The sequence below is a fragment of the Psychrobacter sp. TB67 genome (assembly GCF_000511065.1).
In the GTDB taxonomy this organism is placed as follows: Bacteria; Pseudomonadota; Gammaproteobacteria; order Pseudomonadales; family Moraxellaceae; genus Psychrobacter; species Psychrobacter okhotskensis.
The window spans coordinates 1-57,671 of record NZ_AYYA01000028.1; the positions used below are offsets into that span (position 1 = coordinate 1).

The window sequence follows — 57,671 nt, forward strand, 5'->3', positions numbered from 1 at the left end:
GGTGTAATGGACAAAATTCATGCTAAAAAGTAGAAGGTAGTCGCTAATGGACATAATTCATGCTATTTGAGAGACTTTGACCCTAAAAAGTCTTTAATAAACCGCAACTTACGCTGCTCATTTAGACCATGATGACTGTGTAATTGTCGCTTGAGCTCGCTGAATAATCCTTCAAGAGAATTGGTGGTATTTGGTATATCTAAATGCTTATATTCTTGATAAATGAATAACCAATCACTATTGGTTCTGAGGCTACGATAAGCACTTCTAAGGCGCTTATGCGTGTACCACGTTCTACTGTTATCGTCATTGGTACTACGTTCATTGAGATAGGCTTCATGAGTCACATACCAGTGATCTAAGCGCTGTATGAACGCCTCTTTATCAAGCAGTTTTATTTCTAAAGTAAGTCGTCTAAGCTCGATACTTGCACTGTTCTTAGGTCGACGAGTGAGGTAGCGGGTCACTATTTGCACCTGATGAAACTGGCACATCTGGCAAGGGGTGCGGGTGAATAACGTACGCAGTCCTCGTCTACCATCACAGGTGATGCTTTGTATATCAACGCCTAACGATGCTAGATGATCAATTCCTTGTTTGTAGGCACTGTTGGTTTCATGACTGACTATCGCGTAGTAAAGAACGGCTTTAGTGGTATTGTCCATAAAAACCATTAAACCGAACTTACGACCGAAGTAAGTGGTGTCCATGATGATGTTAGCAGTATTCGGTCGCTTAACTTGATAGTCAATACTGACTGTGTCTAAGCGTCTTTGAATGGTTTTAAGACTACAGCTATACTTGTCAGCCAGTTGTTTGTAGGTCTGTTTGCCCTGAGTGTATTCCGTCCAAAGGGTTTGGTTATTGAGTCTTTTGCCACCTAAAAACTGCCGTCTGCAAGCTAGACATTGATACTGTTGTTTGCCTAGCTTGCGTCCGTTCTTTTTAGTGTGTTTATCACGACAAAAAGGGCAGTTTTTTGATTCATGGCTTTGATTCCTTGCAAATATAGACAGTATATAGCGTTAGACCCTACGCCAGCATGAATAATGTCCATTACACCTACTTTTCGAATCTTTTATTAATAACTGCTTTGGATCTGACACATAGTAAGTAATGCCATTAGAGACAAACTCATGAACCTCAAAGCTTCTTTTAAAACTGCCCCGTAACTGCACCTCTTTTTCTACGCTTGTTGGCGCGAATGCCTTCGCATTTTTATTATTACTGGCCTGTGTTTCATTACAGCCCGTACTCATAAATATAGTTGATGCAAATCCTAATATTATCAATCTACCTTTAATCATTATTTTTTATCCTGCTCAAACACCTACGTTAATGTATTGAATAAAGTCCAAGAAACTCTGGTGTAAAAGAATAATAGCCCTTTAATTTAATCAAATATTATCGACTAGATTAAAGGGCTATATCAGGCAATTGTCATATATTGTCAATTAGCAAGTTTTAAAACTCAAATCGAGCCTTAACTCACCTTATCCCACATCTTGCTTAGACGCTTCGGTGATACCGCCATACGGGTTTTCATCGGCTGGGCGAATAGCTGGATTCGATATTCCTCGACCATCCAGCGGTACTCGCTGATAGACTCATTGTTGGCGCGACCTGACAGTCGCTCCATATGCAAATCTAGCGCATAGACACCGTCGAGGTCGGCATCTAAGTTGTGCTCAAGGCGCTCAATGCGAACCTCCAGCGCCTCTAGATAGCGCGGATACTGCTGCCAATGACTGTAATCCATGCGATAGACAAAGTTGGCAAGTTGCAAATCTTCCAACTGATCTTCAATGTCTTCGATAGATTCACCAAATATCTCTCGATCGAGCATGAGCAAACTCTGACGGATACGCTGCCAGCGGGTATAAACATTTTTAAGGGTTTTTATGACCGCTTGACCGGTCAATAGAAAGCTGCTCAATACGACTTCGAGGGTCTGCTGATACTCTTCAGGCGTGAACGGTAACTCTTCGCTTAGGCCAACCGCGATATCATCAGCGCTCTCTGGCAAGGCGTCACTATGGTTAAACAAGACATAGTGCTCTTCGAGCGTCGCATCTAGTGTCGCATCGATAACGATAGTTTTTAGGGCGTCCATATCGCCAAGGGGCGCAAATGCCAGTTTGAATATTTTATCGATTTGACTGGTCAGTTGTTTTCTCTTAGCGCCAAGCTTGCCTTTGATTAAAGTCAAAACGCCGATACGATGCGCCTGCAATGCAGCGTTTACATCGGTATATTGATGAATCGATACTGCCTCGCCGGCCTCGTCAGCGACCAAGGCGGCAAACTGTTTCATCACCACGCCTGCGCTATGATGGTTTTTGCTAAAGGCAAAGTGCTCAGGGAATTCGGTATGCGTGCCTTGCTGCTCATTCACGGCTTGTCTGGTTTCACTAGCATGGCGAATTTGTAGCGTTTGTAGGTCGCGACCTTTTTCGATAATACGGTTTTTGTCATCGACCACACAGATTTGCGGCTGCAAATAACGATCGATACTAGAGGGATTAAAATTGTCTGCTGTCACCGACATAATGCCGCGACGATTTAAGGCTTGGCAAAGCTGCTTAAGTAAGCCTTGACCACCAGCGGGCTGCAATTCATCAAACAAGCTATCAGCGGTGTCAGGAATTGGTACGATTTGACGGCGGATATCTTTGGGTAATGACTTAAGTAATTGCAATACCAACTCAAAACGCCAACCAGGTACGCCCCATAACAGCTCGATAGCATCTAGCTGCGGTAGCGCAACGAGTGGCACGCGAATCGTCACTCCATCGTCATCGCTCGCCGGATCGAAGACATAACGTAGCGGCAGCTTTAAATCACCCAACTGCCACACTTCAGGAAAGTCACCTGTGGTCGGTGCTTGACTATTGAGCACGTCATCATCGGTGAAGAATAGATGCTTGGTATCAGTTTTTTCAACCTCAGCCCGCCAGTCTTCAAAGGCCTTGCGACTGGCGACATGCTCAGGGATTTTTTTGTCGTAGAACTGGTATAGCGTCTCTTCATCGACGAGTAAGTCACGACGGCGCAGCTTGTCTTCGATACGCTCAACATGAGCGATTTTGTCCATGTTATGCTGCAAGAATGGCGCTTGGCGACCTAAGTTACCCGTGACCAAACCATCGCGGATAAAGATTTCTCGTGACTCAACCAGATTGACTTGCTCGTAATTGGTCAGCTGCTTACTGATAATAATCAAACCAAATAAGCTGATCTGCGCGTAAGCTTTGACACGCCCCGTCTTTTTCGACCAATGCGGCTCAAAGTAGTGATATTTTAATAAATCACCTGCCGCTGAGATAATCCATTCTGGTTCAATTTTGGCAACGGTACGCATAAAGACTTGCGACGTTTCTACGACTTCAAACGCCATGACCCAAGGTGGTATCTGTTTAAATACCGTACTGGCTGGAAAAATTTTGGCTTTTTGCTGGCGAGCTGCTAAGTATTCACCACGATTTTCAGTCTTGTGAGCAATCGTAGACAACAAGCCTGTTAATAATGCGCGATGTAAATTGGCATACTTAACCGCTTTGATTTCTTCATCATCAATCGCCGTTGGATCGTTAGTCACGTTTTCTAACGTATCCGTAGTTTTTGCCTCTTTAACATCCGTAAGCTTGAGGTCGGTGACCATTTGCACCAACTGGCGATGGGTCTGACTCCATTCACGCACCCGCGGAAAGCTCAGATAGTTTTTCTTCGTGAATTGCTTGCGTTGATTACCAGAGAGCTTATTGCCGTCTTCATCGGTTTCAAACAAAGCCTTCCACAGACTTAGATAAAACAAAAAATCCGAGTCATCTTGACGAAATTCTGCATGCTTCTGATCCGCTTGTTGACGCTTATTGGCAGGGCGCTCGCGAGGATCTTGTACAGCAAGCGCGGCAACCACGATAAGCATCTCTCGAATACAGTCAAAATCGCTACCGGCAACTAGCATACGTGCTAGCCGTGGATCGATTGGCATACGTGCCATCTTTTGACCAGTAGGCGTCAGGCTTAGATGATCGAGACCTTTTTTTGCTTTTGGCTTGTTGGTTTGCTTAGCAGAAGCGTCTTCATCTTTAGACGTAATCGCGCCTAATTCATCGAGCAGTTTATGCCCATCAGTAACCAAGCGGCTATCAGGTGGTTCAATAAAGGCAAAATCATCCACACTACCTAAGCGCAGGTTTGCCATCTGTAAAATAACGGACGCTAAATTGGTACGTAGAATCTCAGGTTCCGTAAATTCAGGACGACCTGTGAAATCTTCTTCACTATACAGACGAATACAAACACCTGGCGCGATACGACCGCAACGCCCTTTACGCTGATTGGCAGCGGCTTGGGAAATCGCTTCGATAGGGAGACGCTGCACGCGTGAGCGATATGAATAGCGTGAAATCCGCGCAAATCCTAAGTCAATGACATAGCGAATGCCGGGTACGGTCAACGCAGTCTCAGCAACGTTGGTCGCGATAACAATACGCCGACCTCGACCTGATGGCTGAAAAATACGTTGCTGCTCTTCATATGTCTGCCGTGCAAATAATGGCAACACTTCGGTGTGCTTGGGTCCATGACGCTCTAGCACTTCTTGTAGTTCACGAATCTCGGCTTCGGTCGCGGCAAATATCAAGATATCTGCCTGATCAGCATGACCTTTGCTTTGTGCATCACCAAAGCATTCTTCTACCGCAGCCACGACCGCCCGCGGCAGGTTCTCTTCAAAATCATCGTAGCTGTCATCATCTGAGCTAGTAACCGGCTCATCAGTCAGTGGACGATAGCGAACTTCGACGGGAAAGCTGCGCCCTTCGACATTAAAAATCGGGGCTGGTACGTTACGTTTTAGTTTATTATCATAACGGCTAAAATATTCGCTAAAGCGCTTGGTGTCGAGCGTTGCAGAAGTGATAATGACTTTTAAATCAGGGCGCTTAGGCAATAGCTTTTTCAGATAACCCATAATAAAGTCAATATTTAAGCTACGCTCATGCGCCTCATCAATGATGATGGTGTCATATTTACTTAAAAATCGATCATGCCCTAATTCAGCCAGCAAGATACCATCCGTCATGAGCTTCACGACCGATTGCGCCGTACCCTGCTCATTGAAGCGAATTTTAAAACTGACCGTATTACCAAGCTGCTCGCCCAATTCTTCTGCGATACGGTTAGAGACGCTACGTGCTGCTAGGCGTCGCGGCTGTGTGTGCCCTATTTGTCCAGTGATACCACGACCTGCCAGCATTGCCAGCTTCGGTAACTGCGTCGTCTTACCTGAACCCGTCTCCCCTGCGACGATAATAACTTGGTTATCGATAATAGCCTGAATTAAGTCCTCTGCACGCTGACTCACTGGCAAATCAAGGTTTAACTTAGCAGGTAAATTTTCAGGAATACTATTGATACGCGCTTGCACGGTTTGCTGTGAGCGGGTTTTAATTTTGTCATACTGCGCACGTTTTTTAGCTAGCTCATCAACTGCTTTATTATCAGAATTGCTACTGGCTTTCTTATTCTTAGCAACAGCTGCACGCGCCAGCTCACGCTCTAAGCGACTTAGATAGTAGCTGTCTTTTGCTAGTACGGGCAGTTCTGCAAAGTTATTTATATCATTTGTTTCAGCTAAATCGCTAGCTACGTTATTTAAATTCCCAGAAAAATTATTGCTTGCTAAATTTGGACCATCATTAAAAGTATTAGACATATTTGCTTAGGCTATTTATTGTTTATAAGTGGTTTGATTATGGGGATATTTCCAGTGTGATTCAAGAAGGGTTTGTATGGATTACATTTGCATTTATGATAATTGTTGGTGAGGCATGAAAATTCATATTGTAAATTTAAGTTTAGTAATTCAGAGAGCCCATCCCATATTCTGTGTAACTGCCATTTAGATTAAATGCCTGCTTATACGATCATCAAACATAATCATAAAGCGATTCAAAGCAGACGTCCAGTTACGGATAGGCATCGACCACTTTTTAGACGCTTGGCTCGTGGCTAGATAAACAACCTTAAACGCCGCTTGATCAGATGGGAATATCTTACGCTTATTCACAGCGGTACGAATCACGCTATTTAATGACTCGATAGCATTGGTCGTATAAATGGCTTTTCTGATGTCTTTCGGGTAATTAAAGAACACCGTTAAGCCCTCCCAATTATTGCGCCAAGAGGTAACTACATGCGGGTATTTATCGCCCCAGACCTCATTAAACTGCTCAAGGTTAGCCTCTGCCAGCTCAAGCGTATCAGCGCCATAAACCGCCTTTAAATCAGCAGCTACTTTTCTCCTATCTTTCCATGGTACAAACTTCATAGAGTAACGTACCATATGCACAATACACAGCTGAACCTGCGTGTTTGGATATACCGTATTAATTGCCTCACTAAAGCCTTTTAAACCATCGACACAGGCAATAAGAATATCTTGTACCCCACGGTTTTGTAGTTCAGTGAGAACGCCTAGCCAGAACTTAGCCCCTTCATTCTCTGATACCCACATACCCAGCAGCTCTTTTTTGCCTTCAAGGTTGACGCCTAAAGCCAGGTAGATAGCTTTATTAATGATTTGCTTGTCTTGACGTATTTTAACGACAATACAGTCTAAATAAACGATAGGATATAAGCTACTTAGTGGCCGGTTCTGCCATGCTGTGATGTCATCTATGATGTTGTCAGTAACTCTGGAAACGAGGCTCGTTGAGATATCAACGTCATAGATATCTTTGATACTCTCAACAATCTCAGTGGTTGTTTGACCCTTGGCGTAAAGGAATATGATCTTGTCATCAAGGCCACTAATACGGGTTTGATGCTTACTGACCAGCACAGGCTCAAAGCTGACACCGCGGTCTCTTGGGGTGGATATCTCAAGATCGCCTGTGTCACTGCGGACGGTCTTTTTAGTGTGGCCGTTGCGCTTATTGGGCTTGTCTGCCTTCTCATGTTTAGGGTAGCCGAGATGCTCTTCCATCTCAGCTTCCAAGGCAGTATCGATAAAGGATTGCATGAGCTGCTTTTGAAAGTCTTTGATGTCATCGAAGCTGTTCATGCTACCAGCCATTTGCTCGGCCAGTTTCTTGATGTCAGATTGAGTAGTCATTGCTTATTCTCCTGTTAATGGATTATAAGCAGTTACACAGTTTTTAGGAAAGGCTCAATTCAGACAAATGTCATTTAAAATAATGGTCTCTGATTACTCTACAACCTTCAACTATGGACATATTATGTCAATTTTCTTATATAAAAAGATTACTTTATTATCTGTGTTAGCCATTACTCTTATAGGGTGTTTGAGCACAAAACCTTATGAGCCTCCTAGAAACGCTGATACAGCAACACTGGCTTACGAGATTGACCCAGCATCATTTTATAGCCCTGCTAGATTCATTGACAAAGGTTATGTTGAAAGAGTTGACATCCAATTAGTACCAAGCCCTCTCTCTATTGCTCTTGCCGTTAATGGTCAGGCTGAAACTGTTTACATGAATTTGGGTAAGCGCGGTGCTTTCAACGAAATAAATACTTTTGAGGCCAATAAAAAATTAAGGTTTTCTTATCAGCATCAAATGGTCAAAGGTCTAGGCGATTGGCCAATATTATGCGTTGTTACCGTAGAGGCTATCCTAGTACCCAATGGAAGTTACTTACTAAAAGGTAATACAACCAGCGAAAACTTTAGAAGTAAAACGAATTTTATGGGTGAAAAGATAGAAGCTGAAGATACTGGGTGTCAAATTCAAATTATCGATACTAAATCAAATAAGGTTGTAGCAGAAAACCGTACATCAGTATTTGAAAAAATAATCCCCTTTTATAATCGATTTTAAATACTCTAACGTGATTCTTAAATGAAAACAGTACAGCCATTACAACGTGCTACTCGTATGAATAACCTGTTGTTTAGTAGCAGCCTCCATAAAAAAGGTCTGCAAATTTTGCAGTGGCACCCTAGGAAAAGGTAGGTGTAGCGAGAGTATTAACTTTTCAAACCCTACCATCTCATCAGCCAATGCTTGAGCAATATCAGGTTGAATCTGCGGATTGTCATACAGATTATCAATTAACCAAGTGAGTTGCGGAAAATTGGCATTGTCATGAATCTGATATAGTGCTGGCACTAGCTCATCAGAGATTTGGCAGCACGTTTTGCGAATTATGCCGTTCTTAAAGTACATATTTAAAGCCATATTATGTCAACTTCCTTAAATTCTTAATACTGAGGTAACCGACGTACTCTTTATCATCGTCGGTTTTTGCAAGTGCATGACTATCATGAGCAATAGGTTCAATTAAAATCTGTACGTTTGAGATAAGATCATTAACGTTATAAATATCATCGATATCCACCGCAAATTTATCATCAATATGCGACGCGGCATCGAAAGGTGAATCTTTATCTTTAAAAGTAAATTCTTTATAAAATGCACTCTGTTTGGCTTGTTTGATAGCCTCTGCTTGAGTGGCAGCAACGATAAGTAGTTTGTAATGAAACTCTTCGAAGCTCCCCTGCTGATAGCCGCCTAAATTAATAAAGAACAGTTTTAAACCATTATTGCTATCTCTAATTGCTGATTCGACTAACTTTATCGAGTGATTACCGATCTTAGTAATAGCGCGATACGAGTCGATGTGCCATTTATTTTTGACTTCAGGCCAATGGTGATTAATATCGTCTATCAACTCGCTCACCTGATTGGCCACGCCAAAAAACATGTCATGCTGCTCAATCAAACGACCTTTTGGGCGACCACCAAGTTGCACCATAAATAGTGTTGGCATCTTACACAGTCCTTATTAAATATATAAAATCCATCGTTAGTCTACTCAATGTTATCAGCTTGGTCTAAAGGCAGTTTGACCATTCCTATAGTTATAACACCCGCCCTGTCCTTAGCGCAAACGCCCAATCTTCACGACCGTTCATTGCAGCCAATTTGGCCGCAGCTTCATAATCGTAAGGCACTTTGATATGCTCAACTTGCCAGCTTGTATCTTGCTTAGTACTTTGTATAGTACCTTGCTCAGCACCAACGCATTTTTTAATAAGTGCGTAACTGGCATGGGGCGAATAGGTTTGCATTTTATGCGCGATAGGCAAATTATCTTCATAGGCTGGATAACCAACGCTACCTGTATTGACTATCGTTTGCCCTGTCGATAGCGTAACGGTACGTGGGATATGAGTATGACCACAGATGATAACGGCACTCTCAATACTGTTAAGCAATGTCAGAATATCTGCGTCATCACGTACTATCGGCTGCCCTGTTTCGATATTCTCGAGCATATATACCATGTCATCGGTTGGTGACCCGTGGCATAGATATACATCTTCACTGACATGATAATCAAACGGCAAAGCTTGCATCCATTCAACCGCCACTTTAGGTAAGTCTTCAAGGATAAAAGCCATGGTTGCGTTATCAGAAATATCCGCCGCTGTCGCTTCATAAATCTGTCTATCCTGATTACCTCGAATCGTAATGATATCGTTCTGATGCGCCATGAGAAGCGCATAGGTATCTTTAGGGGCAATAGGTCCGTATAAAATATCACCCAGATTGACAATTTGATCGATATCGCGACGTTTGATATCAGCCAACACAGCTTCAAGCGCGAAGACGTTGCTATGAATGTCGGAAACAGCGGCTATTGTCGTTATTCGTTTGTTTTTTGGATTATTCATCTATTTGTTCACCAACCAAAAACTGCTGTACTACTTTAACCGTCGCTACGGAATCCTCTTCGTGTGGTACATGTCCCAAATTATCAAATACCTTTAACTGGCTATTAGCGATATCTCGATGAAACCGTTTGGCGTTTTCTACTGGGATTAGGTCGTCTTGCGCACCCCATAAGATGAGGGTTGGTAAATCCAATTGTTTGATTTGTGCTTGATTTGCCGTGTTATCCATCTCCAGCAAGCGGCGGTTTAGCGCCAGACGGTTGCCTTGACGCAAAGTCAAATCGTAATAACGATCCACTAAAGCCTCATCGACTTTGCTGTCGTCCGCGTAGACGCTTAAGATACTTTTTTTCACAACATCACGCGGTAGCACACGGCTAAGCAGTGGAGTCAATATGGGGTATTTCGCCAGTTTAAAACCAATAGGCACCTGTTTTGGCGTTGCAGGGTAGCCAACTGCATCGATCAATATGAGTTTATTAACCCGCTCAGGATACAATGTTGCAGTACGCCAAGCGATTTTACCACCTAGCGAGTTGCCTGCTAACGTCACGCGTCCCACTTCTAAATAATCCAGCACATCAATGACGAACTTAGCATAATTGGCACTGTCATACCGAGTGGATTTATCAGTATAAGGGCCGGTCAAGCCAAACCCCGGCAGATCCATGCTGATAACACAGTAGTCATCACTTAACTCATGCGTCCAGCCCTGCCATGTATGCAAACTCGCTGAAGTACCATGTAACAAAACCAGTGTTTCCGGTAGCGATGCGCCAGTGTTCACTGCTTCATTCATTTTGGCTTGGCTACGAAACACCTCACACTTATCTGACCGTACAACGTGTGCCTGCATTCCTTGCACACTTATAAACTCACTATTGGGTAGTTGCCAGCGCTTTAAATCAGCGACGCTTCTATCGGCCGCCCAATAGAGTGCGATTAAAGCTATCAATAAAACAAGCAATCCTAAAACAATAAAGACCATGATTTTCGTCAGACGTTTTGCCATTTTTATTAAATCCGTTTAATGAGATGACGCTAATATGTGATGTTAATCTCGTTCAAACCTGTTATTACTTATAAACAAACAAATATTAAGTATTTTATACAGACATTCAGGCCAATAGTAAATAAAAAACCCGATGCTTGAGAGTAACTCAAACATCGGGTTTAATGGTTTTATAGTCAGATTATTATAAGGCTAAATTAAGAAAAAATACGCCCACAGCCCTACTACAAAGGTGGCGATGATATTGAGAATGATACCAGTACGTATCATCTCTGACTGCTTGATAAGCCCCGTACCAAATACAATCGCGTTTGGTGGTGTGGCGACAGGAAGCATGAAGGCACAAGAGGCTCCAATACCGATGACCAATACCAACACTTCATGGGGCAAACCCATCTGCTCAGCAATAGCAGCAAATACCGGTACTAATAATGCGGCAGAGGCAGTATTAGACGCAAACTCTGTCAAGAAGATAATAAATGCCGATACCGCAATCATCACGATAATAAGCGGTGCAGAGGATAAAGCATTAGCCACGGTCTCGCCTAGCACTAAGGAGGCGCCAGAAACTTTCAAAATTGTTGATAGTGCGATACCACCACCGAACAACATGAGCACACCCCAATCAGTATTGTCAGAGACTTGCTTCCACGATACAAGTCCCAAGCTCACTACCGCTGCTGCTGCAGACAATGCAATGACCGCATCGGTATCGGTGATATCAAGTGCCGCACCGATTTTTTTGGAGAATATCCAACTGAGTGCTGTCACGATAAAGACAATAATCGTCACTACCCGAGGCTTATTCCACTCAATAGGTTCCTCTTCGACAAGGACGACCGTACGATTAAGATTGGGTTTCAGGAACAAATACATCGCCCCCAGTAATAGTGGCAATAGCACTAACATCATTGGAATACCGAATTTCATCCAATCGATAAACGCAATATCAAGCGCTTTTGCCGCGATGGCGTTAGGCGGTGAACCAACAATCGTACCCAGACCACCCAAACTGGCAGAGTAAGCGATACCCAATAATACAAACACAAACGTACCGCGATCTTTTTCGCGGTCAACCTGCGTCAGGATACCGAGCGCAAGGGGTAGCATCATCGCAGCTGTGGCAGTGTTCGATATCCACATCGACAAAAATGCAGTGACCCCAAATATTAAAAATACAGCCGTGCCAAGCTTGCCACCTGACATCGATAGAATTTTTAGCGCAATTTTTTTGTCCAATTGCTGTACATGCAAGGCGGCAGCCAAAGCAAAACCACCAAAAAACAAGTAAATCGTTGGGTTAGCAAAACTCTGCAAGCCAATTTCGGCATCGAACTCTGGAATACCAATTAGCGCACCAACGACCACCACCAATAGTGCAGTGATAGTCACATGTAACGCTTCAGTCAGCCATAACACGCCGATAAAAAACAGCACGGCCAAGCCTTTATTGGCATTGATATCAAACGGCAATACATTATAGATAATCATACTGACAATAGCGGCAATGATAACCACTATTAGACCTTTACCCGTGCCCTTCGGAAAGGTATCGGTGAATAAATATTCATTGCCATCATCGGGCAGATGGCTATCTAACTTTTTCTCTGACATAACATATCCTTATTGTCCTCAAAGACGCTGTAAAAATTGAAATATAAAGATGACTTCTGAAAACTATTAGTCACTATTGTAAATGACACTATTACAAATGACACTGAACAGAAAATTAGTTGGTATAAAGATTTTATATATTTATGCCAAATTCTACTTTTCATAGCACTCTAAATACTGCACTTATTTGAATAATTTAAATCCATCATAGTGGCAGTTTATTTTTTTGCCGCAAGCTTGGTGATATCCCGTTACACATCGTCACTAAACAAGCGCACATCGCATATGTACAACGAGGTGGCGCTATCACATACTTAATGAGTAGAATAAGAACTAAACACCAATAAATGTTTAACGTCCTTATCTTTATTGGAAGTTATTAAAACAAACAGGAGTAAAGTATGACAGACTCAAATAAAACGGATGCAACCACGAAGATGGCACCAAAAGACATCAACCAAGACGGTCTAGATAAAAAAGACCAACAACGTACCGATGACTCTGCCCTCGATATGATGCAAGGTATGCACGAACATGAAGACCACAATCCAGAAGAAGACAAATAGTTCGATTCAGTATGGCTCAATACCCTAAAATTGAGCTTTGTGGTTAAACATTTAGCATTATTAATTGTTTAAAATAGCTATAAAAAATATTCTAGAAGCGCTTATCTTGATGATGAGCGCTTTTTGGTTATGGCTGTCTCTGTTCCGGCAGGTGATCTGAGGCATAGTTATAAACGAATGCCGCTGTCAGTACAATCGTGATTGGCACGAACAATGCGCCATAGCCAATTTTGGCATATAGAAAGGCACCGACTACCCCGCCACTACAAAAGCAATACCAAATAATCGCTTGAAAGCCCAATGTTGGCTTACTGATTGAGCGTCCTGCCAACCAATTGCCGATAGCCGCACCCATGTCTGATGTTAGACCGGTTAAATGGGTGGTACGAATGACAGCACCGCTATAGGTCGCTACCATCGCATTCTGTAATCCGCATGCCATTGCCGCTGCTAATTGTCCAAAGTAATCATGCTGTTTATAAAGCAGATAGCTGATAAGCAATAAAGCGGCTTCAATATATAAGGCCTGTCCGTAACGCCGACCTAACTTTAATGACCTTTGTCCAATGACAAAACCACTTAATATTGCCCCCGCCAAAAATGATAGCAACGACGCGCCAATATATAAAATGCTGCGGGCATCAAAATAGGCAATAGCAGCAGCAAATAGGCTCACATTGCCAGTGACATGCGACACGGATAAATTGGTAAATCCCATTAATGCTGCCGTATTGAGGCAGCCCGCACTAAAGGCAAGTACAGCACCGCCCCACAATATCCACCTTGGTAATTTGGTTATCATATCTAGCACCTAAAGGCTTGTTACCAAAAAGCCCGTAGTATAACCAAAAAAGACAGCCGGTTGGCTGCCTTCTCTGTCATTACTATGATTGCACTAAAGGTTTGTCATGGTCAATGGATTTTATAAATCTCAAGAATTAGAGCATATTGAATATTCAACACACCCTGATAAAACACAATTAAAGACCTTTTAAACAATTACTGCTGTGGCTCATCAAGCATCATCAATTGCTCACTGATAGCAACAGTATTAAAACCAGCGTCAACGAACATAATCTCACCAGTAATACCTGAAGCCCAAGGCGACAATAAAAATAGTGCCGCATTTCCCACTTCTGTTTGGCTGACATTACGCTGTAGCGGTGCAATTTTTTCGCTAATATCCAGCATTTTACGGAAAGACTTAATACCACTGGCAGCTAGCGTGCGGATAGGACCTGCCGAAATAGCATTGACGCGGATACCTTCACCGCCCATAGAGGTCGCTAGATAGCGAACACTGGCTTCAAGACTGGCTTTTGCCATACCCATGACGTTGTAATTTGGCAATACCGAAATACTACCTTCATAAGTCAAGGTCAGCATTGAGCCGTGGCGCATGGCCAAAAGCTCTCGTGCTGCTTTGGCTAGCGCGACAAAGCTATAGCTGGAGATATCATGAGCAATATGGCTGCCTTCACGCGTTGTGGCGCTAACGAAATCACCATCGAGTTGATCCATCGGGGCAAAGCCAATCGCATGTACCACACCATCGATACCGTCGCCCCAATGTGCGGTGACTTGCTCAAAACACGCCGCGATAGACTCATCAGAAGCCACATCACACTCTAATACCAAGTCTGCTTCGAACTTCTCCGCAGCCATATCAACGCGTTTTTTAATCTTATCATTAGGATAGGTTAAGATGAGTGACGCGCCTTCGCGGTGCAACGCCTCTGCGATAGCCCAAGCAATAGAGAGTTTGCTGGCGATGCCAGTGACGACGAACCGTTGTCCTTGCAGTAGCATAATATTTCCTTTTGAGTCGATCAACGTTATTTATTTAGTTTGTTTTAATAGGATAATAACCATGAATAAAAAAGATAGATATACAGATGACTTATTATACACGAAATAATTTAAGTATACAGTCGTAAACTATTTTGAGTATTCAACGAGTGACTATATTGATTAAACACTTAACTACTGCCACAGCGGTATGAAGTTGAGCAGATTTCAAGTATAATCACAGCCCTCCCAGCTTGCACAATTTTTATAAAAATCCTTTATAACCGTTGTTTATAAACAAGGATTTAGCGTTAAGCTACACCCACATTTTGGATGGCTGCCAAACTTATGAGTAACACCCCTATCGTCTCCTCAGATTATCAAGAAAGCGTTGTATCCTATCGTCAACTGATTGAATCAACTGGCGAAGACTTAGATCGTCCTGGATTGCTAGATACGCCTATTCGAGCGGCAAAAGCATTTGCTCATTTAACCCAAGGCTATCATCAAAGCTTGGATGAAGTGGTCAATGACGCGGTATTCCCGTCGACCAATCGCGAATTGGTTTTAGTACAAAATATTGAGTTTTATTCGTTATGTGAGCATCATATGCTCCCCTTTCATGGGGTGGCACATATCGGTTATCTGCCAAACGGACAAGTCTTAGGGCTGTCAAAGTTTGCACGTATCGTCGATATGTTTGCTCGCCGTTTGCAAATTCAAGAAAACCTGAGTGAGCAAGTGGCACAGACCATCATGGACGTGACGGGCTGCCGTGGTGTAGCTGTGGTAATGGATGCATCACATATGTGTATGATGATGCGCGGTGTCAATAAGCAGCATTCGACCACACGCAGCACAGCAATGCTTGGTGAATATGTGCATGATAACCAAGCACGCAACGAGTTTTTAAATGCCGTACCTAAGCGTCAACCGGCATTTTAAAATGGTATTCTATAGTGAGTGAAAAGTAATATCGACACATCACGCACTGCTGCTATCAATCTTCTTGCTTGCTGTGCCTGCGTAGACAGAGGCTACAAAAAAACGATAGCAGCAATACCGTCGCGTTTTTAGGATGTTTTGACTATAGAACAAAAAAGGGACACTCATCAAGTGTCCTTTTTTTATGCAATTCAGATATGTTTAAAACAGAGATACTGTGCCGTGTTGAGCAAATCCTAACTCACTGATTTTACGGCATCAATCCAGTTGCCATAACCTGCTTCTTCCATCTTCGCTAATGGAATAAAACGCATTGCGGCTGAATTCATGCAATAGCGTTTGCCCGTTGGCGCTGGACCATCATCAAATACGTGACCCACGTGCGAATCAGCGTAGCGGCTGCGGATTTCGGTACGGGTTGAAAAAATACCACGATCTTCTTTTTCGACGACCACGTCGGCACTCAACGGACGGATGAAGCTAGGCCAGCCTGTACCAGACTTGAATTGGTCACGAGAAGAATATAGCGGCTCGCCCGATATCACATCGACGTAAAGCCCTGGCGCTTTATTGTCCCAATAAGCGTTATCAAAGGCGCGCTCGGTACCTTCTTTTTGCGTAACTTTATACTGAATATCACTCAGCGACTTTTTCAGCGTTTCCTGTGTTGGCTTCACAAAGGTTTTTGGGTTGAAGCCCGTGCTTGCTTTAGTTGTTGCTGCTTCATTTGAGGCCGCCGGTTTAGAGCTGGCCGCAGCCGGTTTAAACTGGTTAAAATCTAGCTCATAGTCTTTGCCATAGACGCTTTCGATAAATTGATAGCGACCAGAGTTGAAGGTATAAGCTTTATAGCGTAGTGGGTTCTTTTTATAATAATCCTGATGATACTCTTCTGCTGGATAAAAAGTGCTCGCAGGTACAATTTCGATCACCACTGGTTTGTCATATACCCCAGAGTCCTGCAATGATTGCTTGGCAGTTTCTGCTATCTGTTTTTCTTGCGCATTATTATAAAAAATAGCGGGGCGATACTGCGTACCTCGATCCACATACTGACCTTTATTATCAGTGGGATCAGCAATGCGCCATAACGCCTGTACGATACCGTTATAGGTAATCTGTGTAGGGTCATAATATACTTGCGCCGCTTCCGTATGACCCGTACCACCTGCTGATACTTGTTTATAAGTTGGGTTTTCGACATTACCACCTGTATAGCCAGACACCACTTCTATGACCCCAGGGATTTTCTCATAGCCTGCTTCCACGCACCAAAAACACCCACCAGCGACCGTTGCTACTGCCAGTCCTGGAGTCGTCGGCGCATAAGGATTGGCAGCATTTACATCCTTCACAGCGGTGTTGGTTTCGGTAGAAGCACAACCTGCGTACAACGCACTGCTTGCCACGATCACTAATCCGATAATTCTAGACGGCAATATACGATTCATAACTATTTCCTAAAAGAATTTTCGTGTAACTATAGTGACCCCTTGGTGTCACCACAATATTCCTATATTGTTATATATATATAAAACGAGTTCAATTGTTTCTAATAAAAAAAGCCTATTATCCTATGATAATAAGCTTTTTTAGTTTATCAGCGACATGATTAAATAGATAAAATAATCTATGCTGCTATGCTGCATTGTCACTATTTTTATCTTTACCAGCAAGAGCTTCACTTTCTTGCATAATCTTGGTCAAGATTTCCTTGATACCAGACGCTGGCATATAAGTCGGCACTGCATAGGTATCACTGACTTCTTTAGCAGCGGCTTTAGCGATACTGTCAAAGTCACTGCTTTTCATACCTTTGACGGTTGGATCAATATTTAAGCTTTTGATCAGCTCTCGTACTTGGGCGATTAAGTCATCTGCTATCTGACCATTGCTACTACTCGCTTGATCGTGCTTGACCATGCCCGTTTTTCTTGCCAATGTTGCCAGTCGTTTTTCACTTGCTTTACGATTTAAGTCCAATACATAAGGCAAGACGATGGCATTCGCACGACCATGAGGAATACTATAATACGCGCCTAATTGATGAGCGATAGCATGAACATAACCGAGACCAGCTTTATTAAAGGCAATACCACCGTAGTGAGCCGCAATACCCATCGCTTCACGGGCTTTTAAATCCCCACCATCTTTATAAGCCATCGGTAGATATTTCATGACAGACTTAACAGCCGAAGCTGCATAGTAGTCAGTCTCTACGCTTGCGTTCACGCTCATCCACGCCTCTAGTGCATGGGTCAATACATCAATACCGGTATCGGCTGTGATATGCGCAGGCATGCCTTTCATAATGACCGGATCGATGGCCGCTGCTAATGGCACCATTCTTGGATCAATAGATAAGGCCTTTTGATGGGTTTCATCGTCTGACACTACCGCACCAAGCGTTGCCTCTGAGCCCGTACCAGCAGTAGTAGGAATACAATATAGCGGCGTAGAAGGTTTTCTGGCTTTTAGAATTCCAATAAGTTGTCTAGGTTTACAATTATTGCCCTGCGACATTGCAATCATCTTAGCCGCGTCGATGACTGAACCGCCGCCGATAGCCAGTATAGAGTCGCACTTAGCATCGATAGATTTGCGCAGGCCTTCTTCTATGACCTTAAAAGTAGGGTCTGGTGTCACACCATCATAGAGCTGATAGCGGATGTTTTTACTATCTAGATAGTCGGTCACTTTGGCAGGTATACCAAGCTTATTCAATACGGCATCAGTGACGATAAATACATTGCTACTACCTTCGTTAATGAGCATATCACATAACTCATCACAGGCAGTCTCACCAACGAATAGCATCGGTCTTCTGATAGGCACTACGTAAGAAAAGGCTTTTAATACTTTGGCACGCGTCTTGGCAACTGCCAAATAACCAACATGCTGTAATGGATTGTTATTTACTAACTTAGAAAGACTGCTTTGTTTTTTGCTGGGCATAAAAAATCCTTTTTTAATAATGCTTTTAATAGCAGTTATAACTGTGTTAATTCCACCAACTAGGGCGTGTCTCAATTCAAACGATAGTCATCTAAATGGACTAAAAGTGGTTAAATTTCGCTAAACAGCGTTAAATAACCCGTTAATATATCGATATTATCTGCTCTATTTTCCTTGTTTAACTACGATTTATCTCATTTTTAGCACCATTTTTAAAATGAGGACATGCCTTGGGAGCGAAGCCAAAACAGGTAAATACATAAGTAAAATATATATCGATAGAGTAGACTCGTGTCCAAATTTATTGTACCACTGCATTTTTTAGGATGTCGTGATTATTATGAACTGCTATGTTCTGATTTTTTAGAAGGTTTTATCGAATCGTCCAATAGCAGCAGTATTCATAAATAAGGCAACCTTAATTCTCTTCTTTGACCAGCCACTGGTTATTGTCTTGCCCAAAATACCAAATCATCACCACAGGTGCCAAGATACTCAGCCAAATGCCATAGGTGATTGGCAATCCCTGCGTGACCGCTATATAGCTCAGTCCAATGATGGTCAGTGCAAGGAGCATCGCAATAACATTATGGCTTGATCTACGGCACATCAATTCTCGTAAGATGGTCAGCGTCAATAAAAATACCACCAACATGCTCATTAGCATGCCCATTGCATAAGGTTCTGAGATGATTTTTTTGGCGCTATCACCCGTTTCACCGGCGACGGATTCGGTAACCAGATTCAGCATACTACCCAAACCTGCTAAGGCAGCAAAGATAAAAAAGTGCCCATAACCAAATAAAGACAAGTCATGACGTCGGCGCTCTTTATTTAAAATGGTATCAAATGGCACGATAAAATACAGCCACCATAAAGAAAACACGAGAGCGACTAAGCTTGAGCCGAGTAACAGGATGCTACTCGCAGCCGAGGTAGAGTTAACCAAAAAATATTGAATACTGTTACTAACGCCTACGACGCCCTCACCCAATACGATAATGGTAATAGTCCATAACGCTCAGCAATGTGTCCAGGATGCCAGTTATCAAACTGCTCTGAACGCGCCCATACTGGCATGAGTAGCTCTGCTGCTATGAACAAAAACAAGGCGGGCGTTTGTAACACGGATGGTAAAAATAACCAGATAATCCACAACGCCTGTAAAGTTAACAGACCGACCATGCTGCGCCCAGCGACTTTTTTATGGTCTGGGACTTGTCGATAGACGCGCCACCATTGACTACAGCTCGCTAGCCGCATAATGGCATAACCCGTCACCCCAATCCAAGTCAGCCCTTGCTCATAAAACTGATGAATGTTGGCCGCTATCATAAGAGAGCCAAACATCTGGAACATCACTGATAAGCGATAAAACCAATCATCAGGGTCATAGCCTGACGCAAACCACGTAAAGCTGGTCCACGCATTCCACAGAATAAAAAATGCCACAATAAAGGTCAAAAAACCTGAAAGATCGTGCTCGCTTAGGCGGTCATAAAAACCAGCGGCGGCGGCGGCAACAGCAATGACATAGGCCAAATCAAACAACAGCTCAAGCGTGGTTGACGGTCGATTTGGCTCGTTAGGGTTTCGGGCTTGGATAGGTTTTATTTTGAGCCTGCCGATCATGTAGAGTGTTCCACTTATTTCAAAATTAGTGCAGCTACATGATTATGTAATTACGTAGCTATTCATTTCTGACTGTTGATCTTTTAATAGGGTCTGTTGAACATTCAAATATTAGGACTGCTGATCGCTAAAATCGTCCCAAACCTTTTATCAAATCAGGCGTAAACCGATGATAATGTCGAGACCTTAGCTAGGTTTACAACAACGTTTGGGGTGGTTTTAGCATCAGCCTTTTAGGGCAGTAGCTATTTTTTGCCAATACATGGCGAAATTGTCTAACCTAGAATGACTAGGCATCAAAAATTTCACTGCGCATTGTCTAAAAAATAGCTACTGCCAGTGCCACATTTGAATGTTCAACAGACCCTAGGCTAAATCATGCTTGCCTGTAATAACTGCTGAGCATACGGGTGCTGTGGATTATTGAAAACATCTTCGCTACGACCAAACTCAATACACACGCCGTCTTTTAGCACCACAATATGCTGACATAAAGCGCGTACTACCTTTAAGTCATGGCTAATAAAGACGTAACTGATTTGCAGTTTTTGTTGAATCTCTCGTAGCAAGCTGACCACAGTGACCTGCGTAGTGCTATCAAGCGCAGAAGTTGGCTCATCTAATATCAACAGACTGGGCTGCATAATGAGTGCACGCGCAAGGGCTACCCGTTGACGCTGACCGCCTGATAACTCATGCGGATAACGCTGCGCAAAATCAGCTGGTAGATGCACAGTAGCCAAACTATCCATCACCGCCTGCTGACGTTGTGCTTTATTGACACCTTGTACCAATAATCCTTCTTCGACGATTTGCATGACCGTCATGCGCGGATTAATACTGGCAAAGGGGTCTTGAAACACCATTTGAATCTGCGAGCGGAAGGTGCGCAGTTCACGTTTGGACAATGCTGTAATGTCTTGCCCATTAATCATTATTTGACCACTGATATGTGCTTGATTGCTAAGCAATTGACTTAGTGCCAGCGCTATTGTGGTCTTTCCAGAACCTGATTCACCAACGATACCTAATGCTTGTCCTTTTTGCAGGGTCATATCGACATCTTTTACCGCATCGAACCAACGTTTGGTGCCGCCAAACAAGCTTTTTTCAATCGGAAATTTTACTTGTAAGTTGCTGACTTGCAATACGATTGGTAACTGACTTTCATCATCAAATAAACTGAGCGCTTGCCCGAAGTCTTGCTTGATAAGCGAGCGCGTATAGTCGGCTTTAGGCTGACTAAATACTGCTGCAGTTTGCCCTTGCTCAATCGTCTGTCCTTGACGCATGACGATGACTTCATCGCTGTAGCGTCTGACCAAATTGAGATCATGGCTGATTAACATCATCGCCATATTATGCTGACGTTTAAGATTATCTAATAAGGCAAGAATCTCATGTTGCAGAGTCACATCGAGCGCGGTGGTCGGTTCATCAGCGATTAAGATATCGGGCTGCTGCGCTAATGCCATGGCAATCATGACTCTCTGACGCTGACCACCAGACAGCTCATGTGGATAGCGATTCAGCTTATCAGCAGGATTGGTGATGTTGACATCGTCTAGTAAGGCAATACTTTTTTCACGCCATTGTTTTTTGGCTACGCCGCTGAGACGCAAGGATTCTGCAATTTGTTTGCCTACCGTATGCAGTGGATTGAGCGCCGTCATCGGCTCTTGAAACACCATACCAATACGCTGCCCGCGCACAGATTGCAGTGCTGCATTACGTGCCCTATCATTAGTGACCGGCAATGTAGCTATTCCTGTTGCATCTGCTAACTGCACCTCACCGCTAACCGTCAAATTGTCTGGTAACAAACCTAATAACGCTAGGCTAGCAATCGACTTACCAGAGCCTGACTCCCCAACGATGGCCAAAGTTTGTCCTTGCCTTAGCTCGTACGATAGCTTATCTACCAGAGCAACGCCTGCATTAGTCATGATACTAAGCTTATCTACTGCTAGCATGAGCTTGCTTTGGGCATTGCTATTATTTTCGCTTGAAAGTTTATTTTTTTCAGCAATGGTTGTCGTATTAGCAGTTATCATCTTAGCAGTTCTCATATTAAGAGCGCCTCGGATCAAAGGCATCGCGTAGCGCTTCGCCAACGAAGATGAGCAAGGATAAAATAAAGGTTAAGCTAAAGAACCCTGATAGCGCAAGCCATGGTGCATCAAGGTTATTTTTGCCTTGTACCATCAGCTCACCCAGCGACGGTGAGCCGGGTGGCAGACCATATCCTAAAAAGTCTAAGGCTGTCAGTGCAATAATATTGGCCGTTAAAATAAACGGCAGCTGTGACAAGCTTGACGCTAAGGCATTGGGCAAGATATGTCTTAGCATGATCTGGCTGTCCGACACCCCGAGATTACGCGCCGCACGGACATAATCAAAGTTACGCGCACGCAAAAACTCTGCCCGCACCAGACCAACCAGCCCCATCCAACCGAATAACAGCATCATCGCAAATAGCATAGTAATACTAGGGCTAAACAAGCTGACCAAAATAATAATCATAAACAGCTGCGGCATACCGCCCCATACTTCCATAAAGCGCTGCCCTGCTAAATCTACCCAACCACCATAATACCCTTGTATCGCACCAACGATAATACCAATAAGCGCGCCTGCTAGCGTCAAGGCCAGACCGAACAACAAAGATACCCGCATGCCGTAAAGTATCCGCGCCAGCACATCACGACCCAAATCATCTGTCCCAAGCCAATTTTGGCTATTGGGCGCGGCTGGATATGGAATTCCTAGCTCAACGTTCGGTGTCTGATCAGCAAAAGGGATGGGCGGCATAATATAAAAGCCCTGCTCATCAATCAGCATTTGTACCGCAGGGTCTTTATAGTTGGCTTCGGTCTCGAACACCCCGCCAAAAGTCGTTTCGGGATAGGCTTTTAGTACGGGAAAATAATAATCACCTTGATACTGCACCAGTAGCGGCTTGTCATTGGCAATCACATTGGCTGCCATACAAATAACAAATATCAGGGCAAAAATAAATAGCGATATCACTCCAAGGCGATTGTGACGAAAACGGTTTAGGCGTGCCTGCCAAATAGGATTTAGGCGGCGTTTTTTTTCTAGTGGAATAGAAGAGGCAGTTGAGGGCGTTGAGGATAATGGATGACTTGACATTAGCGCCCCTCAAAATCAATACGCGGATCAATTAAGTGATAACTCAAATCACTAATTAACTGCAATAATAATCCGAGCAAAGTAAAGATAAACAGCGTGCCAAATATCACCGGATAATCACGCTGCTGAATAGCTTCGAAACCTAACAACCCCAAACCATCAAGCTTAAAGATAATTTCAATGAGAAAATTACCGGCAAAGAAAATCCCAACGATAGCTGCTGGGATACCAGCAATAATAATCAGCATGGCATTACGAAAGACATGACCGTATAACACTTGACGCTCACCCAAGCCTTTCGCGCGAGCAGTAAGCACATATTGCTTACCAAGCTCTTCTAAAAAGCTAAACTTGGTCAAATAGGTTAAGCCTGCAAAGCCGCCAACGGTACTTGCTAGGAGCGGTAGCGCCAGATGCCAAAAGTAATCTTTTACTTTACCAAGTACACTTAATTGATCGAAATTCTCGGAAGTTAATCCTTGCAGTGGAAAAATGTTCCAGTAGCTGCCACCAGCAAAAAATACTAGTAATATGACGGCAAATACAAAGACGGGTATCGCATGGCCGATAGCCAGTAGCATGGCAGTGACTTTATCAATCCCCGAGCCATGATGCATGGCCTTATACACGCCCAGTGGAATGGCGATCATATAAATCAGCAGCGTGCTCCAAAGCCCAAGCGAGATGGATACGGGCAGTTTTTCGACAATCAAATCCGTCACCGATTGACCTTTAAAAAACGACTCACCAAAATCCAACTGGGCATAATTCTTTAGCATCAGCCAAAAACGCTCAGGGGCTGACTTATCAAAGCCATATTGCGCATTAATCGCTGCAACCATTTCCTCAGATAAGCCACGCGTACCTTGATAGGTACTGTTATTTCCCGCACTACCCGCGCCAATATTACCGCCAAGCGCATTGTCTTTTGCACCTTGCTCGATAAGCGCCAGCTGCTGCTCAACAGGACCGCCCGGTGCTGCTTGGACAATCACAAAATTTGCCAGTAATATCAAAAATAGCGTCGGTAATATCAGTAATAACCTTTTTAAGATATAACGACCCATAATGGCGGCTTCCTAAAATAAAGAAATATGACAACTTAGCATTTAGAAGTTATTTTTTAGCTCACGTAATGCTGCAAATATAGTTAAAGACTTATCATCATCGATAGTGACTTTAGACTTTACCCCTGCTATCACACTCGGCTCTTGCGTCCGCAAAAACACATTTATCGCGCGCTCATGTTCTAAGGTCACAGGTAGTGTTGGAATGCCCTGTGCCGTTTTTTCTTCTGCTTGCGCCAATGCTTGCTGCATCGCTTCATTAGCAGGCTCAATAGATAGGCCGAAGCGTAGATTGCTGGCAGTATATTCGTGAGCTGGATACAGCAGCGTCTCAGCTGGTAAGCCATTTAAACGCTTAAAGCTCTCATGCAACTGCTCAATTGTCCCAGTAAACACACGTCCACAGCCCGCACTAAACAAGGTATCCCCGCAAAAACAATGCTTACTACCATCGATATCTAGTATATAAGCCATGTGACTGGCGGTGTGACCTGAGACATCCCAAACTTGCGCGGAGCAGCCCCAAGCACTTACGGTGCTGCCATCTTTAATGGTTTGATCTTCATCTACCGTATGCTCACTGTGTGCGACCAGATGCGTCATCGGATAAGATTCTTGTAGCTCTGCGACGCCGCCGATATGATCATGATGATGATGAGTGGTCCAAATAGACGTCAGCTCCAACTCATTTTCTTCTAAATAAGCAATGACTGGCTCAGCTTGACCCGGATCAATGACAATGGCCTGCTTATTATTTTCATTAATGAGTGTCCAAATGTAGTTATCATTGAACGCTTTGATCGGGTGAATACGAATACTCATATTGAATCCTTACCAGTAGTTATCTTTATTGCTAATGTTTTTTATCAAAATTTTGATATGAAATAAAACTTAAAAATCACTATCATTTATTGTTTTAAATATTGATTAACACGTGACTCTGCTTCTTTATCAACCCACCAATAGTCGATACCGACGGCATTGGTTGGTAGCTTTTCAGTGTGGCGATACTGATCCCAATAGGCCACATTGGTGCCAGACTTGCCATATAACGGTACTAAATAATGACCCGCACGCAGCAGACGATCGAGTACTTTAGTATATAAAATAATCTCGTCACGATTTTCAGCATTCGCAAGCTTGGCTGTTATTTCATCGACGGCTGTGTTTTTGATACCGGCTGTATTTCTATTACCGGGTTGATCAGCCGCCGCGCTACCCCAAAATGCCGCTTGCTCAGCACCAGGCGATAGACTTTGGGCGAAGACATCGACGACCATATCATAGTCAAAACGGCGTATGCGCTCGTAATATTGCGGACCATCGACTTGACGTAAGCTCGCATCAAAGCCCAAACGCTTTAGATTACGGATATAAGGCAACAGCACGCGCCCCATGGTCTCGCCTGTCATCAAAATCTCAATCTGAGCAAGCTTGCCGTTTGGCTGATATAACTTCATATCTTGATAATAAAAGCCCGCATCTAGCAACAGCTGGCGCGCCTCTAATAAGGCTTTACGATTAAAGCCGCTACCGTCACTGGTTGGCAATCGCCATTCCGTTAATACCGCTTGTCGCTGAATCGGTTCAAGCTTGGCCAGCAATGGGCTTAATATCTGCATCTCAGCCGCAGATGGCGTACCAGTAGCAGCAAGCTCTGAGCCATGAAAGAAGCTTTGTAAGCGCTCATACTGCCCATGGAATAAAGTTTTGTTCATCCACTCAAAATCATAAGCTGCCGTCAATGCTTGGCGGACGCGAATATCTTGAAAAATTGGCCTACGCATATTCATCACCAGACCCTGCATCGGTACTGGATTTTCGCTGCTTATGGTTTCTTTATTAATCAGACCAGCTTTGACAGCTGGGAAATTATAACCTGTTGCCCAATTAGAGGCTTTGTTTTCCGGGCGGAAGCGATATTGCCCAGATTTAAAACCCTCAAAAGCAATCTCATCACTTTGATAATAGACAAATTTAATCATATCAAAGTTATAACGACCACGATTGACCATCAAATCACGGCCCCAATAATTGGGATCACGCACATAGCTGACCGCACGCCCCGCATCGACGCGGCCAAGCTTATAAGGACCGCTACCCATGAGCGGCGTCAAGGTTATTTTTTCAAAATCTGTATCAATCGAGGATTTAGCAAAAATAGGAAACTGGCCGACCGTCAATAAAATCTCTTTATTGTCATCAGACTTAAAAACAAACTTTACCCGCTGCTTATCGATAATCTCAACGTCTTTAATATCGCCTAAATAACTGCGGATATACATCGGGCCTTTATTCAATATCGCATCATAAGTGGCTTTGACGTCACTGCTGGTCACCGGCGAGCCATCCCAAAAGCGTGCGGCAGGATTAATATGGTAAATAATCCAACTGGTATCATCAGGATCATACGTGACTTTATCAGCCAGCTGCGGATACATGGTAAAGGCTTCATTGAGTGAGCCTGTCATCAAGGTATCATACAGATAGTCCGTACCAACCATCGCCACACCTGTGGTCATCCATTTATTGGCCGCATTAAAGGTGCCGCGTGCATCCAATGAAAGCGTACCACCTTTGGGCGCCTTTGGATTGGCATAGGGCATGTATGGTACGTCAATATACTCAGTGGTACTATTGTGCCCAAGCGCAGTCGTGGTGATTGGCGCTGCGATACTAACAGGTATCCAGCTGCTAGTCATGACAAGCAAGACGGCTTTTAGCATGGTGTTTTTTAGCATCATGACTATGTAATACCCCTCATAACGACCTTCTACTCTAAACCGACTTGGATAAAAAATGCGCGACTGACGGCAAAATAGGCAATTGAAGAAATTTTATCATAACAAACTTAGGTTTTTTAACCTAATGCTTTGCGGTGTTAAGGATGCTACATAACGCATTATGCTACTTAAAAAAACGCTAATAGACATAAAAAAAGACGCAGCTCTTAAAGTTGCGCCTTTTGTTTCAAAGCCTGTACTAACTTAAGCGTGCTTTTTTTCAAAGTCAATCATAAAGTCAACCAACTGCTGTACCCACTCTAATGACACTGCATTATAAATGCTGGCGCGCATACCACCGACATCGCGGTGACCTTTTAGATTCATGAGGCCTGCTGCCGCCGACTCTTCTAAAAACACTTTATCAAGGCTGCTGTCGGCTAACGTAAACGGCACGTTCATGATAGAGCGATACTTTTTGGCTACTGGATTGCTATAAAAGCGGCTGTCATCGATGGTTTTATACAATAAATCCGCTTTTTGTTGGTTAATTTTGCCGATAGCAGCAACGCCGCCCTGCTCTTCTAACCAATCAAATACTAGTCCTGCTAAATACCAAGAATACGTCGCTGGCGTGTTTGACATGGATTCTTTTTCAGCTTGGTGTTCATAATTCATCAGCAGCGGGCACCACTCACTCGCTTTGCCCAATAAATCTTCACGGATAATGACGATAATTAGTCCTGCTGGCCCGATGTTTTTTTGTGCACCGGCGTAAATCATACCAAACTTAGAAACGTCAATGGGCTGTGACAAAATGCAAGAAGACATATCGGCGATAATCGGCGCATCGACTTGTGGCGGCTCAAATATCTGCACACCGTGAATGGTTTCGTTGGTGCAGTAATGAAAATATGCCGCATCTGCGCTCAGATTCCAATCACTTTGGTCTGGCACATCGGTAAAGTTATTGTCTTTACTCGTTGCGACCACATTAACCTCGCCCAAACCCAGTTTGGCATAGCGCTGCGCTTCTTTAACCGCTTTGCCAGACCAAGTACCCGTCGTTAGGTAATCTGCGCGTCCACCATTTAATAGATTTAACGGAATCGCTGAAAACTGTAAGCTGGCACCGCCTTGTAAAAACAGTACTTTATAGTTATCTGGAATGTCCATGAGCGAGCGCAATTTGGCTTCGGCTTTTTCGGTAATCGCGATGTACTCTTTACTACGGTGACTCACTTCCATGACCGACATACCGCGTCCCTGCCAATCAAGCAACTCTTCTTGAGCGCGTGATAAGACGGCGGTCGGTATGGTGGCAGGTCCCGCTGAAAAGTTGGGTACACGGTTAGGAGCGGCTTTGGTGGTCATAATTATTATCCTAGATATGATGAAATCATCGTGGTTATTAAAGATTCAATGATAAAGGTGAATATTATCGTTACTTTTTAATCTCTGTCGTAGTAGTCGTAATAATCGTAAGTGGTAAGCCTTTAATACTACTTTGATAACTGCTCCCACAGCTGACGTTTAAGGCTACTATCAGTAAGCATCTCATCGAGTGTCGGCACAGTGGTAAAGTTCGGATGCTCAAGACCGTCAGGTAACACTGTCAATGCGGCAACTTTTATCTCTTCGCGACGACCAATCTTAAAGACATATCCTGCAAGGCTGGCATTAGCAAGCTCAGCGGTATCCATACCTTCACAAATAGGGAATGAGGTCGTCTCACAATTGATGGAGAGCGCTTGGGTGATATTTTGCCACAGCTTTTGGCTGTCATAATTAAGGGCTTGAATATCAACCAAAATTACCCAATCGCCATAGCGACCACCTTGTAAATCAAATGGTACTACCTTTTTGAAGCTATCGTCTTTAAAGTTATTCTCTGTAAAACTGCTATCTTCAAAGCTTGGAGCATTATTTACATTGTCAATCGCAGCTTGCTGAACGACCGTATTTACAAGTGAGGTAACGGCAGGCTTAGAGATGTCAGGGACAGTCGAGTCAAAACTATAGGTGGCGGGGCTTTGTTGGTCAGATTGGCTTAAACCTGTCTCATTAGCGTCATCATAAGAATGATTAGACTCATCATCTACCATACCTGATATGGCATTAATGTTTAGGGATTCAATATTAGAAGATTCAAGGCTTGGCTGTTCAGTACTCGTCGCAGAAGAAGCCGTAGCATTAGATGGAGTGCTGGCATTAGCTAAAGTTGAGTTAGCTACAGTCTGCTCAGGCAGAGCAGGCGCAGAAATATCAGCGATACTCAATGTCTCAGAGCTTGGCTGCACCCACTGATTGATACCCATCATCGCTAAAATCTGGCGCTGCTGCATACGATGCTGCAATACAATTAGCGGGTCTTGGATATCACTCATGCTTATTTACTATCCTACTTGTCTAAAATGGATTTACAGGCTTTTACTATCAAAAGAATACTCAAATGCAATTAATGACACTGCTCAAAAAAGCTGCCGAACGCCTAGCCAATGATTGGCAAGCTCGGTCAAGCAATCATACTCATCTTGACTGACTATCGTATCGTGTAACATCACTGTATGCAACGTACTCAGCCATTGCCAGTAATCATTATAACCATGAGGCTCATTATTAATCGCATTATAATCTATTTGAGCATCGCCCTGTTGCCTCTGTCGATAATTATCATCACCTTTGGCTTTAGAACCAGACGATTGACTGGCAGACGCTATAAAAATAGGCACCGCTTCTATCAATGCCAGTAATTGAACACTATTTAAACTTTGCGCAGTCAATAATAACCATTGCAAATTTGCCTCACTAACGGCTGCTAAATCAATATCAAGCAAACGTGCATGACGGCGTAAACCTACAAGATAATGAGCAACGCTAGCACTATTATAGCTGAGCACTGAAATAGGTGTTGAGATAGGTACTGAGCTATCTAGGGCAGATATTATCTGCCCTTTAGCATCCTTTGATAAGCGATAAGCCAATAAAGTCAGCATGGTTTTTGCGGCAACATCAAGACCATCAAATACTTCTCCTGAAGGATCAAGCTGAGTATAAATATCATCCGTACTAGCGTGTAATACTTGCTGCCATTGATAGTATAGATATTGAGGGTGAAGATGCGACTGAACCTGTGTATCATTTAATACGGCAGACAATACGGGCAACAATTGCTGTAGCTGTAGCGCCTGCCATAACGCTAAAATCGCTGGCGACCGAGACAACCGAGAGCGCGTATTTTCTAAAGGATTTAATACGGATGTAGATTTAACAATAGAAGCATCATTATCTATAGTATCAGCGATATTTTGGTTTAAATCAGCCGTAAGGGAGTTTTCAAACAGCTCAATGATACCTTGCTGATAACGCAACAGCATCGTACGACACTTTTTTTTCTGCACATAATGTTGATGATCTTGAGTGCTATGACTGGCTTCATATTTTAAGCGCCATTCATCAATAGCACTTTCTGATAAATCATGCTGGCGTAGTTGCTTTAGCGCCAACGCAATCAAAGCACTGTCTAATCGTCTGTCAAGATTTGCCACTGCCGCTAATAATTTATGATCGAGTGTATGCGGTAAAATTTGTGTGTTATTTATATCGACTTTAGTTTTAGTAGCAAAAGCTCTATCGCTATCGAGCCCGAGCCAGATATCAGTTAAGTCATAAGTTGCTGTTGTTGACAGCGCATAACCCTGATGACAAAGCAGCACGGATTCAATCAGAGCTTGCGCACCTAGCGGATGATAACTGTGATTGAGCACATACTGCGGTAGCGATACTTTTTGTATATCTTCGATACCAATCAAGGTATCTGATGGCAAATCACTATCAGGTTTGGCTTGCCATGGCTTAAGCAACTGATGCGTACCGACATCTTCTGCTTGCACCTGCAAACGCCCGTCAATAACGACATCTTGCTCTACAAAAAATTCAAGCCCGTTATCGTCCTGCAATTCATTATTTATCTCACTAGTCGAAAAAGTTGCAATTTCTTTTTCGATAGCAGCTTTTTGAATAATATCTTTTTGAATAGCAACTTTTTGAATAGTACCTTCGTCAATAACATCATTGAAGTTACTATTAAGTCTTTTATCAGCCGAATAGCGGTTTTTATCGGTCGCGCTTTTATAAATATCTGACGCTGATTGAACTGCAGATACTCGCGATTGATGTGCATTTTTCTCTTGCTTATTATTGCTTAGGCTATTTACTACTATTACACCCCAATCACCCAAGCGGCGCTGCTCATAAATTTCTTTTATCTTTTGCTGATTGAGACGTTTTTCTTTAGCCACTTGCACGGCGAAATCATGATAAGCATTGGCATTGATGGCACTCATGCGCTCAGCCAAACTTGGATGGGTGGCAAACCACGATACGTCACCCAAATCGGCACCACTACTAGCAAAAAAGAAATGACTTAATCCATTAATATCGGTGATGCCAGTTAAGCGCGAACCAAGCGCATCTTGATGAATGGCCTTTAAGGTTTCCATAATAGCCGGCGAACGTGTGAGCTGTACGCTGGTCGCATCGGCAAGCAACTCGCGCTCACGGTTAAAGCTGTGTTTGATGAGCTGAGCACTGGCCATACTAGAAAAGCTCAAACCATGGATTAATAATGTCCAAATATTACGCGGTGCTTGGCTATCGAACTTATTATTATTTTGCAGCCACATCGACTGAGTTTGTGTTGATGATTGCTGGCTTTGTGACTGGTTATTCGACTGAGCTTGCCAATAGCTTACCCATTCACTATGAGTGTTAAAGTTTGCTGTTAACGCTTCAGTGCGACGCGCATGGCTATCAATTGCTCTTTGCGGCAAGGGGTTGTTTTGCTTAACCGCACTATTAATAAAAGAGCCATCAAAATAGTTTTGCTGACTGTTTTTATGACTGCTTTTATAACCAGCACCAAAATTATTAATAGAATCACTCCAGTCATAGAGTAACTGCAAGCCTGCTAACACCACCATTAGCTGTAAATTAAACGTCGCATCACCATGTAAGATATGACCATACTCATGCCCTATTAGCCCGTATAGCGCTTCATCAGATAGCTTATCAAGCGCGCCTTGGGTGACGACGAGCACCATATCTTGGCTATGGCGACCCGCTACAAAACCATTAATGCCTTGTTCTTCAGGCAGCACATATAGAATAGGCATTCGCAAACCTGAAGCAATAGCTAGCTGCTGGGCAATCTCATAATAACGCCGATAGACAGGCGGGAAATCGCGCTCATCACGCACCGCAATATGGCGGGCACTAAAGCGAACTTTAGATACAGGCTGATGCTGATGGGCAACTCCTTGGCTATGCTCCCAAGCATCTTGGCTGTGGTCGATAAACAATCGCACCGCGCCCACGCGCTTAGCAATCGCTCGACCACCTGCTTTTAGGCGACCATATTCCAAAAAACTACCAATGACAAAGCTACCTAGCGTCCAAACAGCAACCAGTATTAATACCCACTTATAAACGCCACCAGTAAATATCGTCAGCAGTAGCGCCATGATAGCCAGCGCTACTGCCAAATGGGCAAAGACAATGAGAAAAAACAGCCCATAGAGCAATAAGCTGCGCTGAGTACGGCTACGCTGTGCACCAAAAAAATCCATCTATTACTCTTACCTAACCATAACTAAGTGCATTTGACAGTATGTAAATATCAGCCCATATCGACGACAGGTGCTTGAGCAATGAGTTTTCTATCTTCAAATACCAATGGACTAAGTGGACGAAAGCCAAAAGTTGTGCTGACAAGATTATTAGGAAACACTTCGCGATCATTGTTATAAAACATCACGCTATCGTTATAATGCTGACGGGCAAAGCCAATCCGGTTTTCGGTATTGGTCAGCTCATCCATCAACTCCTTAATCAAGCTATCTGCTTTTAGCTCAGGATAAGCCTCCACAACCGCAGAAAATTGCCCCAACGCTTTCGACAACATACCCTCTGCTTTGGCAAATAGCGCCATATGCTCAAGCGAGTCTGGCTGATGTTTATTAGAGTCTTGCAAGCTTTGGGCGTGATTACGTGCACTAATCACACGAGTCAGCGTCTCTTCTTCATGCGTCAGATAACGCTTGGCGGTTTCGACTAAATTGGGAATCAAATCATGACGCCGCTTTAGCTGCACATCTATCTGTGCAAAGCCATTCTTTGCTTGGTTGCGGGCGCGTACCAATTTGTTAAATATCGAGACGCCACATACCACCACTAGCACCACGAATGCAATGAACAGCCAAACGAACAATTTCATAAAAGAATCCCAAAGTATCTAGAATGTTAATAAAAGTTAATACATTGTATTTTAACCTATCTTAATCAATGAGAAGTTAAAATTTAACGAAATGCGAGCCAAAAAAAGCCCTTTACAATGAAGGGCTTAATATAGCAAATGAGCGTTGTTTATATTTTATTAAGATCGCACTCAAATTTTAGGCAAAAAAAAGCGACTCCAAAAGCACATCCTCGGCACACATCATAACTATTACCGTTGCTACCTTCCGGTCCTGGCGGGATTCATAGAACAATGTTGCGAGGCTACCAATGGAGCCACCAGTTGCAGATTATACAAGAATTTTTTGTGATTACAACCCCAATCGTAAAACTCTTCGTTTAAGAGGCTAAATAATGGCAAAAATTAAGGTAATAAAGGAGATAACCACGTCATTCTTATAACTTAGCCTGTAACTTAAGTGACAAAATTCTCACAGCAACCTCTTTAATTTTTGCTATTTTAGTTGAGGTATGTTGAATAAGAAACGATACAAACAACATACCGTATAAGAATAAGCGTAATCAATACACGACTCATATAACTATCATTTATTAGGAGATCATAATGAAAACCACTCTACTCAATAAAGCGGCTCTGGCTACTGGTACTGCGGCCCTACTGACAGCAATGATGGGCAGCGCTCATGCAGAGCCAACAGGCTACGATCAGATTAGCTTTCAGGCAGAAGTCAAAGAAGATATTCAAAACGATGAAGTACGAGCCAGCTTGTATAAAAAAGCACAAGCCACCGATGCTAAAACGCTGGCCACCACGCTCAATACCTCTATCAATAATGCGATGAAAATCGCTAAGCGCTACCCTAAGGTGACAGTGACTACGGGACAGCAGCGCACCTATCCACGCTATGATAAAAATGACAAAATCATTGGCTGGACTGGACAAGCAAACATCGATCTTAAAAGTACAGATTTCGCCGCAACGAGCCAACTTATTGCTGATTTGCAAGAAACCTTGGTCATGGACAATCTAAACTTTGGGGTTTCAGACGTGAAAAAAGACGCCTTAGAGCAGAAGCTAATGACAGAAGCCTCTCGTGCGTTTCAACAGCAAGCTAAAAACCTCACCCGCGCTTGGGATGCTCGCGGTTATCGTGTCGTCACTGTCAATCTAAACACCGGTAGCAACTACCCGCGTCCGATGTATAACGCGATGAGCATGAAAGCGGCCTCTGCTGATGAATCGGTACCAAGCCAAAGCTTTGAATCTGGTGAAAGCACCATCTCAGTCACTGCCAATGGCACGATTGAGTTAACCAAATAAGTTAAAAAGATAGATATAATTAGGTTCTATTAAACATTCAAATAGTTTTTGAAAAAAAGGGCAATCACTGAATACAGTGACTGCCCTTTTTTTAACGTCTAAAAACCAAATAACCTATACTTTATTTAGCTGCCTTAATAAATAAGCCACTTACTTAATTACTTAGTAAAAGCATTGCTAGTCATAGGTTTACTGCTCTGAGAGTTGGCCTGCTTCCCGTTTTTTTGACGCAACTTTAGCATCACTTTTTGATGCCACGGCAAGTTCTGATGCGCCAAAAGCTGCTGGGCAATTTTTTTATTGTTTTGCAAGGTGGTATTATTTTGAATCACATAGACAGTCCTTGTGACTTGCTGCAGCGTTTGACCTTTTTCACTTTGAATGACGGCCGTTATCGTATGCGCGCCTGGCAAAGTGTCTATTGTCGCAATCGTTGCATTTAGACCTTGAGCAACTTCGTTACCATCAAAGTAAATACGGACACTAGCGCCTGCTTGCAGCGCGGGCTGAACTTGTAGCGCTACGTTGATACTCTGCGCTGGACGCCGATAAGCGCGTTCTTCGCTCGGTTCAGTGATGGTGAGCTGATAGTTGACCGCTGCCTTAGCTGTTGAGTCATTAGCGGGCGCGGCATTGCTAGCAGTTTGACTACTTTCAGTGCTATTGCTGTTTGAACTATTCGTTTCATTACCGGTTGTCAACGTCGTCTGGCTAATCTCTTTGCCCGCTTGCTGCTCGTAATTTTGTGGACGATCGGTAAAGGTGACTTGACCGGTCTTCTCATCAACAACTTTATAAATAGCGGCGGCATTTGCCATCGGTGCGTAAAGACTGGCTGCGCTAATGATGAGCCCTGTCAGCAGACTTAGCGACAACCCTTTATTTAAAAAAACAGTACTTTTTAATGATGAAACCATAGTCAGTTAACCTAATAAGTGCGCGTGTTTAATAAGTATAATAATACCATTATGGGGTATTTTTAAAGTAATAACAGTAGCGTCTGTTATATTAGATAAATGGAAAGCAAACTCTAATCTAGAATAGTACATCTACGACAGCAGCACTTTTATGTAGGCATTTATGAGGATATGACTTCTTGAGTTAATCCATGTTTACTCTATTGGCGATATATTCCAAGTGTCTAATAGTCGCCAAATGGCAGCATCAATCTCTTGCCAATGCTCTAAGTTACTACGATGAAAATACCATTCAACTTTGATACCACCATAAATAGGCTCGTATGAAATAGCTTTGACTTTCTCATTATTCCAAAATGAAAAAACTATGCCAGAGACTTGACTGTTAGTAGAGTTACCAAAGCAACCTAATCCAACATCGTCTCGAATGTCACATTGAAGATTGTATTGATCAGACATTTCTGATTCATATTTACCTTTCTTATCTATAATCTTCCAAGTGACGATGTCACCCTCTTTATAAGGATCTTGCTTTTTTTCTTGTTGCATACAGCCTATTTGAAATAGTGACAAGGTGATTACTAAGAAAAGGCTTAAGGTTGAGCGTTTCATGGCATTGCCTGCTGTTATCATTATTATGGCTGGCTATGAAAAACTGAGCATTGCAACTCACTGTCCGCGCCGTCCTGTAGAAACTGAAACCGTGGGCTTAAATCCTAAAAAAATTCATCAGTAAGAAACGGTATCGCGAGTAAAAATGTAACGAGCACTTATTATCAAGCATTCATCATCAGCCTCTCATTATAGAACAATTGTTGGTTTGAATACCATAAAAAAAACCAGCCAAGATTTACTTGACTGATTTTTTAATTAGAAACTCAAACTTTTAACGATGGATTAGCAGCTATAGTACAAGTCAAACTCTACTGGATGTACCGTCACATTGACACGCTGCACTTCTTCTTCTTTCAGGGCAATAAATGCTTCTAGCATGTCTTGGGTGAACACATCGCCTTTTAACAAGAATTCATGATCATCACGTAATGCTTGCAGCGCTACTTCTAAGCTCTCAGCAACCGTTGGAATTTGTGCTTCTTCTTCTGGTGGTAAGTCATATAAGTTTTTGTCAGCGGCTTCGCCTGGATGCATCTTGTTCTGAATACCATCAAGGCCTGCCATCAATAGCGCAGCAAACGCTAAGTATGGGTTGGCGGCTGGATCAGGGAAGCGCGCTTCGACACGGACGGCTTTCGGGCTACTAACATGCGGAATACGAATAGACGCTGAGCGGTTAGACGCTGAGTACGCAAGCTTGATAGGTGCTTCGTAATGCGGTACTAGACGCTTATAGCTGTTGGTCGATGGGTTGGTAATCGCATTCAAAGCGCGGGCATGTTTGATGACGCCGCCGATGAAATATAGTGCCGTTTCAGACAGACCAGCATACTCATCGCCTGAGAAGGTATTGACACCATCCTTTGAGATTGACATATGCACGTGCATGCCCGAACCATTGTCGCCAACGATTGGTTTTGGCATAAAGGTCGCGGTTTTGCCAAACTGATGCGCAACGTTATGAACCACGTATTTTAACTGTTGTACTTCATCCGCTTTTTTGACAAGCGTATTAAACGCGACGCCAATCTCTGACTGACAAGGTGCCACTTCATGATGATGCACCTCGATACAGCCTTCGCCGATGATTTCTTCGATACGTTCGCACATCACCGCACGCATATCGTGTGAGCTATCGATTGGTGGTACTGGGAAATACGCCCCTTTAACACGTGGACGGTGTCCCATGTTGCCCCACTCATAGTCATTATTGGTTGACCATGCAGCTTCTTCCGCGACGATTTTATGGCTAACCCCTGACATCTCAATCGACCATTTTACTTCATCGAATACAAAGAATTCTGGCTCAGGACCAAAATAAGCCGTATCACCGATACCAGTAGACTTTAAGTACTCTTCTGCACGGCGGGCGATAGAGCGTGGGTCACGGTCATAGCCTTGTAGCGTAGAGGGTTCGATGATGTCACAAGTCACCACAACGGTCACGGCATCAAAAAACGGATCCAAAAAAGCGGTCTCAGGATCAGGACGCAAGATCATATCTGACGCTTCAATGCCTTTCCAGCCAGCGATAGATGAACCATCGAACATTTTACCGTCTTCCATGACTTCTTCGTCTACGCTATGCGCTGGAAAACTGATGTGCTGCTCTTTACCACGGGTATCAGTAAAGCGAAAATCGACCCATTTGGCATTGGAGGATTTGATAAGATCTAGTAGTTTGTTCGACATGAATAATCTCCGTTATGGTTATGACGTTATTACGATTTAAAGTAATAAATTAAAAAATTACGATTTAAAGTAATGAATGAAAACTTTTTAAAATATGGGACTGGCTTTTGGATCTATATAGCGGCTTTGTAGCGCCTGCAAGGTCATGTTTATCAACACTCGTGACACTATCCGTCAGTGTGCGCAGCTATCATTGGGCTAAAATTACTGGTCTAAAATCATTGGCCCAAAATAGTCATCAGCCAAATGCAGACTGACCCCATTTTAGCAACATCTGACTCATAATGCTGAACTCTTCAATTGCTTATTAACAATTATTTTTAGAGTAACCAATATCCAATATCTAATAATATTGATAACACTAATGGTGCAACTGCTGTGCCAAGTTACCTTGCTAAATATAATATTTAGTACTAACAACCCAATTATTGGCAATAATTTCAGTAATTTATAATAGTAATTTAACTATATTAAGAGGTAACTGAGCCATTATTTTTATGGACAACATTTAAGAGTAGTAGATATAAGCGCATATTCGCACTGTATTAGTGCAGTAGCAAGTGCACCAATGATTAACATTGCGTTTTTATGGTGCATTTTAATTTTTTAGCTCTTTGAAACGCTAGGCCATGTCCTACATTTTATAGACCACAAAATAGTGGTAAGATGATGTCCTTTACAATAACTAGCCAGTAAAGCAAGCCCCTTTTATGTTGAGTTCAATGCATAATAATAAGAGCAAATTTACCTTTTGAAAAATAAAATCAATGAGTTGACTACACAATGATTCTAATGATCGATAATTACGACAGCTTTACGTACAATATCGTACAGTACTTCGGTGAGTTGCAGCAGGACATCACGGTATGGCGTAACGATCAGATGACCATTGAGCAGATTCAAACCTTGGCTCCCGATGCCATCGTGATTGGTCCAGGGCCTTGCGATCCAGACCGTGCCGGCATTTCTTTAGACGTTATCGAAACTTTTAAGGGTATTATCCCTATATTGGGCATCTGTCTCGGGCATCAGGCGATTGGACAAGCATTCGGTGGACAGGTAGTCAAAGCTGGCGAAGTGATGCACGGGCGCTTATCTGCCGTTTACCATAGTGGTAAAGGCGTGTTTGCCAACTTACCTAGCCCCTCAAAATTCACGCGTTACCATTCGCTGGTCGTTGACAAAACCAGTCTACCCGACTGTCTAGAGTTGACCGCATGGACGCAGCACGCCGATGGTAGTATTGAGGAAATCATGGGCATACGTCATCGCACATTGGCCATTGAAGGCGTACAGTTCCATCCTGAGTCCATCTTGAGCGAAGCCGGTTATCAGCTACTCAATAACTTTTTGCAAACTCATAATCTGGCAGTATCAGCCTCAAAGGCATTGCCGCAAGTCGGTTAATGTTACTAAAAATGCATGATTGATAATAAAAATTCTGACCACCCTATACACCAATATAAATAATATAAAGCGAGAGCCTAATGAGTACTGTAAAGATAGAGGACACCCACACCGCAGCTAATATTGCACAACTGTCTGACGAAGGCATCCATAAGCTACTAACGACGGCTTTGGGTCGAATTTTTCAGCATATTGATTTGACCTTTGATGAGATGTATCAAGTCATGCTGGTTATCATGCAAGGCAGATGTAGCGACGCTATGATGGGTGCTATCTTGACGGGTCTACGTATGAAGGGTGAATCCATCGACGAGATTACGGCATCAGCCAGTGCCATGCGCGCTTTGGCTGCGAATATCGAACCTAAGAACTGTGCTCATTTAGTCGATATCGTCGGTACGGGCGGTGATGGTGCGAATTTATTCAACGTCTCTACAGCGTCGGCGTTTGTGGTGGCAGCGGCAGGCGCTCAAGTTGCTAAGCATGGTAATCGCGGCGTCTCTACCAGATCCGGTAGCTCAGATTTGTTGGAGCAAGCGGGTATTAGTCTGTCGCTCACACCTGAGCAAGCAAAAGACTGCATCGAAAATCAAGGCGTTGGCTTTTTGTTTGCGCCCAATCATCACAGCGCGATGCGTTATGCCAATCCAGTCCGTCGTGAGCTCAAATCGCGCACTATCTTTAATATCTTAGGGCCATTAACCAACCCTGCTGGCACGCCCAATTTGGTCATTGGCGTCTTTACTGCTCAGCTGTGTGAGCCAATCGCCAAAGTGATGAAAAATTTAGGCGCACGTCATGTCATGGTCGTCGGTGCAAAGGATGGCTTAGATGAAATCAGCCTCGCCACTTCGACCACAGTAGCTGAATTAAAAGATGGTGAAATCTCTGTCTATGAGATGATGCCAGAGGATGCGGGTATCGAATCACAAACGCTGATTGGGCTTGATGTAGATTCTCCAGAACAAAGCCTTGAGCTAATACGCGCCGCTTTATCAGGTGAAGAGACTCATGATCGCGCGGTCCTAAAAGCTCGTGATATGATTGCCCTAAATGCAGGTGCGGCGATATATACCGCAGGACTTGCCAGCAATTATCCTAATGGTGTCAGCCGTGCTCAACAAGTCATCCAAAATGGCGATGCGTTAATCAAGCTTGAGTCTTTAGCCAAATATACTCAGCAGCTAGCGGCTAGCTCTTAACGGACATCTCCGTGTTAACGAGATGCAAAAATAGCCATTGTTGCTTATTTATTTACCTTTAACAATATTCGGATACCAGTATGAACACAACCAATACAGATATTCCTTCGGTATTACAGCGCATTGTCGCCACCAAAATAGAAGAAGTAAAAGCCGCTCGCGATGTGCTATCTCTTGAAGCGTTAAAAGCGCAAGTAGCGACTGATAAAAAATCACGTCGAGGTTTTGCCGCTGCTCTAAGAGCTGTGGTAGCTGTAGGAGTTACCGCTGCTAAAGACAATGGTATCGGTATCATCGCTGAGATTAAAAAAGCCTCTCCCTCTAAAGGCGTTATCAATCATAACTTCGCGCCTGCGTTGTTTGCCAAACAATACGAGCAAGCTGGCGCGAGCTGTTTGTCTGTATTGACGGATCGCGATTATTTCCAAGGCGATGACAGCTACCTGATTCAAGCTGCCAATGCCGCAAGCCTACCGATACTGCGCAAAGACTTTATGATTGATGAGTATCAAATTTACCAATCATATCTCATGGGTGCCGACTGTATATTATTAATCATGGCTTGTTTGGATGATACTCAAGTACAAAAACTACATGCGCTCAGTATCGAGCTGGGCATGGATGTATTGATTGAGGTCCATACCAAAGCTGAGCTTGAACGCGCATTAAAACTGCCACGCTCCGAGCATAATATCTATGGTATCAATAACCGTGATTTGAATACTTTTGATGTCGATCTACAAACCACGCTTGATCTAAAAAATATTTTAATCGAAGCATTGGCGGATGACGCTAATAGCGCAGCCACAGCACAGAAACCGCTTATCGTCACCGAAAGCGGTATCCATAGCAGCGATGATATTCGTTTGATGCTCAATAACGATATTCAGCACTTTTTGATCGGTGAGCAATTTATGAAAACGGATCACCCCGGACAAGCGTTACAATCCTTACTTGCGGGCGTCGCAGCAGACGGGTAAAGTGGCTTCAGTCTTCTGAACAGTTTAAATCAATCAATCATTCCTTCATTAACCAACGATACGTTAACTTTTATGTCAAATTCTCTATTTTCAAAAGAAATGCAAGACCAGCTCAAAGAGCTCAAAGGACAACTGAGCAAAGGTCGCGATACCAATTCGCCTGATGGTGACAATGGCAAGCCCACAGAACCTGTCTCGCTACTTACCCAAAAGCAGGTCAAAAAAACGGTCAAACAATTAGACAGTGAGCATATCGATGATGATAAAGTTCTCTTTATGCAAGCGATGCATGGTGTAGATCAGCTAGAGGACAAAAATGTCCGCTCCCCTGCCAATGCCGCAAAAGTGCGCAAACCTGACGCCGCGACTCTGTCGAAACGTGCCGCTGCGCAAGGCAGTGAAACGAGTGACTTGGGTGCAGGCTTATCAGATATGCAAGCGCTACTCAACCCCGTCGCTGGCGAAGCGTATTTGTCTTATAAGCAGCCAACGCTGCAAAATAAGGTTTTTACCCAGCTAAAACAGGGCAAGCTGCGTTGGTATGACGCAGTAGACATCCATGGCTGTACCATTGACGAAGCGCGCGCGGCTATGACTCAACTATTGAGCCAAGCGAAACAGAACAACGAAACCATGGTAAAAATCGTTCATGGTAAAGGTTCTGAGGCTATTTTAAAAACCTGCGTCAACGGTTGGCTACGTCAATTGCCAGAAGTATTGGCATTTTGCTCTGCGCCGCCCAAAGATGGTGGCAATGGCGCTGTATTGGTACTGCTTAAAAAGCCTAAAACTGATAGCGAATAAGCTGCTCGGTTAAAGAAAAAAAAGGACTGCATCTATGCAGTCCTTTTTGTTATGCTCATCATCGAAGCAACTGTTTGCATCTATAGTCCAAACATCCTAAAAACGCGATGCTGTTGCTGATATCAATTTTTTGTCGCCTCTATCAGCAGTGCGTCATCTATCGATATTACTTTTCACTCACTATAGCTTTAGCGGTATCTAAATCAATGAGGATAAGATATTTATGAGTCTACAAACTATTGAAAATGTTAAAGCATTAGAAGAGCATATCATCGCCTTGATTGCCATCGAACCGAGATTTGCACCTGTTTATGAGCAAGTTGGCGTGCCCAGTCTCAGGCACAATGCCGGTGGCTTTGAACAATTAATGAGAGCGATGGTTGGGCAACAGCTATCGGTAGCCGCGGCGGCCAGCATTTGGCAACGGATTGTTGCGGCAGGTTTGACCACTCCTAAAGCCATTAGCGAAGCGACGGATGAAACATTGCGCGCTCAAGGACTATCTAAGCAAAAGATACGTTATGTCCGCTCACTAGTAGACCATAACATAGACTTTGCGGCGCTAGTAAGGATGGCAAATGCAGAGGTTATAAACACACTGACAGCAGTCACTGGTATTGGGCGCTGGACGGCTGAGATGTATCTACTATTTTCTTTAAAACGCGCAGATGTATTGGCAGTCGACGATTTGGCGATTAAAGTCGCAGCAATGGAGTTACTAGGTTTAGCAGAGCGTCCGACTCCAAAACAGCTAAACCACTTGACCGAAAGTTGGTCGCCACATCGTAGCGCCGCCAGTCTGCTGCTATGGTCGTACTATGGCTTGTTACGGGATAAAACTGCCGTACCATTATAACTGGATAACTGGCAGCCCCTTTATCGCTATAAACCAAAAAAATAAAGGGATGGCCAACGACCGTCGCCCTCATTTCACCCGCTACCGCCTGCTTAAAAGTCAGTTCTGCAAAGCCATTTCTACAAAGTCGATTCACCATAAATACTATGGCTGGTTCCAAATAGAGAAACCAAATTTTCTTTTGGAATGCTTAAACTTACGTTTTGCAAACGCATAAGTATGAATTTTACGGGCTTTTTTTGACTGAGCTTTTTTAGCCTTTTCTTTCTGTTTTTCAGCGACTTTGTCGTTGTTCGCACTGCTGGCATCTTTGCTGCTATTTTTACTGACGTTGATAGCTTTATGCTCGCTATCACTAGCAGTACTATTATCCGCATTGTTATCAATATTAGCGTCGTCATCATCACTAAGATTATCATTGCTATTGTGATAAGCATTGTCATCATTCGGCGTATTTGCAACAGAGTCAAGCGCAGTATTATTATCACGACCATTATCCATATGATGCTCAAGCTCCGCTTGATTGACAATCAACTGTTGGGTTGGTAGCGCATGCTCGACCTTATATTTTGCCACTTGATTGAGCACATCAACGAATACCACATTTTGCTTGTCATAAAACTCCATGACGTCGTTAGCATTAATATAAGCTTGTAACTGAATCACATAACAGTCTTGACGCAGCTCTAAAATATTGACTTGATTCCATTCATTATTGGTCAAATAATGCTCATTTAAAAACTCGTCTAAGTCTTTGACCATTTTGAAGACCACGTCAATATCGGCAGTACGCTTGAGATATAACTGATGAAAGAAGCGAAACATATCACGCGAGGTAAAGTTCTCGATTTGCATGGACGAGAAGTCACCATTGGGGACAGTGACAATCGTGCGCGTCAAGGTGCGTACACGTGATGAGCGAATACCGATATCGATGACCGTACCTTCATAAGTGCCAAACTTACAGTAGTCGCCGATACGTACGGGCGAATCCGCCACGACGACCACACTTCCCACGAGGTTCTCGATGGTTTTTTGCGCACCAAGTGCTAAAGCCAAACCACCGACACCTAAGGCTGCGATACCTGTTGTCAAATCAAAGCCTAAATTACCAAAAATGACGATCACAGCAAATATCAGTAGTAAGGCCTTAACAACTTTTCGCATCAACCCTAATATCGAAACCCGTTCAGTATGGTTTTTCTTATAGCTTAAGTTAACAGCACGCGTGAAAATCGCATCGATGACACGCAATAATAACCACGTTATAGCGAGCCACGATGCAATCTCGGTAAAGCGATTGACCGGCTCACGCAGCGTCACTGACACCCCAGAATAGACCATCACCTCAGACAATATCAGCGCCATAATCACTACCGCAAGGGGCAAGATAACCTTGTCCGGCACTGGTAATGCCACACCGCGCACGCGTGGATAAACGAGCTTTAACAAATGATACAGCAGCCATACCATGACGTAGGTCAATAAAAAACTGCTCACAGTCATGGCCAAGGCGGCGAACAGATCCACCAATTGATAGCCGAAAAGCTTTTTACCTTCTAGCGAGTCGATCGTATAACGAGATACCAAGGTAGGATCGGTGTTTTCTAGAACTTCTGGTATTGAGCTGAGCGTTTCGGTAGAAAACTGCCAGTATTGCTCACCTTGCTTTGAGACGACGCGCTCAAGCAATAACGGCACGCTTTTATCACCGATACTGATGTTACCCACATTTTCTTGGCTGGGCGGTAGTTGGTCGGCTAAATTGCCTTCGAGCGTATTATTAATCTGCAAATCAGCTGAAAAGCGTCCACCCGCGTCAAGCGCTTGCTTAAATTGACGCACAGCAGTCGTTGGATTGTCTGATTTTGACAAATTAAGATAATTGCTCGCCAGCAAATAATCATTTTCGCCAAGCGCACTAATGAATCCTTGCACCGTATGCCGCGGGGTATCTCGTCCGAACGAATCAGGTAGCGGCTCGCTGGTACTAGCAGCCTCACTAGTTCCGCCAATTCCCAATACACTGGCCTCAGCAGCAAGGGCAGCATTTGGCAGTATCAGGCTAAATAATAAAGTCAGCAATAAGCTCAGCACAATCAGTGTTCTTGATAATGATGCCGTTAAAGACAAAGGTAAGCTAGCAGGACTCATACGACGCTTAGTAGACAAAACAAACCTCTTAATTTATAGATAAAATATTTATAAATATCAACAGTGATACATAAAAAATAGCTGAAACAGCCAATAATGAATATGACCTGCTGCCATGATAGCAATTATAACTAACGGTCGTGTTTTTGATTACATATTTTTATGCCGACTGATGTGTCTAATGATAGGTCAGTACTGAGTATGAACACAGTAATCAGAGAACAAATGCCTTGTATAGTGCACGAGGATGACTTAATAATCTACTATCATGAAACTGGCTCAGCTTAGCGTGAATAAATATTGGCTAAAAGTGGTTTATAAAGCAGGCATATTTATAGATAATGAGCGTTGTTTAACTTGTCTACTGTTTTTTGTAAACTTTACCTTCTTAACCTTTGCTCATGTAACCTTGGAAATCATTATGTTGTTAACACGTTCTTCTTCGTCTACTTATTTACGCTGCTGTATTTTAAGTGCGCTTGGTGTATTTGCCGTAAATACAGCCATGGCTGTCACACCAGCTGACACTGACTTAGAAACAGTCAATGATAGTGAATTACCACAAGTTGAGCTTGATAAAATTGTGGTGACCGCCACACGTACGCCTACTAAAACGAGTAACGTCATTGCTCAAACTCGGGTCATTGATAGTGAAGAGCTACAACGTTATCAGGGTCAGACGGCACTTGATATTTTGAAACATCAGCCAGGTTTCAGTCATTACACTAATGGCGGCTCAGGTACTACCTCAAATTTTTATATGCGCGGTTATGATAGCAAACAAGTTTTAGTGCTCATTGATGGCGTACGCTATAGCTCGTTGAGTGCGGGCGGTGCAACCTTAAATCTACTTCCAGCGGATCAGATTGATCGTATTGAAGTCTTGTATGGTGCTTCAGGCTCTAGTATTTATGGTGCAGACGCGATGGGCGGCGTTATCCAAGTATTCACTAAAGGCAATAATATCGAACAAAGTAATGTTGCTGTGACCGCAGGTATTGGCTCTCATAATCAATATTTATATGGAGCGAGCGCTCAATTTACTAATGACAAGGGTACTACGCTGAGCCTAGCAGCCAGTCATAACGAAACAGACGGATTTAACGCTACTTTACCTGGTGACCTACCAAGTCAGACTGATGATGATGGCTTTGAGAGTGATAACTACAGCTTACTTCTTAATCAAAAAATTAACGATAGTTTAAGATTTGGAATTAGCGGTCTTTATTCAAAATCAACAACAGATATTGACGCTTATGATGATTACATGACGGGCGCTCCTGCTCTAAAGCATGCCTTTTCAGATCAAGAAAGTGGGGCTGCTAGTGCCTATCTTGAACATTTTACTGATAGCAGCAACACAAAACTTCAATATGGTTATAGTATCGACGAATCAACGACTTATGAGACTGACGCAAATAATGGCAGCCAATATGATACTAAGCAGCAGCAAATAAGCTTAATAAGCGTTCAAGACTTGCCAGTCGGCAAATTAACTCTGGGCGCTGAGCATTTGAAGCAAAAACTTGAGTCAAATGTATATGATGCCGATGATCGTAAAACTACCAGTGGTTTTTTGGGTTATTTGCTGTCATATAATGGCTTCGACGCGCAAGCCAATATACGATATGACGACTATTCAGACTTCGACAGCGAAACTACTTATAACTTAGGCGGTGCTTATAATATTAGCCCTGATTTTCGTATTGGCGCAAGTTACGCTAAAGGCTATCGCATACCGACCTTTAATGACTTATACGGACCTAAAAGTTGGGGCAGTAATCCAAATCTAAAACCAGAAACTAGTGATAACTACGAAGCTTTCATTGAATATAATACTTCACTGCAATCGACACGCATCACAGGTTACCATAATAAGGTCGACGACCTTATTGCCAGTGATGGTAAAAGCACCCCTGAATACATTTATGGACAAAGAATAAATACTGACAAAGCCAAAATCAAAGGGGTGACATTGACTTCAGATTGGGTAATTGATAATTACCTATTTGGAGGCAGTTACGACTACCAAAAAGCTAAAGATGATAGTGATTACACGGGTAAAGTCGACTATCTTGGTAATCCTATTGATTACAATGGTAACTACCTCCCTATTCGCCCTGAGAACAAAGGCCTTATCTACTTAGGCTATCGTTTACCGAGTTTAGATATCCGTGCTGAATATGAATATATAGGTCATTATTATTACAGTGTAAACAATGCTGATTCACAGATCATAGACAGCTTTGGTCTATTTAATATTAGTGGCAATTATCAGTTGACGGATAATTTAACAATGAGTGCTCGCTTAAATAATATTACTAATAAAGACTATGTGACAGCGCTTGGCTATAACACTGACGGCACTAACTTCTTTACCTCATTAACTTATAACTGGTTCTAAACCCAATCAAATTGCACAAAATGTATATCAACAATCAAGGTCATCCAACGATGGCCTTTTTTTGTGCCCACCAAAAAGGCAAAATCACTCATACCTTTACTGCCTAATATTTATGTTATCCAATAGGTGACAATCACTGATTCATCTATTACAATAACGACCTCCGAGAGGTGTTGCGCCATAATAAATTTTATTGCATATAAGCTTTATCGCTTTGCAAATCATTTGTTATGTTAGGCTCGGTTAACTGTTTATGACCATTTTGGGTTATGAACAGCGCAAATAACGGCACCTGCGTTTTTATTCTTTTTATCTATTAACTGATAGGAGCATATTATGGACGCAGTGTCTAACACCCCATCTGCCCATACGATCGACCCCTCTTTCACTGACTATAAAGTTGCCGACATTAGCCTTGCTGATTACGGTCGCCGTGAAATCACCCTAGCTGAAGCCGAAATGCCTGCCCTGATGGGTTTGCGTCGTCGCTACGAAGCCGACCAACCGCTTAAAGGCGCAAAAATCGCTGGCTGTATCCACATGACCATTCAGACGGCTGTCCTTATTGAGACGCTTGTCGCGCTAGGTGCGGAAGTACGCTGGACCTCATGTAACATCTTCTCAACTCAAGACCATGCTGCTGCGGCGATTGCTGCTGCTGGTATCTCTGTTTATGCTTGGAAAGGCGAAACCGAAGAAGAGTACGAGTGGTGCTTACGTCAACAAATCCATGTTGACGGCGAAGCCTCAGGTCAACTTTGGGATGCTAACTTAATCTTGGACGACGGCGGTGATTTGACTGCTTTGATTCATAACGATTATGCCCAAATGCTTGATAACATCCATGGTATCTCTGAAGAAACTACTACAGGTGTCCATCGTTTGGTTGAAATGCTAAATAAGGGTACGCTAAAAGTACCGGCTATCAACGTTAACGACGCGGTTACCAAGTCTAAAAATGACAACAAATACGGCTGCCGTCATAGCTTAAATGATGCCATCAAACGTGCTACCGATATGTTCCTTGCCGGTCGCCGTGCGCTAGTCATCGGTTATGGTGATGTGGGTAAAGGCTCAACGCAAAGCTTACGTCAAGAAGGCATGATCGTACGTGTCTCAGAAGTTGATCCTATCTGTGCTATGCAGGCCTGTATGGACGGCTATGAAGTATTGTCACCTTACATCAACGGCGATAACACCGGCGGCGCAGAGAATATCAACAAGCGCTTGCTTGAAGACACTGACATGATTGTCACTACTACTGGCAACTATCATGTTTGTGATAGACACATGCTTGCGGCACTTAAGCCTGGTGCGGTCGTTTGTAACATCGGTCATTTTGACACTGAAATCGATACCCAATTTATGCGTGACAACTGGCGCTGGGTTGAGATTAAGCCACAAGTGCATCAAATCTTCCGCTCAGACGATGAAAACGATTATTTGATTTTGCTTGCTGAAGGTCGTTTAGTAAACCTAGGTAATGCCACTGGTCACCCATCACGCGTGATGGACGGCTCATTTGCCAACCAAGTATTGGCACAAATGTATTTGTTTGAAGAAAAGTTTGCTGACTTGCCAGTTGATGAGCGCACTGACAACTTATACGTCAGAGTATTGCCTAAAAAGCTAGACGAAGAAGTCGCTGCTGCCATGGTTGCTGGTTTTAACGGTACATTAACTAAGCTGACGGAAAAACAAGCAGAGTATTTGGGTGTGCCTGTCGAAGGTCCGTTCAAGCCTGACGCTTATAAATACTAAAAGGAGCTAGCCTGTGAGTAAGCCTGCTTTCTCCTTCGAGTTTTTTCCGGCCAAAACCGAGCAAGGACATGAAAAGCTCCTCAGCACTTATGATGAGTTAAATAAGCTATCACCTGCTTACTTTTCAGTGACCTACGGTGCGGGCGGTTCAACCCGTAGCCGCACTTTGGATATTGTCCAAGCTTTGTGCGCGCGCGGTGAGACGGATATTGCGCCGCATATGTCTTGTATCGGTGATGATAAAAGTCAAATCGCCGAACTGCTCGATCTTTATAAAGGCTTAGGCATCCAGCGTTTGGTCGCCCTGCGTGGTGACTTACCCTCAGGTCAGGTTGGTATGGGTGAGCTACCGTTTGCGTTAGACTTGGTGAAGTTTATCCGTGAATATTCAGGTGATCACTTTCGTATCGAGGTCGCAGCCTACCCTGAGATGCATCCACAAGCGCGTAGCTTTGAGTTTGATGTTGACAACTTAGTCAATAAATATCAGGCTGGTGCCGATGCATCAATTACCCAGTTTTTCTATAACGCGGATAGTTATTTATATCTGCGTGATACGTTAGAGAAGCGCGGTATCGATACAGTAGCGCAGCCGTTAGTCGCAGGCATTATGCCGATTACCAACTCTAGCAATCTCGTACGCTTTGCCGATAGCTGTGGTGCTGACATTCCTCGCTATGTGCGTAAGCGCTTGGCAGATTTTGGCGATGACCGCACCGCTATTCGCGAGTTCGGCTTTGATGTGGTCTATCGTTTATGTGAGCGCTTGATTGCCGAGGGCGTACCTGCCATGCATTTTTATAGCATGAATAAGGTTGAGCCAAACAAGCGTTTGGTTGAAGCGTTAGGTTTGATTGCTTAAATATTGACCGAATGTATTGCTTAATGACTGGCGTTCTTAGGAGCGCCAGTTTTTTTGTTTTGCTGATGACTCATCTTATGCTAAGGACAGCCTTATTTGAGCTGTTTTTATTCCCCAAACACCTGTAACAATACCCCTCTCTTCTCAGCTCATATTCTGCTAATATATTGGGATGGATTATTGTTCAATTAAAGGATTAAGCGACTGTGCGACGTTTTTTTTATGCCTCCAGTAACGATACGAACACCCCCTTCCCCAAACTTAGCACCTTGCCTATGGGTGCTAGTGTCGAATTAACAGACAGTATTGTCCATCATTGGTGCCGGGTACTACGCGCAAATATCGGTGACCAAGGCATTTTGTTCGATGGCTTTGGCGGCGAATATCAGGTACAGCTACAAGCAATTAGTAAAAAAAATGCCACAGCGACTTTACTGACCCAGATCGAGAATGACCGCAGCGCTTCTATATTAACTAAAATCGGGCTGGTGATGAGTCGTGGCGAACGCATGGACTATGCGATTCAAAAATCTACCGAGCTTGGCGTTACTGCGATCCAACTCCTCAGCAGTCATCATGGCGAGGTCAACCTCAAACCCGCACAAGTTGAAAAAAAGTTGGCGCATTGGCAACAAGTCGCTATCGCCGCCTGTGAGCAATGCGGCCTCAATCGCCCACCACTTATTCTTGCGCCATTATCGATTGATGACTGGCTATTAAATATAGCCGCTAGCGAAAAATCAAATGAAAAAGAAATGGTGGTCAGCCCTATAGTAGCCGAGCTGAGCCAAGATTCTTATTATCAAGTATTACAGCAACCGGCAGATTTACGTTTGCAACTGAGCGTGCCAGCAGCAGGACAACCTTTGCGGCCAGAGACGCTATCAATTGCACTAAAAAGAGATAAACCCTACGTAGAGTTGCTCATCGGCCCCGAGGGTGGTCTGAGTAATGATGAGCGCGCACAAGCACAAGCAAGGGGCTTTGCGCCTTGGCAAATTGGCCATCGCGTATTGCGCACTGAGACTGCGCCGGTCGTTGCCTTGGCGACATTGCACGCGCTTCGTTGTTAACGACAAAATGTTATTGCCAATATCATGCTGATAGCTAGGGTAAACGAAGCGTGCTGATACGACCCTTTTCATTGCCTTGCACGCTGGGGGTATAACTTGTACCGCTAAGCTTACGATATTATTTACCAAGGTTATGTCTAGCAAAGACTGACCAACTTTTTTGACTTGATGTTGATTTAATGAGTCCAACTATGACTACTTTTACCACGCTTCCACTCTCGGACAAGCAGCAACTGTTGACCCAGTTATGCGAGCAATCTGAAGACGCCATCTTTATCCTAGATGCAGACTTTCGTTATCTATCAGTCAATGCCATTTATGAGATTATGATTGGTTACAGCGAATCTTTTTTGCTGGGCCGACCGCTTGGTATATATGCGGCTGAATTCTTATCAAAAGAAGAGCAAGCAATTTTACATGATCTCACCAAAGCCTTAGACAGCGAAGGATTTCATGAAATCGATTTTTCGATGGCGAATCGCTATGGACAAGTCCTAAACTGTCACATTACTTATCGCAGAATCTATGTGGGGCAAACGGCTTATTATGTCGGGGTGGTTCGTGATATGTCGTCTGTTGTCGAGGACAGAAAACAAGTGGCTCATCTGCTTAATTACGATCAACTGACCGGCTTGCCCAATCGCAAGGTGTTTTTGAGTCAGACCAGTGAGCTGTTGTTAGAGAGTTATCAAGAGGTGGTGATTGTACGTCTTAATATTGATCGTTATCGCAATCTTGCCAGCCTACTCGGCCCTGACGGTATCAATACACTCATAGAGAACTTTGTACTGCGGGTCAAAACCTTAAAGCTTGACAACTTACGCTGTTTTTCTCATTTTGGTGGTGATGATTTTGCTTTATTGTTCGAATGTAATGACGCCAATACCGTACGTAATCAGCTAGATAGCTTGATGCAAATGTGTGAGCATCCGTTCTCTATCAATGATGAGCCAGCCGAAGATGCGGACATTTATTGTCATATCTCCGTTGGCGTCAGTTACTTCCCTGAAAATGATCACGAAATGGCAGGGCTATTGACCAAAGCCGAGAAGGCCTTACATTATGTGAAGCAACAAGGTGGCGACGACATCTGTTGGTACAATAAAGCAATCAGCGAAGCAACTGCCAATAGTTTACAGCTAGAGGCCGAGCTTAGAGCAGCCAGCAATGAAGTTCAGTTTATACCCTACTATCAACCCAAGTTTGCCTTAGATACCGGAGCCATCACTGGCTTTGAGGCGCTGGTACGTTGGCAGCACCCCACTCGCGGACTGCTAAAACCTGTCCACTTTATGAACGCCATCATTACTCACAAACTGTCGTTTGAGCTATTCTCACAAATGGCAGTCCAAATTGCACAACAGCTATCAATTTGGCAAAAACTTGGCTTCGATCAGCATATCTGTATCAATGCGGATGCTGCTGAATTTAGCCATCCTGATTTTTATAAAATGGTCAGCAACTTGTTTTTGCAGTACGACATCAGCGCTCAACAATTGCATATTGAAGTAACAGAATCCTCATTGATACAACGCCATGCCAATGTCAAGAAACAGCTCGATTTACTAAAAGAGTTGGGGATTTGTTTGGCGCTAGATGACTTCGGCACAGGTTATGCATCTTTAAGCTATTTACAAGAATACCCTTTTGACTTTATCAAAATCGATAAAAGTTTTATATCAAAGATTGAAACCAACCGTACTCAATACGCCATCGTCAAGGCAATTTTAGATTTGGCAGTGGCACTTGACATGCAAGTTATCGCTGAAGGTATCGAAACCGAGCAGCAGCGTGATTTACTATTAGACATGGGTTGCCAGTACGGGCAAGGCTATTGGTTCGGCAAACCAGTGACTGCTGATATCGCAACCGAACTGCTAAGGCAGCAGTACTCATCCAAATAAGACATCTTAAGATATATATTGACTTTGGTAATGATAGTAAAGGGCAAGAGAAATATCAGCAAACTAAAGTCAGTAAGGCAGTTAACATAATGATATTAACAACTTATTTAATACCATTTTTCGTCGATTTTGCCCTTTTTAGCTTATTAACCCCTTTTTTGTCCAGATTGAAGACAAATTCAAATATTTTTGTAAAAATGACTCGCTAGTTTTTTAGTCGATTATTATCATTCATTTTTTTCGCCTAACGTTGATTGCATAACGGATGCAAGGTAGGTTCATGACTTATCAGTGCTGTCACCAAACTTGTATAATCGCCTATGAAAGCCTATCTTTTATGGTGCATTTGTTAGAGCCAATTGAACATTAAACTGACTTTAACAATCACCATTCGTTTCAATACTATTTTATACAATCGACACCTTAGATGAGCCGTATCCGTCTCTACCATTCCAGTAGACACTTCGGATACAGTCAGTTCTGTCTCATGCGCGAAACTTTAGCGCATGAGACAGGATAACCAGCTATTGGTCTCGATTGCATTCCAAAAAGGACAGGAAGTTATGCAATACAAAGCGCCCTTACGTGACATTCAATTCGTGATGCATGAGTTACTCGACAGCGAAAGTCACTACAAAACTTTGCCTGCGTTCCAAGAAGCAGATCGCGAGTTGATGGACAGCCTGTTTGAGATGGCAGCGAGCTTTGCTGAAAATGAGCTATCACCACTGAATCAAAGCGGTGATGCTGAAGGTTGTCAGTTTAACAATGGCGCTGTTACCACGCCAAAAGGTTTTAAAGAAGCATACAAAGCGTATTGTGAGCTTGGCTTCCCAGCGTTGTCTGCTGAAGAAGCATTCGGTGGTCAAAACATGCCGTTTTCATTATCGACGGTCATTAATGAGATGGTTGGTACAGCTAACTGGTCATTCTCTATGTACCCTGGCCTATCACATGGTGCCATCCAGACCATTGAACATCATGGTACTGATGCCCAAAAACAAACTTACTTAGAAAAAATGGTCACTGGCGAATGGTCAGGTACTATGTGCTTGACTGAAGCGCATGCAGGTTCTGACTTGGGTATCATTCGTACCAAAGCTGAGCCAAAAGAAGATGGTAGCTATAGCATCACTGGTCAAAAAATCTTTATCTCAGCTGGTGAGCATGACTTAACCGATAACATTATTCACATCGTTTTGGCTCGTCTACCAGGCGCTCCTGCTGGCACCAAAGGCATCTCGTTGTTTATCGTTCCTAAAGTCATGGTCAACGAAGACAGCAGCTTGGGTGAAAATAATAAAGTCGTTTGTGGTTCTATCGAGCACAAAATGGGTATCAAAGCCTCAGCGACTTGTGTCATGAACTTTGATGGCGCAACTGGTTACTTGATTGGCCCTGAGAACCGTGGTTTACAGTGCATGTTTACCTTTATGAACGTCGCTCGTATCGGTACGGCAGTTCAAGGTTTAACGGCAGCAGAGTATGCGTTCCAAGGCTCACTGACTTATGCCAAAGACCGCTTAGCGATGCGTTCACTATCAGGTGCTAAAGCGCCAGAAAAAGTGGCCGATCCTATCATCGTCCATCCAGCGGTTCGTAACATGTTGTTGACCGAAAAAGCCTTTGCAGAAGGCGGTCGTGCCCTAGTTTATTACCTCTCGCATTTTGCGGATACCGTTGCCAAAGGCGAAGGCGACAACCTGAAATTTGCTGACCAAATGCTGTCATTATTGACACCAATTGCTAAAGCATTCTTGACTGAGACTGGTCTAGAAGCGGCTAACCATGGCGTACAAGTCTATGGCGGTCATGGTTTTATCAGCGAATGGGGCATGGAACAAAACGTCCGTGATACACGTATTGCTTGTCTTTATGAAGGTACTACTGAAATACAAGCACTCGACCTCTTAGGTCGTAAAGTGTTGGGTTCACAAGGTAAATTGCTTGCCAACTTCGTACAAATCATCCAAACGTTCTGTGAAGAAAACAGTGACAATGACGAGATGGGTCAGTTTATCCGTCCACTTGCCAAGCATCTAAAAGAATGGGGCGATTTGACGTCACGTATCGGTATGCAAGCGACTGAAAACGCAGATGCAGTCGGCGGCGCGGCAGTTGATTACTTATACTTCAGTGGTTACGTCACTCTAGCCTACTTATGGGCTCGTATGGCATTGGTCGCGCAAACTGAAATCGCTAACGGTAGCAGCGAGCAAGCATTCTATGATGCCAAGATTAAAACCGCACAATTCTACTTTGCAAAACTATTACCACGTACCACTACTCACGTACAGCGTATCGCTACTGGCGTTGAACCGTACATGACGATGGATGTTGATCAATTTGCTTTTTAATAAGCCCTAAGTAGATCCAATATTTGCTTAATGAACATCACTATTGTAATTAAAATCGGCAACATACCAAGGTGTGTTGCCGATTTGCTTATTGCGATATAGTTGAGCTTATAAAAACGATTATTTGCCAAAAAAACATTTTTGGTGTACGCGCAATTCACGAAGAAATACACAAGCTAAGCCTCTAATTTGCTAAACTTTAGCTATTGACCATTAAGGTTAACTCAAAAAGAACAACCGATAACCTTAACGTATTTAATTTTTATTCAATTGAACCAAAGGAATGTTTATGGCTGTTTATAATGCCCCTCTTAATGACATGCGCTTCATCTTAAATGATGTTTTTAAAGCGAATGAATTTTGGCAAAACAACGACAATCTGGCTCATGTTGACATGGACACTGTCGATATGATTTTAGAAGAAATGGCAAAACTGACCAAAAACGTTCTGCTACCTATTAACCGTAGTGGCGATGAAGAAGGTGCTACTTTTCAGGGTGATGGCGTTGTCACTACGCCAACAGGTTTCAAAGACGCTTATAAACAATATGCCGAATCTGGCTGGGTTGGTTTAAGCGGTAACGCTGAATACGGTGGTCAAGGCTTCCCAAAAATGGTCACTATGCTGACCGAAGAGATGGTTTTCACTGCCAACCAATCGTTTGCCCTCTACCCTAACTTGACTGTTGGCGCCACATTGTGTCTTAATGCTGCCGGTTCAGAAGAACAGAAACAAACCTATCTAGAAAAAATGTATAACGGCGAATGGGCTGGTACCATGTGCCTAACAGAGCCACATGCTGGTACTGACTTAGGTATTATCAAGACCAAAGCGGTGCCAAATGATGATGGTAGCTATCAGATTTCTGGTACTAAGATTTTCATCACAGGTGGTGAACACGACCTAACTGATAATATTATTCACTTAGTATTGGCAAAAACGCCTAACGCCCCAGAAGGCTCAAAAGGCATTTCTTTATTCGTCGTACCAAAATTCTTGGTCAAAGAAGATGGCAGCTTGGGCGAGCGTAATACCTTGGCTGTTGGTTCTATCGAACATAAGATGGGTATCAAAGCGTCGGCCACTTGCGTCATGAACTTTGACAATGCAAAAGGCTGGATGGTTGGTGCTGAAAACACGGGTCTGTCTTCTATGTTCATCATGATGAACTATGAGCGTGTCACCATGGGTCTGCAAGGACTTGGTGGTTCTGAGCTTGCTTACCAAAACGCGGCACTGTATGCCAATGACCGTGGTCAAGGCCGTAGCGACACCCAACTACAAAGCCCAGAAAAACCAGCTGACGCGATTATTCATCACGCCGATGTCCGCCGCATGCTGTTAAATGCTAAGACCAATACTGAAGCATCACGCTGTTTTGCAATGTATGTCGCCAAAAACCTTGATGAAGAAAAATTTAGTACCGATCCAGAAGCAGCTGCTGCTGCTGCCGCTCGCGTTGCCCTACTGACGCCAGTTGCCAAGGCATTTTTGACCGACAAAGCCTTAGAAGCCACGGTTGATTGTCAGCAAGTCTTCGGCGGTCATGGCTATATTCGCGAATGGGGTATGGAGCAGATCGTTCGTGATACGCGTATTGCCCAGATTTATGAAGGCACCAACGGTATTCAAGCACTTGACCTACTAGGTCGTAAAGTGGCGAAAAATAATGGCAAATACGTCACCCACTTCTTAGGTGAGATTCGTGATTTCGTCAATAATATGCAAGCGGATCATGCGATCAAACAAGCAACCCTAGAGGCTGCGGATACGATAGAAACTCTTACCCAAACGGTACTGGCTAATATTAGCGAGCGTAAAAACGAAATCAATGGCTGTGCTGTTGACTATATGCATGCCTTTGGCTATCTGTGCTACTCGTACATGTTTGCATTGATGGTGGAAGCCGCTAACGGTCAAGAGGGCGAGTTCTACACCAACA

42 protein-coding genes, 1 other RNA gene and 1 pseudogene (1 of these 44 running past the window's edge) are annotated in these 57,671 nt (G+C 43.4%); 17 read left to right on the forward strand and 27 right to left on the reverse strand.

The features are described from left to right. Positions 1 to 62: 62 nt before the first annotated feature. From W293_RS0103655 to W293_RS0103670, 3 genes are all read right to left on the reverse strand, one after another. Positions 63 to 710: a transposase gene (locus tag W293_RS0103655; RefSeq protein WP_025650624.1), complete on the reverse strand. Its 648-nt coding sequence runs from the start codon at positions 708 to 710 to the stop codon at positions 63 to 65. Between the two features lie 773 nt (positions 711 to 1,483). Beyond that, on the reverse strand, positions 1,484 to 5,626 hold the full coding sequence (hrpA, locus tag W293_RS0103665; protein ID WP_025651157.1) for an ATP-dependent RNA helicase HrpA: 4,143 nt from the start codon (positions 5,624 to 5,626) through the stop codon (positions 1,484 to 1,486). Between the two features lie 282 nt (positions 5,627 to 5,908). Continuing rightward, positions 5,909 to 7,123, reverse strand: coding sequence for an IS256 family transposase (locus tag W293_RS0103670; RefSeq protein WP_025651159.1), 1,215 nt, complete (start codon positions 7,121 to 7,123; stop codon positions 5,909 to 5,911). Positions 7,124 to 7,247: 124 nt separating this feature from the next. Between W293_RS0103670 and W293_RS0103675 the strand changes: the two genes are divergently transcribed. Beyond that, a complete protein-coding gene (locus tag W293_RS0103675; protein WP_025651161.1) occupies positions 7,248 to 7,850 on the forward strand; it encodes a hypothetical protein in 603 nt (200 codons plus the stop codon). 39 nt (positions 7,851 to 7,889) lie between these two features. On the opposite strand, the gene W293_RS0103680 is transcribed toward W293_RS0103675, so the two are convergent. The 5 genes from W293_RS0103680 to W293_RS0103700 all read right to left on the reverse strand — a co-directional run bounded on the left by W293_RS0103680 (position 7,890) and on the right by W293_RS0103700 (position 12,335). Beyond that, the gene (locus W293_RS0103680; protein WP_025651162.1) at positions 7,890 to 8,210 is read right to left on the reverse strand and encodes a hypothetical protein; all 321 of its coding nucleotides are present in this window, start codon (positions 8,208 to 8,210) and stop codon (positions 7,890 to 7,892) included. 1 nt (position 8,211) lies between these two features. Further along, positions 8,212 to 8,802, reverse strand: a complete 591-nt coding sequence (locus W293_RS0103685; protein ID WP_025651163.1) for a DUF1543 domain-containing protein — start codon at positions 8,800 to 8,802, stop codon at positions 8,212 to 8,214. A 91-nt stretch (positions 8,803 to 8,893) separates the two neighbouring features. Then, positions 8,894 to 9,709 (reverse strand): metallophosphoesterase family protein, encoded by an 816-nt coding sequence (locus W293_RS0103690; protein ID WP_037024920.1) that lies wholly within the window; start codon positions 9,707 to 9,709, stop codon positions 8,894 to 8,896. After that, on the reverse strand, positions 9,702 to 10,721 hold the full coding sequence (locus W293_RS0103695; RefSeq protein WP_025651165.1) for an alpha/beta fold hydrolase: 1,020 nt from the start codon (positions 10,719 to 10,721) through the stop codon (positions 9,702 to 9,704). The genes W293_RS0103690 and W293_RS0103695 overlap by 8 nt, the downstream gene beginning before the upstream one ends. Positions 10,722 to 10,913: 192 nt before the next feature. Next, on the reverse strand, positions 10,914 to 12,335 hold the full coding sequence (locus tag W293_RS0103700; protein WP_025651166.1) for an SLC13 family permease: 1,422 nt from the start codon (positions 12,333 to 12,335) through the stop codon (positions 10,914 to 10,916). Between the two features lie 401 nt (positions 12,336 to 12,736). Between W293_RS0103700 and W293_RS17320 the strand changes: the two genes are divergently transcribed. Then, positions 12,737 to 12,901, forward strand: coding sequence for a hypothetical protein (locus W293_RS17320; RefSeq protein WP_198015412.1), 165 nt, complete (start codon positions 12,737 to 12,739; stop codon positions 12,899 to 12,901). 127 nt (positions 12,902 to 13,028) lie between these two features. Here W293_RS17320 and W293_RS0103710 read toward each other — a convergent pair whose 3' ends face one another. After that, positions 13,029 to 13,703 (reverse strand): YoaK family protein, encoded by a 675-nt coding sequence (locus tag W293_RS0103710; protein ID WP_025651167.1) that lies wholly within the window; start codon positions 13,701 to 13,703, stop codon positions 13,029 to 13,031. Positions 13,704 to 13,900: 197 nt separating this feature from the next. Further along, positions 13,901 to 14,710 (reverse strand): enoyl-ACP reductase, encoded by an 810-nt coding sequence (locus W293_RS0103715; RefSeq protein ID WP_025651168.1) that lies wholly within the window; start codon positions 14,708 to 14,710, stop codon positions 13,901 to 13,903. A gap of 327 nt (positions 14,711 to 15,037) precedes the next feature. Between W293_RS0103715 and folE the strand changes: the two genes are divergently transcribed. Next, a complete protein-coding gene (folE, locus tag W293_RS0103720) occupies positions 15,038 to 15,634 on the forward strand; it encodes a GTP cyclohydrolase I FolE (protein ID WP_025651169.1) in 597 nt (198 codons plus the stop codon). A gap of 236 nt (positions 15,635 to 15,870) precedes the next feature. Here the strand turns inward: folE and msrB are convergent, their stop codons facing one another. From msrB to ffs, 13 genes and pseudogenes are all read right to left on the reverse strand, one after another. Further along, positions 15,871 to 17,085, reverse strand: a complete 1,215-nt coding sequence (gene msrB / locus W293_RS0103725; protein WP_025651170.1) for a peptide-methionine (R)-S-oxide reductase MsrB — start codon at positions 17,083 to 17,085, stop codon at positions 15,871 to 15,873. A 187-nt stretch (positions 17,086 to 17,272) separates the two neighbouring features. Further along, positions 17,273 to 18,589 carry an iron-containing alcohol dehydrogenase gene (locus W293_RS0103730; protein WP_025651171.1) on the reverse strand — a complete coding sequence of 439 codons (1,317 nt, stop codon included), beginning with the start codon at positions 18,587 to 18,589 and terminating at the stop codon, positions 17,273 to 17,275. Positions 18,590 to 19,007: 418 nt separating this feature from the next. Next, positions 19,008 to 20,221, reverse strand: a pseudogene (locus tag W293_RS17585) (low temperature requirement protein A). A gap of 371 nt (positions 20,222 to 20,592) precedes the next feature. After that, positions 20,593 to 22,290, reverse strand: a complete 1,698-nt coding sequence (locus W293_RS0103740; protein ID WP_156915593.1) for an ABC transporter ATP-binding protein — start codon at positions 22,288 to 22,290, stop codon at positions 20,593 to 20,595. A gap of 1 nt (position 22,291) precedes the next feature. After that, on the reverse strand, positions 22,292 to 23,374 hold the full coding sequence (locus tag W293_RS0103745; RefSeq protein ID WP_025651173.1) for an ABC transporter permease: 1,083 nt from the start codon (positions 23,372 to 23,374) through the stop codon (positions 22,292 to 22,294). Further along, the gene (gene yejB / locus W293_RS0103750) at positions 23,374 to 24,441 is read right to left on the reverse strand and encodes a microcin C ABC transporter permease YejB (protein ID WP_025651174.1); all 1,068 of its coding nucleotides are present in this window, start codon (positions 24,439 to 24,441) and stop codon (positions 23,374 to 23,376) included. The genes W293_RS0103745 and yejB overlap by 1 nt, the downstream gene beginning before the upstream one ends. Positions 24,442 to 24,483: 42 nt before the next feature. Further along, a complete protein-coding gene (gloB, locus tag W293_RS0103755) occupies positions 24,484 to 25,263 on the reverse strand; it encodes a hydroxyacylglutathione hydrolase (RefSeq protein ID WP_025651175.1) in 780 nt (259 codons plus the stop codon). A gap of 86 nt (positions 25,264 to 25,349) precedes the next feature. Beyond that, positions 25,350 to 27,182 carry an extracellular solute-binding protein gene (locus W293_RS0103760; RefSeq protein ID WP_025651176.1) on the reverse strand — a complete coding sequence of 611 codons (1,833 nt, stop codon included), beginning with the start codon at positions 27,180 to 27,182 and terminating at the stop codon, positions 25,350 to 25,352. Between the two features lie 246 nt (positions 27,183 to 27,428). After that, on the reverse strand, positions 27,429 to 28,538 hold the full coding sequence (gene serC, locus W293_RS0103770; protein ID WP_025651177.1) for a 3-phosphoserine/phosphohydroxythreonine transaminase: 1,110 nt from the start codon (positions 28,536 to 28,538) through the stop codon (positions 27,429 to 27,431). A gap of 128 nt (positions 28,539 to 28,666) precedes the next feature. After that, positions 28,667 to 29,551, reverse strand: coding sequence for a hypothetical protein (locus W293_RS0103775; RefSeq protein WP_025651178.1), 885 nt, complete (start codon positions 29,549 to 29,551; stop codon positions 28,667 to 28,669). Between the two features lie 84 nt (positions 29,552 to 29,635). Continuing rightward, positions 29,636 to 32,791 carry a M48 family metalloprotease gene (locus W293_RS17405; protein WP_025651179.1) on the reverse strand — a complete coding sequence of 1,052 codons (3,156 nt, stop codon included), beginning with the start codon at positions 32,789 to 32,791 and terminating at the stop codon, positions 29,636 to 29,638. Between the two features lie 50 nt (positions 32,792 to 32,841). Further along, positions 32,842 to 33,438, reverse strand: coding sequence for a LemA family protein (locus tag W293_RS0103785; protein ID WP_025651180.1), 597 nt, complete (start codon positions 33,436 to 33,438; stop codon positions 32,842 to 32,844). Positions 33,439 to 33,634: 196 nt separating this feature from the next. After that, an RNA gene (ffs, locus tag W293_RS16940) (signal recognition particle sRNA small type) lies at positions 33,635 to 33,731 on the reverse strand. A gap of 292 nt (positions 33,732 to 34,023) precedes the next feature. On the opposite strand from ffs, the gene W293_RS0103790 reads away from it, so the two are divergent. Continuing rightward, complete coding sequence (locus W293_RS0103790; RefSeq protein ID WP_025651181.1) at positions 34,024 to 34,740, forward strand: SIMPL domain-containing protein; 717 nt, start codon at positions 34,024 to 34,026, stop codon at positions 34,738 to 34,740. 158 nt (positions 34,741 to 34,898) lie between these two features. Here W293_RS0103790 and W293_RS0103795 read toward each other — a convergent pair whose 3' ends face one another. Together W293_RS0103795 and W293_RS0103800 are read right to left on the reverse strand one after the other, a co-directional pair. Beyond that, positions 34,899 to 35,657 (reverse strand): DUF4124 domain-containing protein, encoded by a 759-nt coding sequence (locus W293_RS0103795; protein WP_025651182.1) that lies wholly within the window; start codon positions 35,655 to 35,657, stop codon positions 34,899 to 34,901. Positions 35,658 to 35,852: 195 nt separating this feature from the next. Further along, entirely contained in the window at positions 35,853 to 36,269 is a 417-nt protein-coding gene (locus W293_RS0103800) for a hypothetical protein (protein WP_025651183.1), read from the reverse strand. On the opposite strand from W293_RS0103800, the gene W293_RS17495 reads away from it, so the two are divergent. After that, positions 36,268 to 36,393 carry a hypothetical protein gene (locus W293_RS17495; protein ID WP_264673008.1) on the forward strand — a complete coding sequence of 42 codons (126 nt, stop codon included), beginning with the start codon at positions 36,268 to 36,270 and terminating at the stop codon, positions 36,391 to 36,393. The two genes, W293_RS0103800 and W293_RS17495, sit on opposite strands and share 2 nt — an antisense overlap. A gap of 161 nt (positions 36,394 to 36,554) precedes the next feature. Here W293_RS17495 and glnA read toward each other — a convergent pair whose 3' ends face one another. After that, a complete protein-coding gene (glnA, locus tag W293_RS0103810) occupies positions 36,555 to 37,964 on the reverse strand; it encodes a type I glutamate--ammonia ligase (protein ID WP_025651184.1) in 1,410 nt (469 codons plus the stop codon). Between the two features lie 783 nt (positions 37,965 to 38,747). On the opposite strand from glnA, the gene W293_RS0103815 reads away from it, so the two are divergent. The 5 genes from W293_RS0103815 (at position 38,748) to W293_RS0103835 (ending at position 43,213) form a co-directional block, all read left to right on the forward strand. Continuing rightward, positions 38,748 to 39,371, forward strand: a complete 624-nt coding sequence (locus tag W293_RS0103815; RefSeq protein WP_025651185.1) for an anthranilate synthase component II — start codon at positions 38,748 to 38,750, stop codon at positions 39,369 to 39,371. Positions 39,372 to 39,451: 80 nt separating this feature from the next. Beyond that, complete coding sequence (trpD, locus tag W293_RS0103820) at positions 39,452 to 40,573, forward strand: anthranilate phosphoribosyltransferase (RefSeq protein WP_025651186.1); 1,122 nt, start codon at positions 39,452 to 39,454, stop codon at positions 40,571 to 40,573. Positions 40,574 to 40,653: 80 nt separating this feature from the next. Next, a complete protein-coding gene (gene trpC / locus W293_RS0103825; RefSeq protein ID WP_025651187.1) occupies positions 40,654 to 41,553 on the forward strand; it encodes an indole-3-glycerol phosphate synthase TrpC in 900 nt (299 codons plus the stop codon). Between the two features lie 72 nt (positions 41,554 to 41,625). Next, on the forward strand, positions 41,626 to 42,357 hold the full coding sequence (locus W293_RS0103830; RefSeq protein WP_025651188.1) for a Smr/MutS family protein: 732 nt from the start codon (positions 41,626 to 41,628) through the stop codon (positions 42,355 to 42,357). 223 nt (positions 42,358 to 42,580) lie between these two features. Then, complete coding sequence (locus W293_RS0103835; protein ID WP_025651189.1) at positions 42,581 to 43,213, forward strand: DNA-3-methyladenine glycosylase family protein; 633 nt, start codon at positions 42,581 to 42,583, stop codon at positions 43,211 to 43,213. Between the two features lie 144 nt (positions 43,214 to 43,357). On the opposite strand, the gene W293_RS16060 is transcribed toward W293_RS0103835, so the two are convergent. Further along, a complete protein-coding gene (locus W293_RS16060) occupies positions 43,358 to 45,385 on the reverse strand; it encodes a mechanosensitive ion channel family protein (protein ID WP_025651190.1) in 2,028 nt (675 codons plus the stop codon). A 403-nt stretch (positions 45,386 to 45,788) separates the two neighbouring features. Here W293_RS16060 and W293_RS0103845 point away from each other — a divergent pair, with 403 nt between their 5' ends. The 7 genes from W293_RS0103845 to W293_RS0103885 form a co-directional block, all read left to right on the forward strand. Continuing rightward, entirely contained in the window at positions 45,789 to 47,771 is a 1,983-nt protein-coding gene (locus W293_RS0103845) for a TonB-dependent receptor plug domain-containing protein (RefSeq protein WP_025651191.1), read from the forward strand. A 336-nt stretch (positions 47,772 to 48,107) separates the two neighbouring features. After that, positions 48,108 to 49,532 carry an adenosylhomocysteinase gene (ahcY, locus tag W293_RS0103860; RefSeq protein ID WP_025651192.1) on the forward strand — a complete coding sequence of 475 codons (1,425 nt, stop codon included), beginning with the start codon at positions 48,108 to 48,110 and terminating at the stop codon, positions 49,530 to 49,532. A gap of 13 nt (positions 49,533 to 49,545) precedes the next feature. Continuing rightward, complete coding sequence (locus W293_RS0103865) at positions 49,546 to 50,394, forward strand: methylenetetrahydrofolate reductase (protein ID WP_025651193.1); 849 nt, start codon at positions 49,546 to 49,548, stop codon at positions 50,392 to 50,394. A 206-nt stretch (positions 50,395 to 50,600) separates the two neighbouring features. Beyond that, the gene (locus tag W293_RS0103870) at positions 50,601 to 51,467 is read left to right on the forward strand and encodes a 16S rRNA (uracil(1498)-N(3))-methyltransferase (protein ID WP_025651194.1); all 867 of its coding nucleotides are present in this window, start codon (positions 50,601 to 50,603) and stop codon (positions 51,465 to 51,467) included. Positions 51,468 to 51,658: 191 nt separating this feature from the next. Beyond that, positions 51,659 to 53,371 (forward strand): putative bifunctional diguanylate cyclase/phosphodiesterase, encoded by a 1,713-nt coding sequence (locus W293_RS0103875; protein WP_227502339.1) that lies wholly within the window; start codon positions 51,659 to 51,661, stop codon positions 53,369 to 53,371. Positions 53,372 to 53,934: 563 nt separating this feature from the next. Further along, positions 53,935 to 55,728, forward strand: a complete 1,794-nt coding sequence (locus W293_RS0103880) for an acyl-CoA dehydrogenase C-terminal domain-containing protein (RefSeq protein WP_025651196.1) — start codon at positions 53,935 to 53,937, stop codon at positions 55,726 to 55,728. A gap of 289 nt (positions 55,729 to 56,017) precedes the next feature. Further along, positions 56,018 to 57,671, forward strand: the 5' portion of a protein-coding gene (locus W293_RS0103885; protein WP_025651197.1) for an acyl-CoA dehydrogenase C-terminal domain-containing protein. It continues 131 nt past the right edge of the window; 1,654 of the gene's 1,785 nt are visible here — the first part of the coding sequence; its start codon is at positions 56,018 to 56,020; the stop codon falls past the right edge of the window.

What these genes read in the sequence shown, in the direction of transcription:
- W293_RS0103655 (WP_025650624.1), bottom strand. Translation starts at nt 710, where the DNA reads ATGGACACCACTTACTTCGGTCGTAAGTTCGGTTTAATGGTTTTTATG.
- W293_RS0103670 (WP_025651159.1), bottom strand. Translation starts at nt 7,123, where the DNA reads ATGACTACTCAATCTGACATCAAGAAACTGGCCGAGCAAATGGCTGGT.
- W293_RS0103675 (WP_025651161.1), top strand. Translation starts at nt 7,248, where the DNA reads ATGTCAATTTTCTTATATAAAAAGATTACTTTATTATCTGTGTTAGCC.
- W293_RS0103680 (WP_025651162.1), bottom strand. Translation starts at nt 8,210, where the DNA reads ATGGCTTTAAATATGTACTTTAAGAACGGCATAATTCGCAAAACGTGC.
- W293_RS0103685 (WP_025651163.1), bottom strand. Translation starts at nt 8,802, where the DNA reads ATGCCAACACTATTTATGGTGCAACTTGGTGGTCGCCCAAAAGGTCGT.
- W293_RS0103690 (WP_037024920.1), bottom strand. Translation starts at nt 9,709, where the DNA reads ATGAATAATCCAAAAAACAAACGAATAACGACAATAGCCGCTGTTTCC.
- W293_RS0103695 (WP_025651165.1), bottom strand. Translation starts at nt 10,721, where the DNA reads ATGGCAAAACGTCTGACGAAAATCATGGTCTTTATTGTTTTAGGATTG.
- W293_RS0103700 (WP_025651166.1), bottom strand. Translation starts at nt 12,335, where the DNA reads ATGTCAGAGAAAAAGTTAGATAGCCATCTGCCCGATGATGGCAATGAA.
- W293_RS17320 (WP_198015412.1), top strand. Translation starts at nt 12,737, where the DNA reads ATGACAGACTCAAATAAAACGGATGCAACCACGAAGATGGCACCAAAA.
- W293_RS0103710 (WP_025651167.1), bottom strand. Translation starts at nt 13,703, where the DNA reads ATGATAACCAAATTACCAAGGTGGATATTGTGGGGCGGTGCTGTACTT.
- W293_RS0103715 (WP_025651168.1), bottom strand. Translation starts at nt 14,710, where the DNA reads ATGCTACTGCAAGGACAACGGTTCGTCGTCACTGGCATCGCCAGCAAA.
- folE (WP_025651169.1), top strand. Translation starts at nt 15,038, where the DNA reads ATGAGTAACACCCCTATCGTCTCCTCAGATTATCAAGAAAGCGTTGTA.
- msrB (WP_025651170.1), bottom strand. Translation starts at nt 17,085, where the DNA reads ATGAATCGTATATTGCCGTCTAGAATTATCGGATTAGTGATCGTGGCA.
- W293_RS0103730 (WP_025651171.1), bottom strand. Translation starts at nt 18,589, where the DNA reads ATGCCCAGCAAAAAACAAAGCAGTCTTTCTAAGTTAGTAAATAACAAT.
- W293_RS0103740 (WP_156915593.1), bottom strand. Translation starts at nt 22,290, where the DNA reads ATGAGAACTGCTAAGATGATAACTGCTAATACGACAACCATTGCTGAA.
- W293_RS0103745 (WP_025651173.1), bottom strand. Translation starts at nt 23,374, where the DNA reads ATGTCAAGTCATCCATTATCCTCAACGCCCTCAACTGCCTCTTCTATT.
- yejB (WP_025651174.1), bottom strand. Translation starts at nt 24,441, where the DNA reads ATGGGTCGTTATATCTTAAAAAGGTTATTACTGATATTACCGACGCTA.
- gloB (WP_025651175.1), bottom strand. Translation starts at nt 25,263, where the DNA reads ATGAGTATTCGTATTCACCCGATCAAAGCGTTCAATGATAACTACATT.
- W293_RS0103760 (WP_025651176.1), bottom strand. Translation starts at nt 27,182, where the DNA reads ATGCTAAAAAACACCATGCTAAAAGCCGTCTTGCTTGTCATGACTAGC.
- serC (WP_025651177.1), bottom strand. Translation starts at nt 28,538, where the DNA reads ATGACCACCAAAGCCGCTCCTAACCGTGTACCCAACTTTTCAGCGGGA.
- W293_RS0103775 (WP_025651178.1), bottom strand. Translation starts at nt 29,551, where the DNA reads ATGAGTGATATCCAAGACCCGCTAATTGTATTGCAGCATCGTATGCAG.
- W293_RS17405 (WP_025651179.1), bottom strand. Translation starts at nt 32,791, where the DNA reads ATGGATTTTTTTGGTGCACAGCGTAGCCGTACTCAGCGCAGCTTATTG.
- W293_RS0103785 (WP_025651180.1), bottom strand. Translation starts at nt 33,438, where the DNA reads ATGAAATTGTTCGTTTGGCTGTTCATTGCATTCGTGGTGCTAGTGGTG.
- W293_RS0103790 (WP_025651181.1), top strand. Translation starts at nt 34,024, where the DNA reads ATGAAAACCACTCTACTCAATAAAGCGGCTCTGGCTACTGGTACTGCG.
- W293_RS0103795 (WP_025651182.1), bottom strand. Translation starts at nt 35,657, where the DNA reads ATGGTTTCATCATTAAAAAGTACTGTTTTTTTAAATAAAGGGTTGTCG.
- W293_RS17495 (WP_264673008.1), top strand. Translation starts at nt 36,268, where the DNA reads ATGGCATTGCCTGCTGTTATCATTATTATGGCTGGCTATGAAAAACTG.
- W293_RS0103800 (WP_025651183.1), bottom strand. Translation starts at nt 36,269, where the DNA reads ATGAAACGCTCAACCTTAAGCCTTTTCTTAGTAATCACCTTGTCACTA.
- glnA (WP_025651184.1), bottom strand. Translation starts at nt 37,964, where the DNA reads ATGTCGAACAAACTACTAGATCTTATCAAATCCTCCAATGCCAAATGG.
- W293_RS0103815 (WP_025651185.1), top strand. Translation starts at nt 38,748, where the DNA reads ATGATTCTAATGATCGATAATTACGACAGCTTTACGTACAATATCGTA.
- trpD (WP_025651186.1), top strand. Translation starts at nt 39,452, where the DNA reads ATGAGTACTGTAAAGATAGAGGACACCCACACCGCAGCTAATATTGCA.
- trpC (WP_025651187.1), top strand. Translation starts at nt 40,654, where the DNA reads ATGAACACAACCAATACAGATATTCCTTCGGTATTACAGCGCATTGTC.
- W293_RS0103830 (WP_025651188.1), top strand. Translation starts at nt 41,626, where the DNA reads ATGTCAAATTCTCTATTTTCAAAAGAAATGCAAGACCAGCTCAAAGAG.
- W293_RS0103835 (WP_025651189.1), top strand. Translation starts at nt 42,581, where the DNA reads ATGAGTCTACAAACTATTGAAAATGTTAAAGCATTAGAAGAGCATATC.
- W293_RS0103845 (WP_025651191.1), top strand. Translation starts at nt 45,789, where the DNA reads ATGTTGTTAACACGTTCTTCTTCGTCTACTTATTTACGCTGCTGTATT.
- ahcY (WP_025651192.1), top strand. Translation starts at nt 48,108, where the DNA reads ATGGACGCAGTGTCTAACACCCCATCTGCCCATACGATCGACCCCTCT.
- W293_RS0103875 (WP_227502339.1), top strand. Translation starts at nt 51,659, where the DNA reads ATGACTACTTTTACCACGCTTCCACTCTCGGACAAGCAGCAACTGTTG.
- W293_RS0103880 (WP_025651196.1), top strand. Translation starts at nt 53,935, where the DNA reads ATGCAATACAAAGCGCCCTTACGTGACATTCAATTCGTGATGCATGAG.